Genomic DNA, 56,883 nt, shown 5'->3' on the forward strand with positions numbered 1-56,883 from the left:
GACTGGCCGAAATTGCTGCCGCTTTGTCCCGGATTCGTGCCGGACTGGCCAGGCGGGGCGCTGCCGCTGGCGGGATTGGAACCCGATTGGCCGGGCGTCGTCCCGTTCTGGCCGGGCGCGCTGCCTGAATTGCCGGGTGGAGTGGAGGAGGAGGAGCTTCCCGCGCCCGGCGTGGCGGAGGATGCGCCTGTCGAGGAAGAGCTTCCATCGGCGCCCGATGCTCCGGCATAGCGCGCGATAAGCGCCGCACTGTCATCCAGGGCGCCGGTGATCGATTGCCCCAGAGCCCAGGTCGCCATCGCCACCGAACCAGCCAGCAAGCCAAGCAGCAACGCATATTCCGCCGCAGACGCGCCGGAACGATCCGCCGCCATTCTTGCGATCAGCCCCTTGATCTGCGGCATTATTCCCCCCTGCCCCATTTCGGTTGCAGGATGCGCCGTTTTGCGAATAATGTAAAATCGATTAACCCTGATCACGCCATTCCGCCGCGGTGAGGGCGGATGCCATCAGGCCGGGCTAAGCCCCTTCACCACGAAGGGCAGGCATTCCCCATCCGGATCGGTCAGCGTCAGATAGGCGCCCGGCTGGATGGTGTGCGCGTCTAGCCGATAGATTTTCTCGTCATCCGCCTCCCCCGGCTCATAGGACAGCGCCCAGCCGTGCCGGGTGTGCAGCAATGTGCCGTGCCGGTCCGGCTCGTTGGGCCAGAAACGGCGCGCCGTCGCCAGTTCGGGATGGATGCGATATTCCTTTTCGTCGATCAGGCCGCCGCTGCCCAGCGGCAGGCGTAGCACATAGCTTCGCGCCGCCGATCCGTTGGGAAAGGCCGGCGTCCGGGCAAGTTCGAGGCGTATGGTCGTCCAGCTCATGACCATTGCAATCGGATTCCGCCGCGAAAAGAGATATAAGGATTATTCCTGATGGCGACCGCGCCGAGGCAGTCCTAGCCAGATGGGGAAGAGACGCTTGCCGGGAGACAGACAATGAAATCGGTCCTGCTGCACATTCATGAAGATCATGGCGCGGAAAGCCGCTTGCAGGCGGCCTGCGATCTGGCCCGTGCATCGGGCGCGCATATCCATTGCGTGCAGGTGACCGCCGTGCCCGATTTCGTCGCGGCTGACATGTATGGCGGCGCGTCCATGGCGCCGGCGATGATGGCCGAACTCTACGATATCGACGAAAAGGCCCGTACACGCATAGAGGACCGGCTGCGCCGGGAGGGTGTGAGTTGGGACTGGCGCCATGTGGAGGGCGATGTCGTCCATGGCCTGCTGTCCGCCGCGACGCTGACCGACGGCATGATCGTCACCCTGCCGGCCGGCCCGCGCAAGGAATTTGCCGATCCGCTGCATCTGGCCGCCGATCTGGCGCTGGCCGGGCGGGTTCCGGTGATCGCCGTGCCGCAGACGGCGAAGTCCTTTCCGGTCACGGGCCGCGCGGTCGTGGCGTGGGAGGGTTCGCAGGAAGCCTCCGCCGCGCTGCGCCTGTCCGTGCCGCTGCTGAAACTGGCGGAGGAAGTGCATGTCGTGACGGTCGAGGAAGCGGGCAAATATCCCTTCCCCGCCACCGATGCGCCGGAATATCTGGCCCGCCACGGCATCAAATGCCAGTTCCACACCTGGCCGCAGGACGGCCGCACCGTCGAAGCGGCGCTGAAGGCCGCCATCGGCGTGCTGAAGCCGGACTGGATGGTGATGGGCGCCTTTGGCCATAGCCGCCTGAGGGAAATGGTGTTCGGCGGCGTGACCCGCGCCCTGCTGCGCGAAGTGCATGTTCCGCTCTTGCTGGCGCACTGAAGCCACGGCATGGTAGGGGCATGGCGGTAGCGGACGACGAAACCGATGGATTGACGCAGCGCGAGCATAGTCTGGAACAGGCTCTGCTCGGCTCCATCCTGGCGACCGTGCCGGACGCGCTGATCGTCATCGACATGCGCGGGCAGATCGTGTCGTTCAGCGCGGCAGCGCAGCGCATGTTCCAATATGCCGAAAGCGACGTGCTGGGCGAGAATATCTCGATGCTGATGCCTTCCCCCGACCGGGAAAGGCATGACGGCTATATCCATCACTATCTGTCGACCGGGGAAAAGCGGATCATCGGCGTCGGCCGCCTGACCAGCGCGCGGCGGCGGGACGGGTCGACCTTTCCCATCGAACTGTCGGTGGGCGAGGTGCAGGATGAGGGGCGGCGGCTGTTCACCGGCTTCATCCGCGACCTCACCGAAAGCCAGCAGGCCGAGCGGCGGGTGGCCGATTTGCAGGCGGAGCTGGCCCATGTCGGCCGCGTGACGGCGATGGGAACGCTGGCCTCCGCGCTGGCGCATGAACTCAACCAGCCCCTGACGGCCATCGCCAATTATCTGGAGGCGGGGCGCGACATGCTCGACGCCGAAGGGCCGGTGGACCGGGAATTGCTGCGCGAGGCGATGGCGGAAAGCGCGAACCAGGCGCTGCGCGCGGGCGAGATCATCCGGTCCCTGCGCGAGTTCATCAAGCGCGGCGAAACCTTGCGCCAGCCCGAACCCCTGCGCGTGCTGCTGGCGGAAGGGGCGGCGCTGGCCTTCATCGGCGTCGACAGCCGGGGGCTGGACATGGACATCAGCGTCGATCCGCGTGTCGACAAGGTGCTGGTCAACCGGGTGCAGTTGCAGCAGGTCATCATCAACCTCACCAAGAACGCCGTGGAGGCAATGGCCGACAGCCCGGCGCGCATCCTGCGCCTGTCCGCCATCCCGGCCCCCTCCCCAACCGACGCCGGCCGGGTCGAGGTGATTGTCGCGGACAGCGGGCCGGGGTTGGCGCCGGAAATGTCGCGCACGCTCTTCACCCCCTTCACCACCACCAAGGCGTCCGGCATGGGCGTTGGCCTGTCGATCAGCCAGACCATCATCGAAGGGCATGGCGGGCGCATCTGGGCTGCGCCGTCGCAATGGGGCGGCACGGCCTTTCACTTCACCCTGGACGCAGTGGACGGCTCGCAAAATGCGGCCAGCAAGGAAGAATAGGGCATGAGCGAAGCATTCCCCATCTATGTCGTGGACGATGACGAGGCTATCCGGCGGTCGCTGTCCTTCATGCTGAAGACGAGCGGTTTCGCCGTGAAGCTGTTCGAGGGCGGCTTACCCTTTCTGAAGGAAGCCGCCGATCTGGAGCCGGGCTGCGTGCTGCTGGACGTGCGGATGCCCGACATCGACGGGCTGGCGGTGCAGCGCGAGCTGCGGGCGCGGGGCATCATGCTGCCGGTGGTGATCATGACCGGGCATGGCGATATCGACATGGCGGTGACGGCAATGAAGGCGGGGGCGAGCGACTTCATCGAAAAGCCGTTCGAAAAGGCGGCGCTGATGGGTTGCGTCGATGCGGCTCGACAGGTGGCCGTGGCGGATCGCGGGGCGGGCGCGCGGGCCGACGACGCCCGGGCGCGGCTCAACATCCTGACCGAGCGGGAACGGGAAGTGCTGGACGGGCTGGTGGAAGGACTGCCCAACAAGACCATCGCCTATGATCTGGGCATCAGCCCGCGCACCGTGGAAATCCACCGCGCCAACCTGATGCAGAAGCTGGAGGTGAAGAGTCTGGCCGAAGCGTTGAGGATCGCCTTCCACGCGGGGATGGAAAAGGGCGAGGCATAGACGGCTAGTTATGGCCAATTGCAGATATTACAGGTTGTCATTCCAGCGAAAGCTGGGATCTCGTGAGGCTAGGCCGCACCCTATCGCCTGAGATCCCAGCTTTCGCTGGGATGACGGAGATGATGTCCACCAACCACCCCTTCCCGCAAATAAGCCCTCACCCCACCAATATCACCCACCCCCAGAGGATGCAGCCAAGCCCGGCCGCCACAGAAACCGCGCGACCCCAGGGCAACAGCTTTTCCAGCGCGACGAGCAGCGTCAGCAGCGCGATCCAGGCGAGGTTCATGATCCCGCCCGCGAACAGCAGCGCCATGAGCATCCAGCAGCAACCCACGCACCAGGCGCCATGGAGCATCCCCATGCGCAGCGCGCCGCTCCATCCCGGCCGGAAATGGCGGCTGAGGAATTGCGCGGGGCTACGGCACTGGCGCAGGCAGGCGTCCTTCCACGGGCTGATCTGATAGACCCCCGCCGCGATCAGCAGCGCGGCGGCAAGCGGTCGGCTGGAGGTCGCCATCGCCATGGGGGAAAGCATCGCCGCTTTGGCCAGGCGCCATTGCGCCAGCGTGGCGATGAGGGAAAAGACGCCCCAGGCGAGGAGATAGCCCAAGGTGAAGCTCTCCGTCGCGGGGCGCGCGGTGGCATGCACGGCGCGGGCGTAAAGCAGGATCGTCGGCGCGGCGGAGGGGAGCATCATCGCGACCATCATCACCCACCACATGGCGAGCGTCACGACGAACTGCGCCGCCGTCCAGAGTCCATCGCCGGGCATCATCATCGCCAGCATAGGGTCTTCGGCAAGGCCCGAGGGCAGCAGCGAAACCGTCGGAGCCATGCCCATGCCCGCGCCGGAGAACAGCCAGCTCCAGGCCAGCGCGATCAGCACCGCCAACGCGACAAGGGAAATCAAGCGGTGCCGGGCGAGCACCGCGCTCCATAACGGCACCATCAGCCCCTGACGACGCCGTGGCTGTCGAGATGGAGATAGGCGAATTGGCCGTAGCTGGACGCATGGTCGAGCTGCATCGGCGCGATCGCGCGGCTAGCGCCGGAGCCGACCTCCGCCACCTCATATTCGAAGCCGTTGGGCAGGCGAATCTGGGCGCGGATTTCCGATCCGTCGACCGGGCTGCGGATCGGTTCGCCGTCCATTTCCAAATGGCCGGAAATGCGCAGGCGGCCCTTGCGCCCTTCCACGTCGACATCGAAGTCCACGGGGACGAAGCTTGGCTCGTGCATAGTCGTGATGGTGGAGGCGAAGACCGCGAAGACGGTCGCCATCGGCGCGGTGTCGCCGCCGGTCATGATCGTCAGCAGGGCGTTGCGCTGGGCTTCCGTCGCCCGTTCGTCGACGAAGGCGGCGCATTCGCCCTGCCCTTCATGAATGGGGCCGGGCCAGCGGAAGACGGCGGCGATGTTGAGGCCGGACAGGTCGGTATTGCCATGGCGGCCTTCATCGATGGCGAAACCGAAGGCGGCCTGGCAATGGCCCTTGTCGGGCAGGCCGCCGAACTGGCAGTTGCAGCCATATTCGCAGTTGCAATTGGCGAATTCCCGGCCCTTGAGCATCCAGTAGACCATGATGCGACTCCCCAGACAGCGGGGCGGACTATAGCAGATTCAGAAGGCTGCGTCGCGTTCCCCTATTGCCTCCATATGCTACAGATTTGCCCCGGCGGCCCTCAATGATTCCTTGACGCGGGCCGTCGCCATTTCGAGCGGGTCGGTCTCCCCCAAAAGGGCGAAGCTGCCGTTGAGCGCGAAGGTGCAGTGGCCGTGGACGGTCGCCACCAGCGAGCGGGCGAGGCGTGACGCGACGTCCCTTGTGTGCGGCGGCAGGACGGCGGCGACTTCGCGCACGACGACTTCGGTAAGGCCCGCGCGCTGGCGGGCATAATCCTCCGGCAGGGGGACGCCGGGCGGCAAGCGATGGTCGTAGATCGCCATCCAGATATTCATATTGTCCTGGGCAAAGCTGAAATAGCCCTCCACCAGCGCGGCGATGCGGTCCGCCGGGTCGCGGGCGAGGCGTCGCTCCAGAAAGGCGGCCCAGAGGTCGAAGGTGCGCGTGTTGATGGCGGCGATCAGCCGGTCGTAGCTGCCGAAAACATTGTAGAGCGTGCCGACCGAATAGCCGATGCGTTTGGCCACTTCGCGCGAGGAGAATTTGGCGAAGCCGGTTTCGGCCATGTGGCGGTGTCCTTCCGCAAGGATCAGCGCCTCCAGTTCTTCGCGGCTATGGTCGGACCGTCTTCCCATGCCAGAGCGATAGTGAAAGAATTGAACGCTGTCTAATTATTTTATTGAACAGTGTCTAATTTTACGCTAGTGCGATGATCGTTCCGCAGGGTTTCAGGGGTGCGACTCATGTTCATGGCGCTTGTTCTGCTGGTTTTCGGGGTGATCCTGTTCGACATGCGCGGGCGGCTGAAGGCCGCCGAGCGGCGGTTGGCGGCATTGGAGGGGACGAGCGTTGGCGTCGGCGTTTCCCTCGCCCTCGACCGTCACCCCCGCGAAGGCGGGGGTCCATCTCCTGAGCGTTCGCCTTGGGGTGAGATGCGGGAAATGGATTCCCGCCTTCGCGGGGATGACGAAAAGGGGGATGAGCGCGGGTTACGTCCCGCGGCGATTGTGGAACGGCGAGCGGACAGTGTGACAGCCCCTCCTCCGCCGCCGATCGAGGAGACCCCGGCCGAACCGGAGAAGCCCATCGCAGCCCCTGTCCGCCCCTCCTTCGGTTTCGAGGAACTCTTCGGCCGCCGCCTGCCGATCTGGGCGGGCGGGGTGACGCTGGCGGTCGCGGGGGTTTTGCTGGTCAAATATTCGATCGACGCGGGGCTGCTGTCGCCATTGGTGCGGATCGTGCTGGGGCTGTTGTTCGGCGGGGCGCTGATCGGGTGCGCCGAGGCTGCCTTGCGGCTGGAGGAGCGGGTGCGCGATGCGCGGGTGCGGCAGGCGCTTTCCGGGGCCGGTCTGGCGACGCTCTATGTCAGCATCCTGGCGGCACATACGCTGTATGGGCTGGTGGGACCGGGGGTCGCCTTTGCCGGGCTGGCGGGGGTGACCGGGCTGGCCATGGCGCTGTCGCTGCGTTTCGGAGCGCCAAGCGCGTTGCTGGGGCTGGTGGGCGGCCTGGCCGCGCCTGCGCTGGTCCAGGCGGGACAGCCCAATGTGCCGTTGCTGAGTTGCTATCTGGCCTTGGCGGTGGGCGGGCTCACCGTGCTGTCGCGGGCGCAGCGGTGGATGTGGCTGGGCGTCAGTGCGCTGATCGGCGGGGCGGCTTGGGGCGCGGTGATGCTGGCCGTGGGGGCGCTGGATTGGGCGTCTTCGCTTTCAGTCGGGTTGCTGGTGCTGATGCTGGGCGTGGTGCTACCGCTTTTCGCCTTTTCGGGCGCGCGGGCGGTGCTGTTGCGGGTCGGCGCAGCGGTCGTCGCGGCGGCGCAAATGGCCGCCTTGGTGGCGACCGGAGGGTTCGCGCTGTTGCATTGGGGGCTGTTCGGGCTGCTTTCGGTCGCGCTGCTGTGGCTGGGGCGGGATGCGGCGCTCCGGCCTTTGGCGGCGGTCGGGGCGGCTGTGGCTCTGCTGCTGGCGGCGGTCTGGCCCGATCCGGAGATGGGACGCTTCGCGCTCGTCATGCTGGGGATGGTGGCGATTTATGGTGGGGCGGCCCTGTGGCGGGTCTGGCGCGGGGGCACGCTGGTCGAGGCGGGGCAGATCGCCGGGCTGGCGCTGGGCGGGTTTTCCCTGGGGCTGGGGCATTTCTGGCGCGAGGGGCTGGATGGAGCATTTGCGCTGCTGGCGCTGGCGGCGGCAAGCTTGCCGGGTGTGGCGATGCTGACCGGCTGGAGTTGCGAGGGGCGGCGGGAGGATGCGCGCTTCGTGACGCTGGCGAGCGCGGCGGCGCTGCTGCTGGTCGTGGCCGGTGGGTTGGGGTTGGCGGCATGGATGCTGCCGGTGGTGATCGCGGCGGTGGCGGCGGGGCTGCTGATGCTGGCGGAGCGTGCCGGGGATCGGCGGGTCGAGTGGAGCGGCTGGGGCTTCGCCTTTGGCGCGGTCGTGGCTTTGGCTGGATCGGATGAGGTGGTCCGGCTTTGGGGCGGCGCGGCGACGGACGCTGCCTGGCAGGGGCTCATATGTTGGGCGGCGGGCGCGTCGATGGCGGCGCTGTTTGCCTGGCGGGCGCGGTTTATCGAGGGCCGGATGGTGGCGCAGGGCGCGGCCGTGCTGCTCGCTTATGGGGCGGTGGCGCAGGCGGTGCCTGCAATCTGGGTGCCGGTGGGAGCGGCTTTGGGCCTGGCCCTGTTGGCGGAAGGCGCGAGGAAACTGGCCGTGGGACGGATGGCGCCTGGGTTGGGCGTGGCTCTGACGGTGGTGGCGCTTTGGGCATGCTGGCCGGTGGGGCTTTGGTTGGGGCAGGCCTTGCTGTCGCTGGTGGGCGAACCGATGCTGGCGCGGGATTTGCCGGGGATCGGGGAAGCGGTGCGGCGTCTGGCGGTACCTGCGGTGGTATTGGGTTTTGCCTTGTGGCGGGCCGGTTCGGTCGTCGGTGTGATCGGGCGACGGGCCGGCTGGGTCGTGGCGGCGGTGCTGGGCGGGGTCGCTGTGCATGTCGGGTATAAGCAGGTCTTCGGGCTGGAGAGCTGGGACGATGTGACGCGCCTCGCCCTGGCGGAGCGGACGCTTTGGGAGGGGCTTTTGATTGGAGCCGGGTTCGTGGCTTGGCGGATGGAGCGACTGGCCCTCCCCCGACCTTTCCCGCCGCTATTGGGACGGGCGGTCGGAGGACTGCTCGCGGGTGCGGGGCTGGCGCATTTGCTGGTCTATACCGTTGTGCTGCATGATCCGCTGTGGTTTCCGCAGGAGGTGGGGAGCTGGCCGGTTTTCAATCTGCTATCGGTTGCTTTTGCACTCTCCTTCGCGGCGCTTTGGATCGCCGGGACTTGGGCGCCGCGCCTGGCGGACGGGTTGCGGATGGCGTTGATCGCGCTGTTCGGGATAGCCTTGCTGCGGCAACTTTTCGTCGGATCATTGCTGACCGTGCCGGGAGTGAGCCAGGCGGAGGACATATTGCGGTCCGTGCTGGCTTTGGGGCTGGCGATCGGCTTCCTGCTCTGGGGCATACACAGGAAAGCCGGGGATTGGCGGATCGCTTCGCTGCTGCTGATGTTGGCGGCGGTGGCCAAGGTGTTCCTGTTCGATGCCTCCGGCCTCACCGGCCTGTTGCGGATCGCATCCTTCCTGGCTTTGGGGTTCAGCCTGATCGGGATTGGATGGCTTTATAATCGCGTGTTGCGTGAGCCGCTTAACAACTCCGCGACAAATGCTGCATAATGCGTGAAGGACGGGGGTAAGAAAATGTCCGCACCTGATCTGTCTTTGCTGGGTAAACGCCGTTTCGCGCCCTTGTTCGTGGTGCAGTTCCTGGGCGCGTTCAACGACAATCTGTTGAAGTTCGCGCTGCTGTTCCTGGCCAATTTCGGCCTCTATCGCGCCGAGCCGGACAAGGCCGAGCTTCTGGCGACGATCGCCACGGGCCTGTTCATCCTGCCCTATTTCCTCTTTTCCGCGCTGGCGGGACAGTTGGCCGACGCCTGGGACAAGGCAAAGCTGGTGCGGGCGGTGAAGGCGGCGGAGGTCGTCATCATGGCGCTGGCCGTGACGGGATTCTGGCTGGAATCGGTGCCGGTGCTGCTGTCCTGCCTGTTCCTGATGGGGCTGCATTCGACGATCTTCGGGCCGGTCAAATTCTCGATCTTGCCGCAGCATTTGCGGCCTGAAGAGATTATGGGCGGGACCGGGCTGATCGAGGCGGGGACTTTCCTTGCGATCCTGAGCGGGCAGTTGCTGGCGGGCGTCATTCCGCCCTGGGAAGCCGGCATGGTCGCGGTCGGGCTGGCGACGCTGGGGTTTTTGGTCAGTCTGGCGGTGCCGTCGGCGCCGACGGTGGTGCCGGGGCTGCGGATCGAGCGGAATGTGTTCAGGAGCACATGGCATATATTGAGGGCCGCCCGGCATGGGCGGGGCGTGTGGCTGTCGATCCTGGGGATAAGCTGGTTCTTTGCGGTGGGCGCGGTGCTGCTGGCGGAATTCGCGCCTTTGGTGAGCGGGGTTCTGAAGGCGCGGCAGGAGGTCGCCACCTTCTTCCTGCTGATCTTCTCGATCAGCGTGGCGCTGGGGTCGATGCTGGTGAACCGGCTGCTCGGCGGGCATGTATCGGCGCGGTTCGTGCCGGTGTCCGCGCTGGCGCTGGCGGGGTTCATGATCGATTTGTGGCTGTCGACCAGCGCTTATGTCCCCGTGCATTCGGGTGCGGGCATTGCCGAATTCGTCGGGTCGCCGGGGAGCTGGCGAATCATGGTCGATCTGTTCGGCATCGCCTTTGCGGGCGGGATGTTCATCGTGCCGCTCTATGCCATTCTTCAGACGCACAGCCCGCGTGAGGAGCGGTCGCGGACCATCGCCGCGAACAATATCGTCAATGCGGCGACCACGGTGGCGGTCGTGTCGGCGGTGACGGCGATGCTGGCGCGAGGGGAGAGCGTGCCCGGCGTCATCGGGGTGATGGGCTTTGCGACTCTGGCCGTTGCGCTGATTAGCTGCTGGTTGCTGCCGGAGACGGTCATCAAGGCGATCGTGCGGGGGCTGCTGCGGCTTTGCTATCGGGTGGAGGTGCATGGGGCGGAGAATATGCCCGGCGTCGGGGAACCGGCGGTCGTGGTGGTGAACCATGTGTCGTTTCTCGACGGCTTGCTGCTGGCGGCTTTCCTGCCTGGCAAGCCGACTTTCGCGGTGCATACGCGGATCGCCAAGGCCTGGTGGGTGAAGCCTTTCCTGCCGCTGTTCGATGCCTTTCCGGTCGATCCGACCAATCCCCTGTCGGCCAAGGCGATGGTGAAGGCGGTGCGGGAGGGGCGCACTCTGGTGATTTTCCCCGAAGGGCGGATTACCGTGACCGGCGCGCTGATGAAGGTGTTCGACGGCCCCGGCATGGTCGCGGACAAGGCCGATGCGCCGATCATCCCGGTGCGGATCGACGGCGCGCAGTTTACGCCCTTCTCGCGGCTCAGAGGCAAGGTGCGGTTGCGGCGTTTCCCCAAGATCTCGCTGACCGTGCTGCCGCCACGCCGCTTCGCCATAGAGGGCGAGATGACGGCGCGGGCGCGGCGCGCGATTGCCGGGCGGCGGCTCTATGACGAGATGAGCCAGATGATGTTCGCGACATCGGACACGGACCGAACCTTGTTCGAGGCGCTACTGGAGGCGCGGCATGTCCATGGCGCGGGCGCGCTGGTGGTCGAGGATGTGAAGCGCGAGCCGCTGAGTTACGGGCGGCTGGTGACGGGCGCGCTGGTGCTGGGGCGGGCCTTGGGCCGTTCGACGCGGCAGGGGGAAGCGGTCGGCGTGCTGCTGCCCAATGTGGCGGGGGTGGCGGTGGTTTTCTTTGCCTTGCAGGCGGGCGGGCGCGTGCCGGCGATGTTGAATTTCACGGCGGGGCTGGCGAACCTGAAAGCGGCCTGCACTGCCGCGCAAATCAGAACGATCGTGACCGCCCGGGCCTTTGTCGAGCAGGGGAAGCTGGGCGACGTCGCTGCCGGGCTGGAGGCCGAGGGGATTGCTGTCCTCTGGCTGGAGGATGTGGCGGCGGGCATCGGGACCGGCGCAAAGCTACGGGGGTTGATCGCCAGCCGCTTTGCCGGGCGGGCGCATAAGCGGCTCGGGGTTACGCCGGACGATGCGGCGGTCATTCTCTTCACCAGCGGATCGGAAGGGCTGCCCAAAGGGGTGGTGCTGACCCATCGCAACCTGCTGGCCAATTGTCGGCAGTTGGCGGCTCGGATCGATTTCAATTCGGCCGATGTCGTGCTCAATGCCCTGCCGGTGTTCCATAGTTTCGGGCTGACGGGGGGCACGCTGCTGCCGATCTTCCATGGGGTGAAGACGCTGCTCTATCCCAGTCCGCTGCATTACCGGATCGTGCCCGCGCTCGCCTATGACGCCAATGCGACGATCCTGTTCGGGACGGACACCTTCCTGTCGGGCTATGCGCGGATGGCGCATGGTTATGACTTCTATTCGCTGCGCTACATCTTCGCGGGGGCCGAGCGGGTGCGGGAGGAGACGCGGAAAATCTATGCCGAGAAGTTCGGGCTGCGCATCCTGGAAGGCTATGGCGCGACCGAAGCAGGGCCGGTGATCGCGGTCAACACGCCGATGCATTTCCGCGCCGGATCGGTCGGGCGGCTGCTGCCGGGGATCGAGGCGCGGCTGGACGATGTGCCGGGGATCAGCGAGGGCGGGCGGCTTTCGATCCGGGGGCCGAATATCATGGCGGGCTATATGAAGGCCGATGCGCCGGGCGTGCTGCAACCGCCCGAGGGCGGGTGGCATGATACGGGCGACATCGTGACCATCGACGAGCAGGGTTTCGTGACCATAAGAGGGCGGGCGAAGCGCTTTGCCAAGATTGGCGGCGAGATGATTTCCCTGCCCGCCGTGGAAGGCTATGCTTCGGCGGTCTGGCCGGATGCGGAACATGCGGTGGTGACGCGCCCGGATGCGCGCAAGGGAGAGCAGTTGGTGCTGTTCACCACGGCGCGGGAGGCGAAGGCGGCGGCCTTGCAGGCTTGGGGCAAGGCGCATGGGGTGGCGGAACTGGCTCTGCCGCGGGAGATCAGGGTGCTGGACGCGCTGCCTTTATTGGGAACCGGGAAGACGGATTATGCGTCGATGACGCAGATGGCGGCCGGGTAGGAAAGCCGATCCTCCCCATGCCTTCATGAGGAGGATCAGGTGATCGAACGTCCCTCGCACATGCTGCGGCGCCTGCTGGTGGGGCAGGTGCGGGGTGTGTTCCATGACAGCGCAAAGGGAGAGAAGCCGGTCAAGGCTTCGGATCTGGCGCTATATCCGCCCGGCTCGGTGATCCGGCGGGTGCATGGCGATGTCACCAGCATGATGATCGGCGGGGTGAGCGCCTTGCTGATGCAGATGCTGCATCCCGCCGCGCTGGCGGGAATTTGGGATCATAGCAGTTTCCGCGACGATATGCTGGGGCGGCTGCAGCGGACGGCGCGGTTCATCGCGGTGACCACCTATGCCGAACGGGCGGAGGCGGAAGCGGCGATCGCGCGCGTGCGGCAGGTGCATGAGCATGTGCGGGGGACTTTGGACGGCGGCGCGGCTTATGCGGCGAATGATCCCTGGTTGCTCGCCTGGGTGCATATTTGCGAGGCGATGAGCTTTCTGGATGCGTGGATCGCTTATGGAGAGCCGTTCATGACGCTGGCCGAGCAGGACCGCTATTTTGCGGAGACCGCCCTGGTGGCGCGAGCCTTGGGGGCTGACCCGGTGCCGGAAAGCCGGGCGCAGGCGGTGGTGTTGATGGCGCGCTTTCGGGACGAGCTGGCGGTGACGGAGCGGACGCGGGAAGTGGCGCGGAGAGTGTTGCACCAGCCTGCGCCTTCGATCGCGTTGGCTCCGGCGCAGGCGATGATGATGCAGGCTTCCGTGGCCTTGCTGCCGGGATGGGCGCGGCGGATGCATGGGTTTTCGGTGCCGGTCATGGCATGGCCCTTGGTTCGGGTAGGGGCTTTTGCCTTGGCCGGGACGATGCGATGGGCTTTCCGGGGGAAGCGCTGATTGAGAGTCCGGCGTGGAAGTGGGCGGTCAGCGCGTAGCGATCGCCGGGGTAGAGCATGCGGGCGTAGGTGATGCGTTCCTCGGCACGCCATGTCCAGCGCTCCAGCGCCAGGCAGGCGGCGTTTTCCGGGGACTGGAGGCTTCCCGCCGTCGCTTTGTCGGCGGTGATGGCGGTGATGCGATGTTCGGCTTCGGTCCAGGGAACATGGGCGAGCAGCCAGGAGCCGGGAGGTTCGGTGGAGAAATCCACCTCCGCCGCTTCGGGGACGGCGGCAAGGTTGATCAGCCGCTGTTCGAGGGCATAGGGCAGGTCTTCTGCGAAATGGCGGCATTCGATCGCCAGCAATTCGCCGTCCGCGATGCGCAGCAGCGTCTTGTCGTCCGCAGTCGCCTTGCGCCGCTCGCAGCTCAGAAGGTCGAGGCGGTAGGCTAGGCCCTGCCCCTCGACTTCGGCGCGGATGTCCGGGATTTCGAGTGCGGCGCGGTGGAAGCGGGGGGCGGCGACGAAGGTGCCCGCGCGCTTGCGGCTTTCGAGCAGGCCCGATTGCACCAGTGAGCGCAGCGCCTTGTTCACCGTCATGCGGGAGCAGCCATAGGCATCCATCCACTCATGCTCATAGGGGATGCGGTGGCCGGGACGCCATTGCCCCGACATGATGCGGCCTTCTATGTCGCGGCGGATGCGGCTGTGGAGCGCGTCTGTCTGGGGACGGGTCAATCGAGCAAGGCCTTGAGCAATTGGGTGTAGCGCGCCTCTATGGCGGGGCGGGCGTGGTGGACGCCCGCGCTAACCCGCTTCTTGCCGGCGCACCAGACGCTATCGATGTCGGCGCGGGCGAAGATCCAGCTATCGAGCAGAGGATCGCCTGAACGAGCTGCGGTGGACGGGTGATCGCGGCGGAGGGTCACGATGTCGGCGCGGGCGCCGGGGGTGAGGGCTGTGGGGAGGTGGCCCAGCGCCTGAGCGCCATTTTGGGCATGATGGTAGAGACTGGCGCCGGTGGATCGGCCTGCCGCGGAGGCGAGCAGGTTACGGCCCTGATGGATCAGGCGCTGGCCATATTCCAGAAGGCGCAGTTCGGCGGCGGCATCGATTTCGACGTTGGAATCGGAGCCTATGCCGATCCGGCCGCCCTGGGCGAGGAAGGCTTGGGCAGGGAACAGGCCGTCGCCCAGATTGGCTTCGGTGATGGGGCATAGGCCGACGGTGGCGCCGTTTTTCGCGATGGCGCCAAGTTCGCTGTCGGTGATGTGGGTGGCATGGACGAGGCACCAGCGGCGGTCGACCTCTGCGTGGCTCATCAGCCATTCGACCGGGCGTTGGCCGCTCCAGGCGAGGCAGGCTTCGACCTCCCGCATCTGTTCAGCGATGTGGATGTGGATGGGACCTTCCGGCGCGAGGATTGTGACGTCGGCCAGTTCTTCGGGCGTGACGGCGCGGAGGCTGTGGGGCGCTACGCCCAATGTCGCGTCGAGGAGCTTGAGGGCTTCCATCAGGCGGGAAAAACTATCCCGGCTGTGGAGGAAGCGGCGTTGGCTTGTCGTCGGGGGCGCGCCGCCGAAATCGGAATGAGCGTAGAAGACCGGGAGCAGAGTCAGCGCCATGCCCGTCTCCTGGGCGGCTTCCGCAATTGCTTCGGCCATGGCGGCGGGGTTGGCATAAGGGACGCCGCTAGGGTCGTGGTGGAGATAGTGAAACTCCCCGACGCTGGTGAAGCCGCTTTCCAGCATTTCGGCATAGGCCAGCGCGGCGATGGCATGCAGACCCTCGGGATCGAGGCGGTCGACGAAGCGGTACATAGCCTCGCGCCAGGTCCAGAAGCTGTCTTTGCCCTCCCCCGCCCTTTCGGTGAGGCCCGCCATGGCGCGCTGAAAGGCGTGGCTGTGGACATTGGGCAGGCCTGCGAAGGCGGGGCCGTGGCGCTCATCTTCAGGTCCGGGGCTGGTGTCGGGGGTGATGGTCGCGATCTGGCCGCCGCTCAGGGTGATGCGGACGCCGCTGCGCCAGCCTTCGGGGAGCAAGGCCTGTTCAAACCAGAGCGCCATTCTCTTCCTTCTCTGGACAATGGTGATTGCCTGCATTTAAGTATATACATTATTGAGTCGATGCCAGTGGAAATGACGATGCCCCCTCCCTGCGATAGAGTCTGGACCCATGCGCGGATCGCGACCATGCGGGCTGGCGTGCCGGTGATCGAGGACGGCGCGGTGGGCGTGCGCGGGGGTCTGATCTGCTATGTCGGACCTGCCGGGGATGCGCCGGACGCGGTGGAAATCATCGACTGCGCCGGACGGTGGATCACGCCGGGGCTGATCGATTGCCACACCCATCTGGTGCATGGCGGCGACCGGGCGGCTGAGTTCGAGATGCGGCTCGCTGGAGCCAGCTATGAGGAGATTGCGCGGGCGGGGGGCGGGATTGTCTCCACCATGCAGGCCACGCGGGAAGCGAGCGAGGATGCGCTGGTGGCGAGCGCCCTGCCCCGGCTGGACGCGCTGATGGCCGAAGGCGTCACCACGGTCGAGGTGAAGTCGGGCTATGGGCTGGACCTTGAGAATGAAGCGAAGATGCTGCGAGCGGCGCGGAGGCTGGGGGAAGCACGGCCGGTGTCGGTCGCTACGACTTTTCTGGGCGCGCATGCGATTCCGCCGGAATTTGCCGGGAATGCGGAGGGCTATGTCGATCTGCTGATCGAGCGGGTCTTGCCGGCGGTGGCGCCGCTGGCCGATGCGGTGGATGGCTTTTGCGAGGGGATCGGCTTTTCGCCCGCGCAGATCGGGCGGTTGTTTGCGGCGGCGCGACAGCTTGGCTTGCCGGTGAAGTTGCATGCGGAGCAATTGTCCAACCTGCATGGCGCGGAACTGGCCGCCCGGCATGGCGCCTTGTCGGCGGATCATCTGGAACATCTGGACGAGGCGGGCGTGGCCGCCATGGCGCGGGCCGGAACGGTGGCGGTGCTGTTGCCGGGAGCCTTCTACTTCATGCGCGATAGCAAGGCGCCGCCGGTTGACGCGCTGCGGCGGGCGGGGGTGCATATGGCGCTGGCGACCGACTGCAATCCGGGGACTTCGCCGCTGACATCTTTGCTGCTGGCGATGAACATGGGGGCGACCCTGTTCCGGCTGACCGTCGGGGAATGTCTGGCCGGGGTGACGCGGGAGGCGGCGCGGGCCTTGGGGTTGCTCGATCGCGTCGGGACTGTGGAGGTCGGCAAGAGCTGCGATCTCGCGATCTGGGACATCGAGCGGCCTGCCGAGCTGGTGTATCGCATGGGGTATAATCCGCTCCATGCCCGTATCTGGAGAGGACGATGATGCTCATTCCGGGCGAGGTTTCGCTGGGGCAATGGCGGGCGATCCATGAGGGCGCGGCAGTCGGGCTGGACCCGGCATCCGCGCCCCGGATCGCGGCGGGGGCAGCGGCGGTCGAACGCATATTGGCGCGGCATGAGCCGGTCTACGGGATCAATACCGGCTTCGGGAAGCTGGCGAGCGTGAAGATCGGGGATGAGGATCTGGCAGCGCTTCAACGCAATATCGTGCTCAGTCATGCGGCCGGGACCGGCCTCCCCTCGCCTGTGCCGGTGGTGCGGCTGATGATGGCGTTGAAGCTGGCGAGCCTGGCGCAGGGGGCTTCCGGGATCAGGCCGCAGACCGTGGCCTTGCTGGAGACGATGCTGGCGCGGGGGCTGACGCCGGTTGTGCCGGCCCAGGGATCGGTGGGAGCGAGCGGCGATCTGGCCCCGCTGGCGCATATGACCGCCGCGATGATCGGGGTGGGGGAGATTTGGGTCGAGGGCAAGCGTTTGCCTGCTGCGGAGGCTTTGGCGCGGGCTGGACTGGCGCCGCTGGAGTTGGGACCGAAAGAGGGGTTGGCGCTGCTCAACGGGACGCAATTTTCTACCGCCAATGCCCTCGCCGGGCTATTCGGCGCGGATCGGTTGTTCCGGACCGCGCTTGTCACCGGGGCTTTGTCGACCGAGGCGGCCAAGGGAACCGATGCGCCGTTCGATCCGCGCATCCATCGGCTGCGGCGGCATGCGGGGCAGATCGCGGTAGGGGAAGCCCTGGCCGCGTTGATGGCGGGGTCGGCTATCCGGGCTTCGCATCGGGCGGACGATCCGCGGGTGCAGGACCCCTATTGCCTGCGCTGCCAGCCGCAAGTGATGGGCGCGGCGCTGGACGTGTTGCGGTCCGCCGCCGCGATGCTAGAGACGGAGGCCAATGGGGTATCCGACAATCCGCTGATCTTCGCGGAGACGGATGAGGCTTTGTCGGGCGGCAATTTCCATGCGGAGCCGGTGGCCTTTGCCGCCGACATGATCGCCATGGCGGTGTGCGAGATCGGGTCCATAGCCGAGCGGCGGATCGCGATGCTGGTCGATCCGGCCTTGTCGGGACTGCCCGCCTTTCTGACGCCCCGGCCGGGGCTGAACAGCGGCTTCATGATCCCGCAGGTGACGGCGGCGGCTCTGGTTTCCGAAAACAAGCAACGGGCCTTTCCGGCAAGCGTGGATTCCATCCCGACCTCCGCCAATCAGGAGGATCATGTGTCGATGGCGGCGCATGGGGCGCGGCGATTGGCGGAGATGGTGGAGAATGCCGAAGGCGTGATCGGCATCGAATATCTGGCGGCGGCGCAGGGTTGCGATTTCCATGCACCCTTGACCTCTTCCGACGCGTTGGAGGCTGTGCGGGCGCGGCTGCGCGCCGAGGTGCCGCATCTGGAGGAGGATCGGCATTTCCATCCGGATATGGAGATCGCCAATCATCTGGTGCGCTCCGGCGCGGTGATCGAGGCGGCAGGGCTGGCTCTGCCGGGCGTGGTGGGATGAGCTGGCTGGAAGTCACTCCTGGCGAGGCGCCCTTGATCGTCGCCCTGCCCCATAGCGGGACCGACCTGGCCGATGTGGAGGCGGATTTCCGTTCGCCCGAACTGGCGCTGTGGGATGCGGATTGGTGGGTGGATCGGCTTTACGCCTTTGCCCGCGATCTGGACGCGACGGTCGTGCGGACGGCGGTTTCGCGGAGCGTTGTCGATGTGAACCGTGACCCGTCCGGGGCTTCGCTCTATCCGGGGCAGGCTACGACGGAATTGTGCCCGACGACGACTTTCGATGGGGAGCCGCTTTATGCGGGGGCCGTGCCTGATGAGACGGAGGTCGCCCGGCGGACCCAAGGCTGGTTCGTGCCCTATCATACGGCGCTGGCCGGGGAGATTGCGCGCTTGAGGGTCCGGCATGAGCGGGTGGTGCTCTATGATGCGCATTCGATCCGAAGCCATGTGCCCCGGCTGTTCGAGGGCAAATTGCCGCTGTTCAATATCGGTACTTTTGGCGGGGTGAGTTGTTCGCCCGTTCTCTCAGCCGCCGTGCAGGAGATTTGCGCGGCGAACGGGCAGAGCCATGTGCTGAACGGGCGCTTCAAGGGTGGGTGGACGACGCGCAACTATGGCGAACCGGACAAGGGCGTGCATGCAATCCAGATGGAGCTGGCGATGCGGGGGTATCTGGATGAAGCGGGCGATTGGCCGCCGGTTTTCGACCCTGAGCGCGCCGCGCCGATGCGTGCCGTTCTGACCAAGATTTTGCGCCGCTGCATCCGTTTTGCGGAAGCTCACGGCTGAATGCCCAATAGCATATGAGGAAGCCTGATGACCCGTATCGATAACAGCCGCATCATCCGGCCTGCCACAGGCACGACGCTGAGCGCTAAAAGCTGGCTAACCGAGGCGCCGTTGCGGATGCTGATGAACAATCTCCACCCCGATGTGGCGGAGCGGCCCGAGGAGCTGGTCGTCTATGGCGGCATCGGGCGGGCGGCGCGCGACTGGGAGAGTTATGACCGGATCGTCGAGACGCTGAAGCGGCTGGACGACGATCAGACTTTATTGGTGCAGTCGGGGAAGCCTGTGGGGGTGTTTCGCACGCATGTGGATGCGCCTCGCGTGTTGATCGCGAACAGCAATCTGGTGCCGCATTGGGCGAATTGGGAGCATTTCAACGAGCTCGATAAGCGCGGCCTCGCCATGTACGGGCAGATGACGGCAGGGTCTTGGATTTATATCGGCACGCAGGGGATCGTGCAGGGAACATACGAAACCTTCGTCGAGATGGGGCGGCAGCATCATGGCGGCGACCTTTCGGGCAAGTGGCTGCTGACCGCCGGTCTGGGAGGCATGGGCGGCGCGCAGCCTCTCGCGGCGGTGATGGCGGGGGCTTCCTGTCTGGCCGTGGAATGCCAGCCGAGCCGGATCGAGATGCGGTTGCGGACGGGCTATCTCGACGCGGCGGCTTCTTCGATCGAGGAAGCCTTGGAGATCATTAAGAAGAGTTGCGCGGAACGGAAGCCGGTATCGGTGGGGCTGTTGGGCAATGCAGCGGAGGTTCTGCCGGAACTCTATCGGCGCGGAGTGCGGCCTGATCTTTTGACCGACCAGACCAGCGCGCATGATCCGGTGAATGGCTATCTGCCGATCGGGTGGACCGTCGCGGAGTGGATCGAGCGGCGGGAGCGGGAGCCGGAAGCAGTGGCAAAGGCCGCGAAGGCGAGCATGGCGGCGCATGTGCGCTCGATGCTGGATTTTCAGGCGGCGGGCGTGCCGACCACCGATTATGGCAATAATATCCGCCAGATGGCGAAGGATGAGGGGGTCGAGAACGCCTTTGATTTTCCGGGGTTCGTGCCGGCCTATATCCGGCCGCTGTTCTGTCGGGGGATCGGGCCGTTTCGCTGGGTGGCGCTGTCGGGCGATCCGGAGGATATTTATCGCACCGATGCCAAGGTGAAGTTATTGCTGCCCGAGGACGCACCTCTCCATCATTGGCTGGATATGGCGCGGGAGCGGATTCACTTTCAGGGGCTGCCGGCGCGGATTTGCTGGGTGGGATTGGGGGACCGGCATCGGCTGGGGCTGGCCTTCAACGAGATGGTGGCGAAGGGCGAGTTGAAGGCGCCGGTGGTGATCGGGCGCGATCATCTGGACTCCGGCTCGGTCGCTTCGCCCAATCGGGAGACGGAGGCGATGAAGGACGGCAGCGATGCCGTTTCCGACTGGCCGCTACTCAATGCGTTGCTGAACACCGCTTCGGGCGCGACCTGGGTGTCGCTGCATCATGGCGGGGGGGTCGGCATGGGCTATTCGCAGCATGCGGGGATGGTGATCGTCGCGGATGGAACAGAGGCGGCGGCCAGGCGCTTGGCACGGGTATTGTGGAACGATCCGGCGACCGGGGTGATGCGGCATGCGGATGCGGGTTATGAAATTGCGCGGGATTGCGCTCGGGAGAAGGAGTTGGACTTGCCGGGTATTTTAGGATGAGATTGTTTCATATTATCAGCTAAAGTGACGATCCTGTTTCATTGGACTGCGTGATTTGCGCGAAAATGAAACCCATTTTCCCCTGGGGCGTGCGATAAGGCTTCCCATGGCACAGGCTGAACTGGCATTTCCTGACGGCGCGGCTGCGGACTGGACGGTTCCGCAGGACTGGGCTGCCTATACGCCTGACGAGCATGCGATGTGGGACCGGCTGTTCGAGCGCCAAGCGGCGATGCTGCCAGGGCGGGTCGTGCCGGAATTCCTCGAAGGGCTGGACATTCTGCGGATGACGCGGCCCGGCATTCCCGACTTTGCCGAACTGTCGGAGCGGCTGATGCGGCGCACCGGATGGCAGGTGGTGGCGGTGCCGGGGCTGGTGCCGGATCGGGTGTTTTTCGAACATTTGGCCAATCGGCGTTTCGTCGCCGGGCGCTTTATCCGCAAGCCGGCGCAGATCGATTATTTGCAGGAGCCGGATGTCTTTCACGATGTCTTCGGCCATGTGCCTTTGCTGACCAACCCGGCCTTTGCGGACTATATGCAGGCCTATGGCGAAGGCGGTTTGCGCGCCGACCATATGGGGGCGATCGATCATCTGGCGCGGCTTTACTGGTATACGGTGGAGTTCGGGCTGATGCGGCGCGAAGGCCGGATGCAGCTTTATGGTGCAGGCATCGTCTCCTCCTATGGAGAGTCCGTCTTCGCGCTGGACGACGCCTCGCCCAATCGGATCGGCTTTGATCTCAAGCGGCTGATGCGGACGGAATATCGCATCGACGACTATCAGCAGAGCTATTTCGTCATCGACAGTTTCGAGGATTTGCTGACGAAAACATCGGATGTGGACTTCGGTCCCATTTATCGCGAGCTGGAGGGCGAGAACGACCTGGCGCCCGATGCGGTGTTGCCCGAAGATCGCGTCTACCATCGCGGCACGCAGGACTATGCGCGAGCGAAGATGACATGCTGACGCGGGAACTGGTGGAAGAACGCTCCTTTTTCGACGGGCTGGCGGTGCAACCCGCCGATGGGCTGCTGGGGCTGATCGGGATGTACCGGGCGGATCCGCAGCCTGGGAAGATAGACCTGGGCGTGGGCATGTTCCGCGACGATCTGGGACGGACGCCGGTGATGCGCGCCGTCAAGGCGGCTGAGGCGATGCTGCTGCGCGATCAGGAGACGAAATCCTATCTGGGTGCGGAGGGCGACCTGCGCTTTGTGGAGTTGCTGGCAGGGGTCGCTTTCGGGACAGGGGCGGATCGGCTGGTCGGGGTGCAGACGCCTGGCGGAACCGGCGCGCTGCGGCTGGGCGCTGAGCTGATTGCGCGCAGCCGTCCAGGGGCGGCGGTGTGGATCGGGACGCCGACCTGGCCCAATCATGCGCCGATCTTCCGGGATTCAGGGCTGGCTATCCAGACGCATCGCTTCTTTGACGTGGCAAGCGCCGAGATCGATTTCGAGGCGATGATCGAGGATTTGGCGCAGGCGCGAGCGGGCGACGTGCTGTTGCTGCATGGCTGCTGCCATAATCCGACAGGCGCGGATTTTACTGCGGAGCAGTGGCAGGAGATCGGGCGGCTGTGCGAGAGTCGGGGCTTGTTGCCTTTCATCGACCTTGCCTATCAGGGGCTGGGCGATGGGCTGGCGGCGGATGCGGCGGCGATGCGCGGACTGCTCGGCGCGCTGCCCGAGGCCGTGATCGCCTATAGCTGCGACAAGAATTTCGGGCTGTATCGGGAACGTGTGGGCGCGCTGTGGGTGCAATCGGATGCGAGCGATCTGGTGCGCGGCAATGTGCTGGCGTTGGCGCGGTCGATCTGGTCGATGCCGCCCGATCATGGCGCGGCGGTGGTGCGGCTGGTGTTGGAGAATGCGGCCTTGCGGGCCGATTGGGCGGCGGAGCTGGACGCGATGCGGGCGCGGATCAATGGACTGCGCATGGCATTGGCGGCGAGTCACGAGCGGCTGGCGGCGATCGGGAACCAGCGGGGCATGTTCGCGCTGTTGCCGCTGGGGCCGGATGCGGTGGAGGCGCTCCGCCGGGAGCGTGGCATCTATATGGCGGGCAATGGCCGCATCAATATTGCGGGGCTGACGCTGGACAATATTCCTGCCTTTGTCGCGGGCCTCGCACCCTATCTATCATAATCGAGAGGATCGCCTTCATGGCTGACAACATCAATCCGCTGGGCCTTAACGGTTTCGAGTTCGTCGAATTCACCTCACCCGATCCCGAAGCCATGGGGCGGCAGTTCGAACAATTGGGCTTCGTGGCCAGCCATCGGCATCCGACCAAGAATATCACGCGTTACAAGCAGGGTCGTATCAACATGATGCTGAACCGCGACGATGCCGGGCGGGTGGCGGCTTTCCGGGGCGAGCATGGGCCGTCCGCGAGCGCCATGGCCTTTCGCGTCGCCGATCCCGAAGCGGCGATGGCCTGGGCGCTGGAGCATGGCGCGAAACCGACGGATGAGGATGATACCGTCATCCAGGGCATTGGCGGTTCCTATCTTTATTTCATCAGGGATGGGGAAGATCTGTACGCCGACTGGGCGGAGTTTCCCGGCTGGCGCGAGGCAGAGGCGAAGAATAATGTCGGCTTGGATATGCTCGACCATTTGACCCACAATGTCCGGCGCGGGCAGATGCGGGTGTGGAGCCAGTTCTACCGGACGCTCTTCGGTTTCGAGGAACAGAAATATTTCGATATCAAGGGGCAGGCGACCGGTCTGTTCAGTCAGGCGATGATCGCGCCGGACCGGGCCATTCGCATTCCGCTGAACGAAAGCCAGGACGACAAGAGCCAGATCGAGGAATTCATCCGCCAATATCATGGCGAGGGGATTCAGCATCTCGCGCTCACCACCGACAATATCTACGAGACGGTGGAAAAGTTGCGGGCGCGTGGCGTGCGGCTTCAGGATACGATCGAGACTTATTATGAACTGGTCGACAAGCGGGTGCCGGGGCATGGCGAGGACTTGGAACGGCTGAAAAAGAACCGGATATTGATCGACGGTTCGGTGGAAAATGGCGAGGGGATTTTGCTGCAAATCTTCACCGAGAATATGTTCGGGCCGATTTTCTTCGAGATCATCCAGCGCAAGGGGAATGAGGGCTTCGGCAACGGCAATTTCCAGGCCTTGTTCGAAAGTATCGAGCTGGATCAGATAAGGCGCGGAGTGATTTCGGTGGATGCTTGAGGATCCCCTGTATTAGCTTACAACGCAGAGGCTTGGTCCTTCATCCTGAAAGCAATCGGAACCGTTTCGGATCAATTGCGCTCGCTCTGAATGGATTTTGCGTGGGTTGGGATGAGCGAAACGCCCGTCGCCTCTCTATAAAGCTGCCATTCCCGCGATTCAGGACTTTGCGCCGTTCCGGTTGCTTCTTTCATGCCGTGACAATCGCCCAAAGGCTATGAATTCCCCCGGCTGAAGCGTTTTGCGTTCACGCAATACGCTCATGGGGGAAAGCAATGCGTTTGGGTTTGAAGGCCAAGCTGACGATCGCCGTCGGGCTGACCGCCACTTCGGCTTTTCTGGCGTTGGGCGTCCGGGAATTGCGCAAGGCCTCCGCCGCGACGGTGCAGGGCAGCGCCGCGCCAGCGAAGATCGCCGTGCCTGCCGTCGTGCTGGTGCAGGCGGCGCGGGCGATCCGGACCGGCGAGACGATCACGGCCACGATGATCCGCAATGCGGCGGGTGATCCTGCGCGCTTTCCTTATGCGGCGACCTCCGCCGAAGTGGTGGGCAAGGTTGCGACGCGGGACATTCCCATGCGGGCGCTCGTCGCCCGCGACGCGGTGGGGATGGAGAGCAAGCTCGCCATTCGCGTGCCCATGGGGATGCGCGCCGTCAGCATCGACACGACGGCGGAGATCGCCGTGGCCGGGCTGGTCCGGCCAGGCGATCGGGTGGACGTGCAGGTGGTCTATCCCGGCGCCGACGCGATCAGCGGGGCGCGGGGTTCCGGGCGCAGCCGGGCACAGGCTTTGCTCCAGATGGTGCAGGTGCTGGCGGTGGGCGAGGTCGTCGTCGGCACGCAGCAGCCTTCGGGAGTGGATGGGGCGCTGTCCTCCCCTCCCCCGCCTGCGCGGACAGTGACGTTGGCGCTGACGCCGGAGCAGGTGTCAACCCTTTCCCTTGCGAAAAGCACCGGCGCCTTGACGCTGTCGCTGCGCAATCCGGCCGATAGCGCGCAGGTCGCCGTGGCGGTGGCCGCCTCTGCCGGGCCTGAGCCGGGTGTGGCACCCGCCGCTCCGCGCATCATGACAGCGCCTGCACCTCACGCGGCGCCCCGTTCCATGCCGCATGCCATCGAGCTTGTCGTGGGCGACCGCCGCGAAACCATCTATTCCGGGAGTGCCGGCCGTTGAGGAAGACAGGGATTTCCGCGCTGACAGCCAGCCTGATCGCGCTGGGCTGGCCGATAGGCGCAGCCGCGCAAACGACGCTGCATGTGAAGGAGCAGCGTACCCTTTCCTACCCCCGCGCCATCGGACGGATCGAAGTAGATCGGGAGGGCGTGCTGTCCATCGCCGCGCCTTCGGCCCGGTCGCTGCGGCTGACGGCGATTGGCGAGGGCGATGCGACCGTCAGCGTCTATGGCGGTGACGGCGGGCTGATTGCGCGGGAGCCGGTTCAGGTGGCGGCAAACGCAGCAGCCAGTGCGCCTGTCGTCCGAGCAGGCGAGCAGGTCGTGGCGGTCGATGTCCAATTCGCGGCAGTCTCCGCGACGACGCTCAAGGCGCTAGGGTTCAACTTTTCCAAATTGAGTGGCGATATTCAGGGGGCGATCGTTTCGCCCAGCAGTCTGGCGAGCGCCTCGTTCAATCCCGATGGCCTTTCACTGGAAGCCAGCGCGCCGATCCAGAACGCCTTCAACCTGTTCCTCTCCGCGCCCAATCGCGGCATCGGCGCGGTGTTGAGCGCGCTCTCCTCCAACGGCCTGTCGCAATTGCTGGCGCAGCCGACCCTGCTGGTGCGATCCGGCGAGCAGGCGAGTTTCCTCGCAGGCGGCGAATTTCCCGTGCCGGTGCCGCAGGTTTCCGGATCGGGGAACACGCTTTCCATCCAATATAAGGAGTTCGGCGTGCGGTTGTCCGTCACGCCCTTCGTGCTGTCGAAGGACCATATCGTCCTGAAGATCGCTCCGGAAGTCAGCGAACTCGACTATAATAATGGCGTACAGTTGCAGGGCTATGTCGTGCCGGGACTGCGGCGGCGGTCGGCGGAAACGACGGTGGAGCTGGGCAGCGGGCAGAGCTTCGTGATCGCGGGGCTGAGCTATTCCAGCCAGACGGTGACGAAGGAGCGCACCCCTTTTCTGGGCGATATTCCGGTGCTCGGCGCTTTCTTCAAGCGGCAGCAGAACCAGAAGGAAAAACAGGAGCTGGTCATCGTCGCGACGCCCAGGCTGGTGGGGCCGGTGAAGGCGGACGAGATGCCGCCTCTGCCCGGCGCGGGGACGGCTGGGATCGATCCCGGCATAGGCGACATGATCCTGGGCACGGACGGGCTGGACCAGTCAAACGCGCCCTTTGGCGTGGTGAGGCGGTAAGCCATGGCGACGATATTCCTGCTTTCCGTAGACCGGATGCTGGCGCAACGGATCGACGAGGCGATGGGCGGGCGGGTTTCCGTCGAGCTGGTGCAGTCGATCGAGCGCGAAGCATTGGCGGGGCCGTGCCTCATCGTGATCGACCGGGCGGCGATTCCGCCGGAACGGGCCTTGTCCGCTGCGATAGGAACCGTGGTGGAGAGCGCGGGCGGGCGGCCGGTCGTGCTCGCAACGCAGGAGATGGAGGCGGAGCCGTTGCTGCGCGCTATTCGGGCGGGGGTGGATGATGTCATCCCGCGCGACGGCGAGGGGGCGGAGATTGCCGCCGTCCTGGCGCGGTTGCTGAACGATGCGGCGGCGGATCGGGGGAACCGGGGGCGGTTGACGCTGGTCCTGGGCGCGGATCGGGATGCCTGCGCGATGGTGGCGACCGACATGGCGATTGCGGCGAGCCAAGGTTCAGGCCAGGGCTCGACCTTGCTGATCGACTGCACTTTGCCGACCAGCGCGGCGGCGACTTATCTCGACCTCAGCATCGATTATGGGCTGGCTTCGGCCATAAGCGACATGGAACGGCTGGACGCCAGCCTGCTCGCCAGCACGGTGGCGCGGCATGGACCGAGCGGGCTCATGCTGCTGACCTTCGACGGCGGGACCGGGGCGGAGCCGGCGGGGCTGACGCCGGGCGATCTGGCTGGGCTGATCCGGCTGCTGCGGGGCTGTTGCAGCGATGTGGTGTTGAATGCGGGGAGCCTGCGCCATGGCGGGCTGCTGCGCGAGGTGGTGGCGGAGGCTACCCAAGTGGAGCTGCTCTGCGGCCAATCGATCCGGGAGATCGAGGCGTGCCGCCGCCTGCTCGACCGGATCGGGGCGGAGCGCGAGCGGGTCGAGGCGATGCGGTTGCTGCTGTGGGATCATCTGCCGGGCGTGCTGCTGGATGGGCGGCGGATGGCGGATGCGCTGGGGGTCGGATCGGTGCTGGCCCTGCCGACGGACCGGGCGCGGATGCGCAATGCGTTGAACGCCGGGCGGCCGCTGGCGATGGAGGCGGATGGCGGGACCTATATGGCGGCGATCCGGCGGGCTTGTGGGGTGGCGTCCAAGGCTGGCGGGATCGATCGGTTGCGACGGGCGATGCTCAAAGTCGTGAGCGATTTCGAGCCAGATGCGGGCATCTGGCGGCTTGGAGCCGCAAGGCCAGCGAAGCTAAATCGCGGCAAACAAACAAACGAGCGTGCGTCGTGAGTTTGCTGACCGGGGAAAGGGGCTTCTTGCCTGCGCGGGAGGTGCGGATCGCACCCGTCGCCCAACCCGCCGCCCAGCGGATGAGCGACAATTATCAGCTCGCCAAGGCGCAGACCTGCACCCAACTGATCGAGCAACTGGAGGCGCGTGCCGAGACGGCGGAGACTTTGGGGTCGCGGGCGCTGCGCGAGGAGATCGAGCAGGTCATCGCCAGCCGCAGCCGGCGCGGGCAACTGGCGCTCAACAGCGCGGAACGGTTGCTGCTGATCGAGGATGTCGAGGATGAGGTGGCGGGCATGGGGCCGCTCGCGCCGCTGCTGCGCGATGCATCGGTGGACGACATCATCGTCAATGGGCCGGGGCATATCTATGCCGAGCGCGGCGGATTGCTGGAAAAGGTCGAGACGCGCTTTCGCGACGATGCGCACCTTATGAACATCATCCAGCGGATCGTCGGGCCGATCGGGCGGCGGGTGGATGAGTCCAGTCCCTATGTCGACGCCCGCCTGTCCGATGGGTCGCGGGTGAATATCGTGATCCCGCCGGTGGCGCTGGACGGGCCGACGCTCTCGATCCGCAAGTTCCGGTTGCAGAGCATGACGATCGAGGATTGCGTCTCGAATCAGGTGATGAGCGCGGACATGGCCGCTTATCTGAGCGCGGCGGTGCGATCGCGGCTCAATATCCTGATCTGCGGCGGGACCGGGGCGGGCAAGACGACTTTGCTCAACATGCTGTCGACCTTCATCGGGGATCGGGAGCGGCTGATCACCATCGAGGATGCGGCTGAACTCCAGTTGCGGCAGAGCCATGTGGTGCGGCTGGAGACGCGGCCGCCGACCGTCGACGGCAGCCGGGAGGTGAGCAGCCGCGAACTGGTACGCAATGCGCTGCGGATGCGGCCGGACCGGATCATTTTGGGCGAAGTGCGCGGGGTCGAGGCGGTCGAGATGTTGCAGGCCATGTCGACCGGGCATGACGGGTCGATGGCGACCCTGCACGGCAATAGTCCAAGGGACGCCTTTGCCCGGCTGGAGATGCTGCTGGGCTTTGCCGGGGTACAGAGCGACATTCGCGCGATCCGGCGCTTCATCGCCAACAGCGTGCATGTGGTGGTGCAGTTGCAGCGGCTTTCCAATGGCAGTCGGCGGGTGATGTCGGTCAGCGAAGTCACTGGCCTGGAGGGCGATGCCTATTCGCTGAACGAGCTGTTCGTCTTTCAGGAACAGCCTGCTTTGTCGGGGTTGGGGGAGTTTCGCACCCTGTCGCTGCGGCCCTATTTTACGGAGCGGCTGCGGGATTATCGGAGCGGGCGGTCGTGCTGAGCGGGGCGGCTTTCCTTATCCTCTCGCTGCTGATCGTCGCGGGGATCGGCTGGCAATTGCTGGCGGAACAGGCGCGGCAGCGGGCGGTGATCGACCGGCGGTTGGGCCTGGCTTCGGCGGCGGTGGCGCAGCGGCGGGTGGTGCTGGCGGCGCCGGATGTCGTCGCGCCCTTGCTGGCGCAGGCGCAGATCGACGTCACGACGCAGGCCTTGGGGATTTTCGGCGGCGTGCTGGTGCTGGCGGCGTTGGTTGCCTTGCTGGCGGCGGGGCCGGTGGCGGCTTTGGCGGTGATCGCCGGGGTGCCGCTGGGGCTGCTGGCCTGGGTGCGACGGCGGGCGCAGCGGCGGGTCGAGGCGCTGATCGAGGCGCTGCCTTATTATATCGACGCCGTGCGGCAGATGCAGGCGGTCGGCAATTCGCTGGCGCAGGCGCTGGAGCGGGCGCTGGCCGATGCGCCCGCCATCGTGCAGGCCTATATCGCCCCGGTTGCGCGGCGGCTGGAACTGGGCGCGCCGGTGGCCGACGCGATGCAGATGCTGGCGGAGCGGCTGCGCGTTCCTGAAATATCGATGCTCGCCGCCGCGATCCGCACCAATATGCGCTATGGCGGGTCGATTTCGGCGGTGCTGCTGAACCTGGCCAACATCCTGCGCGAGCGCATCCGGATCAAGCGCGAGCTGAAGGCCGCCATTTCCGAAGCGAAGATCAGCGGACGGGTGTTGATCGTCATGCCGCTGGTGGCGATGGCGCTGCTGGTGGCCATGAACCCCAGCTATATCGATTTTTTCGTCAATGATCCGCGGGGCCACAGGCTCGCGGTCGTGGCAGTGGTGCTGCAAGGAATGGGGATGCTGGTCATGCGGCGGGTGATGAGGCTCGCCTTCTGATGGGGGCGCTGTTTCTTTTCTGTGCGGCCCTGGGGGCGGCCTGCGCTTTTGCCGGGATGCGGATGCTGCTGGCCGACCAGCGGCTGGAGGCGCGGCTGGGGATGGCCGGGGAGCGGACCGCCTTTCGGCTGCCTGGTGCCTTTGCGGCTCGCGGGCGGGACAAGTCGGAAATCGCGGCCAAGCTGATGCTGGCGGGCTTCCAGCATGCGCGGGCGGCCGACTGGTTCGTGTGGACCCGCATGGCGGCGACCGGCGGCGCGGCGGCGGCGGTGATGGTCGTTTCCAGGATGATGTGGGGCGGTTTCTTCGCGCAGCCGCTGTTGATCGTGATCGCCGCCGGCCTGACCTATATCGGGGCCAAGCAGGCGATCCATCTGCTCGCGGCGCGGCGGGCGCAGGCGATCATGGCGGAATTTCCCTTCCTGCTCGACCTGATGCTGATGATGCTGGAGAGCGGGATTTCGCTCGACCAATGCTTCCGTTCCATTGCGCGGGATGAAAGCATCGCCGTGCCGCATCATGCGCGGCTGATCGCGATGCTGGTGGCCGATCTCGACCGGGGGATGCGCTATGAACTGGCGCTGGACCGCTGGGCGGCGCGGGTGGCGGTGAACGGGGCGAAGGAGCTGGCGGCGCTGTTCCGGCAGGCGCTGTTCCAGGGGATCGAGCTGGCCCCTGCCCTGCGCGAATTCGTGCGCGAGTTCACCCAGCGCCGCGTCATGCGGGCGCGCGAGGCGATGGGCGGCATTACCGTGCGGATGGTGGTGCTGATGATCCTCTTCTTCATGCCCGCTCTGTTCGTGGTGCTGGGCGGGCCGCCGGTGGTGGCGATCTTCGATACCTTGCGGGGGATTTCGCAATGAGGCGGTTCATGCTGGCGGCGTTGCTGATGACGGCTGCGCCTGTGCAAGCGAAGGAGGCGCCGGATATACGCGGCCTTTATCTGCAACTCATCCATCAGGCGCGCGGCGACGGGCGGCCCCGGGCGGCGCTGGCCTATCTCGACGATTTCGAGCGGCGCTATCCGGGCGATGCCGAAGCGCGGCTGCTGCGGGTCAACAGCCTGATCGATCTGGGTCAGATCGATGCGGCGGAGGCGGTGCCCTTGCCGGTCGAGACGGCGGACGGCGGGGTCAGCGCGGTACGCGGGCATTTGCTGGCGGCGCGTGGGCGCTGGGCGGAGGCTGCGGCTTTTTACGAGCAGGCGGGCCGCGCCAGCCCAGCCGATCCGTTGCTGCGCAATGCGCTGGGCTATGCGCTGCTGCGCGCCGGACGGGCTGGGGCAGCGATAGAGGCGTTGCGCGGCGCGAGCGACCTGGCGCCGCAAATGGCGGTCATTCGCAACAATCTACTGCTGGCGCTGATCGTCGGTGGGCGGGACGCGGAGGCCGAGGCGGGGCTGCGGCGGATCGGGGATGGCGGGCTGCGGCGGAAACTGGCGGCAGAGGCCGTTCGGATCGGGAAGGGAGGCTGATCGATGATGGTGCTGTGGATGATGCTGGCTTCCCCTTCCCCGCCCCCGCCGCTGCCGGTGGAGAGCGCGGCGCGACAAGTAATTGAAGCGCAGTTGAAGGCGCCCGTCCGCGAGGAGGCGGAGCTTTCGGCGGAAGAGGCTGCGCGGATACGGCAGCTTTATCTGGAGTCCATCGGGCGGCGGGTCGAGCGGGCGCCGGACGAGCGACATGATTGAGTGGAAGCGCCGCGTCTTCCTGCGAAGGCAGGAACCCAGATCGGGCGGCGGGACTGGGTTCCTGCCTTCGCAGGAACACGGTTCGCATGGGGCAAGGGTCAGCTCCCTCAGGCGCGACCAGTCGGCCGCCGTGGCGCCGATGATCGCGGCTTTGGGCGCGGTGCTGATAGGCGCGGCGGGCTTCGCGCTGGATGCCGGGCTTTATTATGTGAGCGAGCGCAATCTGCGCGCCGCGACCGATGCGGCCGCGCTGGCCGCCGCGATGAACCCCGCGCAGGCGACGGCGCGGGCACGGGACAGCCTGACCCGCAACGGCTATGATCCGGCCATTCTCCGCTCGGTGGAGACAGGCCGCTATTGCGCCGATGCGGGACTCGGCGCTGCGCAGCGTTTCGATGCCAGCATGGCGCTGTGTCCGGGCAACGGACGGGTGAATGCTGTGCGCATCCGGACTGGAAAGCCTGCACGGCAGTTCCTGATGCATGTGCTGGGACCGGCCAATCCGCTGCCCGAACTCGCCGCCAGCGCCACCGCCGCGCGCATCGATGAGGCAGGGGTCGGCATCACCTCCGGCATCCTGACCGTCACCAATGCGCTGGTGAACAGCGTCAATGATCTGCTGGGCGCGCTGCTGGGCATCAAGCTGCACCTCTCCACCGCCGATGTCGAGGCGTTGATGGCCAGCAGTGTCGATGCGGGCCTGTTCTTCGATGCGCTGGCGCAGCGGGTGGGGGAAAGCGGAACCTATGCCGCGCTCACCGCCCGGACGGTGGGGTTGCAGGATCTGCTCCATGCCGCCGCCAGCGCCGCCGACAACGCCGCGACCGCCGCCACGCTGACCCTGCTCGCGGGGCAGGTCGGCAACGGCTATACCGTGCCGCTAAAAGGGCTGTTCGGCCTTGGCGTGTGGAAGAACATGCCGGTGGGCGGCGCGAATGAGAAACCCGCCTTGCGCGCCGGGATCAACGCCTATCAGCTCTTTTCCTTCGCGGTGCAGGCGGGAAGCGGCACGGTCGACCTGTCCGATGCGGTCGGCACGATCGCGCCGGGCAGCAGCGTCCTGCTGGCCGGCATGGCGAGCGGACCGATGGACCGGCCGCGCTTTTCCTTCGGCCCGGCGGGGGAAACCAGCGCCGCGACATCCGCATTGCGGCTGCAACTGGATGTCGGCATCAAGAATGTCACCTTGCTGGGCGTCCCGCTGGTGTCGGTCAATCTGCCGGTGACGATCGACATTGCGGCGGCGCAGGGGCAGGTGAGCGCCATCGACTGCCCCGACACGGCCGAACAGGCGCGGGATATGCGCGTCACGGTCCAGGCCAGCACCGGCCTCGTCAACGCCTATATCGGCACCCTGCCCGCCGGCGCGATGACGCGCCCCATGCCCGCCCTGTCCGCCGCCGACGTGCAGCCGGCCCGGATCGTCAACGCGCTGGGCGTCGTCGCCGTGGAAGGCCGCGCCGTGGCGCAGCCGGTCATGGGCAATAGCGGCGCGCTGGTCTTCGGCCCCGGCGGGCAGGGCACGATCGGCCGTCCGGGATCGCCGGGCACGTCCGCCAGCATCGGCAATGGATCGCAGGTCGGGCCGCTACTGACATCGCTGGCCAGCAGCCTTGGCGCGCCGGACGGATTGCAGGTGCAGTTGCTGGGCGCCTGCCTTCCGATCGTCTGCGATGCGACCAAGGCGCTCGCCCGGTCGCAGCTATTGAGCGGCGTCGTCAATCCGCTGGCGGCGCTGGTCGGCACCACCATCGATCCGCTGGTCACCAATCTGCTCGGTGCGCTGGGCATACAGCTTGGCCATGCGACGCTCTGGGCGACCGGGGCGCGCTGCGGGGTGCCGGTGCTGGTGTGAGATCTGGCGGCGGGCGGGCCCCTCCCCCGCTCGCCGCCGGTCATCATGGAGGGAATAAGGAGATATGGGATGAACAAGTTTCTGGGATCGCTGATCGCGAAATTGGCGCGGGATGAAAAAGGGCTGACCGCCGTGGAATATGCCGTGCTGGGCGCGGTGGTGGTGGCGGCGATCGTCGCGGTGGGCACCAATTTCAGGACGCAACTCGGCGCCGCCTTCACCACGATGTTCAACAGCATCCCATCGAGCTGATGCGGAGCCGGGTGCGCCGCCTGCTCGCATGCGAGCGGGGGCTGGCGGCGCTGGAATTCGCGCTGCTGGCGCCCGCGCTGTTGATGCTGGTCTTCGCGATCATACTCTATTCCTTTTACTTCGCGGCATTGATGGGCGTGCGCCATGCCGCCGTCGAGGGCGCCCGCGCCGCCGTGGCGGGCCTCTCCACCACTGAGCGCACGTCGCTGGCGCAGAGCCGGGCGCAGGCGGTGATCAACGGCTATGGCACGCTGCTGGCGGCGGGCGGCGGGCCGGTCGTCACGGCCGGACCTGACGCGACCGGCACCTTCCGGGTACGGGTGAGCTATAATATGAGCGGCAGCCCGATGATGCGCTATGCAGCCCTGGTGCCCATGCCGTCCGCGACGATCAGCGCCAGCGTCATTGTCACCAATGGGAGCTATTGAACATGCTTTATCCCAGCCGCTTCGCATCGGTGACAAGCCCGGTTTGAGTGATATAGGCCGTAACCAGTCCGGCAGGCGTAATATCGAAAGCCGGATTCACGGCGGGCGAAGCGGTGACGCCGATTCGCACCGCGACGCCATGATCGTCGGGACCCGTCATGAACCGTATTTCATCGGCGGCGCGCTCCTCGATCGGCACGCTTGCCCCGTCCGGGGTTGCCGGATCATAGGTGCTGGACGGCAGCGCGACATAGAAAGGCACGCCATGCGCCTGCGCCGCCAGCGCCTTCAAATAGGTGCCGATCTTGTTGCAGACATCGCCATTCACCGTCACCCGGTCGGTGCCGACGATGACCATGTCCACCCTGCCCTGCTGCATCAGCAGGCCGCCCGCATTGTCGACGATCAGGCTATGCGGGACGCCATGGCCCGCCAGTTCGAAGGCGGTCAACGCCCCCTGGTTGCGCGGCCGCGTCTCGTCGACCCAGATATGGACGGCGATGCCCTCGTCATGGGCAAGATAGATGGGCGCGGTCGCCGTGCCCCAGTCGACCGTCGCCAGCCATCCGGCATTACAGTGGGTCAGGATGTTGACCGGCTCTCCACCCTTGCGCGCCGAGATCTCCCGGATGAGGGGCAATCCGGCTTCCCCGATCGCCCGGTTGGCGGCGACATCCTCTTCACACAGGCGAGCGGCTTCGGCATAGGCAAGCGCGGCCCGTTCCCCGGTCGGCTGCTTCACGACGGCGGCGCGCACTCTTTCCAGCGCCCAGCGCAGATTGACCGCCGTTGGACGGGCTGAGGCGAGATGCGCGAAAGCGCGTTCGAGCGACGCGACACCGGGATCCTCCCGCAGCGCCAGCGCCAACCCATAGGCCGCGACGGCGCCGATCAGCGGCGCTCCACGGGTGGCCATATCCGCGATGGCGTCATAGGCATCGCCGGGCGTTCGCAGCACCAGCCGCTCCAGCGCCCAGGGCAGGCGCCGCTGATCGAAAATGCCGACGCTCCACCCATCCGGCTCCAGCCAGATGGAACGCGTGGTCTGACCATCCAGCTTCATGCCAGCGCCAGCTCCTGACCGATCGCCTGCGACACGGCGGCAATGCCGGGAAAGGATGGGCGATCCACCAGCAGCGAGCGCGCAATGCGCAGCGCCCGGCGTTCGCAACCGGCGCGCAAGCCTTCATCCGCGATGCTCTCGAAATCGGCCACATGGGCGAGGCCCAGAATCCGGCGGATCATCTCGCAACCGGCAAAACCCAGAGCATCGGTCCAGATGCTGTCAAGCCGATCCCTGATCGCCGCCTCTCGCAAATCGGCATCGGCCTTGGCCAGAGCGTGGAGCGCGCCATGCTCCGCCTGCGGGTCGAGGGCGCGCCAATGCCCGGCGAAGCGCGAGGCGAATCCCGCCCACAATGCCTCCGCCTGATCCAGCAGCCACGGGTCCGGGCGCTCCGCGGGACGCTGGCCGGACTGCGACAGATAGGCCATCCAGAGGTTGGCGAGGATCATGCCCACGTCGAAGCCGATGGGGCCATAAAAGGCGAATTCGGGGTCGATCACCTGCGTATCGCTGGCCGTCACCATCACCGATCCGGTGTGGAGATCGCCATGCAGCAGCGCCTCCGGGGCGGCGAGGAAGCGGGCCTTCATACGCTGCGCGGCGAGGCGAAGCGGCACATCCGCCCGGAAGGCGTCGACCACATCCTCCAGGCCCGGCGTATGACGGTTCATCGGCGCGTCATAATAAGGCTCGTCGAAGATCAGATCCTCGGTGATCCGGCACATGGCGGTGTTGCCCAGATAGGCGGCGATGCGCGCCTTCTTGTCCGCCACCGGCACCGCAAGGTCGGAGGTGAAGAACAGCGTATCGGCCAGAAATTCCGCCAGATGGCCCGCGAGCAACGGATAGCGTTCCCCTTCGATGAGCGCGCCGCGCAGGGTGCGATGCGGGCTGAGCAAGGCCATCACCGTCAGGGCCATGCCATCGTCATGATGGATCAAAGCGGGCACGCGGTCGGGCGCATGGGCGGCCTGATCGGCCAGAGCGAGCCGCTCATAATAGGCTCGCGACAGGGGTAGCGGCCAGCTTTCACCGACCATGCGGACATAGGGCAGCGCCTGCTTGGCGGCGACGCCGCCTTCCGGCCCTGTGACCAGAAAGACGAGATTGAGGTTGCCGTCCCCGACCTCCCGCACCGTCCAGCCGTCCGGCGTTCCGCCAAGGCGCGCGGCGACGGCGGGAATCGTGGCAAGGAACGGACCGACGCTGCGTTCGTCCAAAGCGGCATAGCTCATCAGCGATCCTCCCCCCAATTTATGACGTCGAAGCTGGAAACGGCGGGAAAGGCGTCGTCCGGCGGCGCCCCATCTCGCACCAACAGGGTCACGGCCAGCCCGGCTTCCTGCGCTGCGGCCAGTTCCTCCGGCGTGTCGGAGAGGAACAATATTTCGGCTGGCGGCCAGTCCAGCGCAGCGGCGATGGCGCGATAGGATTGCGTTTCCCGCTTGCCGCCGATCGCAGTGTCGAAATAGCCCGCGAACAGGGGGGTGAGATCGCCATGATCGCTATGCCCGAACAGCAGCTTTTGCGCCGCCACGGAACCGGAAGAATAGACGTAGAGCGGGATGCCCGCATCGTGCCAGCGGCGCAGCGCTTCTGCCGCGTCAGCATGGACATGCCCGGTGAAATGCCCCTGCGCATAGCCGTCCGCCCAGATCAGACCCTGCAATTGCTTGAGCGGACCGATCTTGCGGTCGGCATCATGCCATTGCAGCAGAAGATCGACGCAGGCCTGCGGGTCCAGTCCCGCCCCGGCTTCAGCCCGCACCGCGTCGAGGATCGGCGCGACCTCCTCCGGATGGTCCGCGACGAAGGCCGCCAACCGGGCGCGGGAATAAGGGAAGAGCACATCATGGACGAAGGCGATGCTGGATGTCGTGCCCTCTATGTCCGTGACGATCGCGCCAGGGCGGCTCCCAAGCCTCATGCCGCCCCCTGATAGAGCGGAATGGCGCGCGCGATCTCGTCGCCGGTGAAGCGGGCGACCCAGCCGTCGGGCGTCGTGAACAGGCGGATGGCGGTGAAATGCGGCCGCTCACCCATGTCGAACCAATGCGGCGTGCCCGCGGGCAGGACGATCAGGTCGCCGGCCGTGCAGAGCAGCGCATGAACCACGCCGCCCGAGCGGATGTAGAACAGGCCCGCGCCTTCGACGAAGAAGCGGACCTCATCATCGTCATGAACATGTTCGGCCAGGAATTTGGCGCGCATGGCCTCTCGTTCCGGGTGATCGGGGGTCAGCCTGGCAATGTCGCATGACCGATAGCCGCCCCGTGCCTTCAGCCGCTCGATGTCCCCGGCATAGGCCTGCATGATGTCGTCGTCCGTGGCGTCGGGCGCCAGCGCCACGTTCGCTTCCCAGCGCTCCAACCCTATGCCCGCGGGCTCCAGCAGAGCGGCGATCGCCGCATGATCATCCCATGAACCTCGCGCTTCATGAGGCGGCTTGTCGTCATATTGGGTCAGCGCGGTCATCGGGCCACTCCATTCAGCTTCAGTTCTTCCCAGGCGCAGGCGAGCAGAAATTCGCACCCCTCGACCATCGCCTCCGCCGCCTCCAGCGTCGGACCCCAGGCATAAAGACCATGGCCGCGAATATAGAAAGCAGGGATCGGCGGTTCCTGCCTCTCCAATATCGGCCGGAGCTGGGCAGCCAGTGCCGGCATGTCCTGACTATTGTCCACCAGCGGAAGGGTCACGCTGGTCCGGTGGGTCGTGACGCCCGGAAAAATCTTGAGCAGTTCATAATCGGCCAGCTCTATGCCGTCCCGGCCTTCCAACGCGCGGCTGAGAACCGTCCCGGCGACGGAATGGGTGTGGAGCACCGCCCCCGCGCCCGGATCGACCGCATAGACGAGGCAGTGCAGCAAGGTTTCGGCGGAGGATTTGCCCGGATCGATCGCCGCGCCGTCCGGCGCGACCCGCATGAACTGCGCTTGCGTCAGGCGTCCCTTATGCGCGCCCGACCGGGTGATGAGGATGGCTCCGTCCGCAAGCCGGGCGGAATAATTGCCCGCCGTCGCCGGCGCGAGACCCCGCGCATCCAGCCGGCGGCCGGCTTCCGCGAGCGCTTGCGCTAAAGAAGGCAAATCAGACATGGCGGGGACATATCCAACAATGGAGAAAAGCGCGAGCCATCGCGCCACCAGTCATCCTTGTCGGACGTCCCGGCTGGATAAAGGCGTTCGATGATCCTTTGATGACAAAGGATCGTTGCAATCCTTAGCGGCTGGAATCAAGGGCAGCAATCAGTGTTGCGACATATCGTTCCGCCGGTTGCCATAGAGATTTATCCAAATCGCTCGCCGCCTCCGAATGATCATGGCCACCCCTCCATGCAATCGGCGAACGGCGGCATGTCGGATGGCAGAATATCAAACTCACGATCCACATCCCAAAAAGCGGATATAAGGAGTAATTTGTTGCGGATGAGCAACATAAGGGAAAAAAAGGGTCTGAATTTATACATTATAAGCCAAGGACGATTGCCACGGTGATGTAGACGGACAACACTCCACCGGGTCTGTTTTGTGGGGTGTTATTATGCGCAACAAGAATAGTCTTAAATACGGCGTAGTCATGTCGGTCCTGATCTGGACGACACCAGTTCTGGCCCAGGCCGCTCCCCAGGGGGATGAGGGCGTTTCCATCATCGTTACCGGTTCCCGCATCCGCCAGAATCCGTTGAATCAGGACAAGCCGGTCGTGACCGTCGATCAGGAAGCGATCGGGCGGACGGGGCTGTCCTCGATCGCCGATGTTCTTCAGCGTATTCCCAGCGCGGCCGGCGGTTTGAATACCAAGGTCAACAATGCCGGCAATATCGGCGGCCCGCCCGACGGCACCGGCGTCAGTTCCGGTTCGGCGGAAGTCGATCTGCGCTATCTGGGCGCCAAGCGGACGCTGATCCTGGTCGACGGCATGCGTTATGTGAATGGTTCCGCGGCAGGCGGCATTCCCGCTTCGGTAGACCTCAACACCATTCCGGCCAACATGATCGAACGGGTGGAAGTGCTTCAGTCCGGCGCATCGCCGCTTTATGGTACTGATGCCATTGCCGGGGTCGTCAACATCATCACCAAACAGTCCCAGAAGGGGCTGGATTTCTCGGCACAATTCGGCACCTTTCGTCAGGGTGATGGCCACACCTGGGATATCAACGCCAGCTACGGCATCCAGACCGATCGCACCTCGCTGGTTTTCGGCGCCAATTATGTGAAGCAGGACGGGGTCCGAACCGCCGACCGCTCCATCTCGCAATGGCCGACGCCGGGCGCCACGAGCTGCGCGGCCGGCGGCTGTTCCAGCGCCACGCCCAATGGCCGTTACGATGTTTTGGGGCAAAGCCTGACGCTGAATGCACCAGTGATCGGCCGCAATCCGACACTGGCGGATTATCGCAACTACAGTTCCAGCACGGACTCCTTCAATTTCGCGCCCTATAATTACCTTCTGACTCCCTCCGAACGCTATGGCGCCTTCGTGAACTTCAAGGGAGAACTGAACGACAGCGTCAACCTGCGCACGCGGTTCGTCTATCAACATCGCGGTTCCACGACCCAGGCCGCGTTCCTGCCGCTGTTCATCGGGCCGGATGCGGGTAACGGCAATCTGCTCGACACCATTTCGGTCGATGTCACCAACCCCTACAACCCCTTCGGCGTCACGCTGTCGTCGGGCGCCGACGGGTCTCAGCCCAATTATTCCACCATCCGGCGGCGGTTCGTGGAAGGCGGGCAGCGCACCTTCACACAGGATGTCGATACGCTGACCATGGCCGCGACGCTGGATGGTTCCTTCGATGTCGGCGAACATAAATGGTATTGGGACGTCAACGGCGTCTACGGCATCAACGACGCGCATCAGGTCTTTACCGGCAATCTCAACGCCGCCAGGCTGCGGCAAGCACTCGGCCCCGTATCGGCCTGCACCGCACCCTGCGTGCCCTTCAACATATTCGGCGGCGCCGGGTCGATCACCCAGGCCATGTTGGATTATGTGACCTTCGACGAGCGGGACAAGAGCGACCAGCGGCTGTGGGACTTCACGGCGAACCTGTCGGGTGAATTGTTCGACCTGCCGGCGGGCGCGGTCGGTTTCGCCATCGGTTATGAACATCGGGACCAGAAGGCATCCTATAGTCCCGATCCGATCATCGTCACGGGACTGGGCGCGGACGTACCAACCAGCCCGGCGCGGGGTGGTTTCAACGTTGACGAAGTCTATGGCGAGATACGGATACCGATATTGGCGGATACGCCCTTCTTCCAGAAACTGGACCTGAACGGCGCGGTGCGCCATTCCAACTATTCCAGCTTCGGCGGCAACACGACGATGACTGTATCGGGCCTGTGGAAACCCACACGTGACCTGCTGCTGCGCGGTGGCTATGCGGAGAGCTTGCGCGCGCCGAGCATCGGTGAGCTTTATGCGGGCCTGTCGCGGACCGACGCCACGATCGACGATCCGTGCACCAGCGCGCCGGGTGGCTCCTTCCAGACCAACGCGACCGTCCGCGCCAACTGCATCGCCAATGGCGTGCCGGCAAGCGGCAGCTATGCCGAACCGAATGGCGGACAGTTGGGTGTCTTCTCGCAAGGGTCGACCGCCCTGAAGCCGGAAACGGCCAAGACCTGGACGGCGGGCGGCGTTTACAGCCCGGCCTGGGCACGGAACAGCGGCTTTGCCAGCACGCTTAGCCTGGAAGTCAACTATTACAAGATCCGGCTGAAGAATGCGATCGACTCGGTTCCCGCCTCGCTGACGCTGCACCGCTGCGCCTTCGACGCCGATCCGGTGAGCTGCGCCGCGATCACCCGCACCGCCAACGGCAATGTCGCCGGGATCAGCGGGCGGTTGCTCAACCTGAACGCGATCCGGACGGACGGGCTGGACGCGTCGCTCATCTATCGCTCGCCGGCCATTTCCGACGGCACGATCGGGCTCACCGTCAATGCCGCCTATCTGATAAAATATGATGTTCTGCCGCCGTCGGACCTCAACGCCCCGGTGCAGAAATTCGCCGGCACGGAACGCGGCAGCACGGATCAGGCCTATCCCCGTTTCAAACTGAATGCGACGCTCGACTGGTCGACGGACGGCTATGGCGCCTCCTTCACCGGACGCTATATCAGCAAGGTGGATGAGCGGGACGGTGTGCACAGCATGGGCAGCACCTTCTATAGCGACATCCAACTCTATTTCTCGCCAGGCTGGATGGACCATCGCGCGCGGCTGACGCTTGGCGTCAACAACGTCTTCGACAAGGATCCGCCTGCCTGCTTCACTTGCGACAGTGCCAATTTCGATCCGACCACCTATGATGTGCCGGGGCAGTTCGGCTATCTGCGCCTATCCTACAAGATGTAAGATATGGTCGGAGGGCGCGACAACAGCGCGCCCTCCGACGATTATTTGTGCTAAGAGCGCTTCCGTAAGAACGCCTGGCTAGACTGGCTCCCAACATCCCGTATTCACCGGCGCGGCCGAAACGAGGGCGGCGGTCAACGCGTACGCCATGACGTCAAACACGGAAACTCTTCCAAAATATCGTTTCTCGGATGGACGTCAGACCGCCACCATTCGCGCCGATTTGGTGGCTAGCGCCCGGAGTAGGGGACGCTCAGCGCCGCCGCCGCATCAATCGATCGGACGTGCCGCACAGACCCAACAGCAACGGTGCGAGATTGGCGATAATCATGCCGCGAAAGCGCGGCTTTCCCCTGCGCGCCGCCGACGGTGAATCACCATGAAACTGCGGTGACGAGCACTGATACAAATCCCGGTATTTCGTAAGTTACCATTGTTCAGTGAGCTGAGGCAAACCGGAATCTTCAATGAAAACGTCGTATCTATCGACGATAACAAGAATTACCCATTTTATTATGACATTGATAGGTAGGCTTTCGAGCCAAATTTATTCATATAAGGACTTATATCAATATTATCCATATCGATTCCTCTCCCGATTTATCTCTGTGATTTATCGGAAAATCCGATGAGGCGTAGCCGCCTGCCGAATACCAATTGAGTCCCGCTGGGATAGGTGGAAGGCATGAAGAGCGCATTGGAGGCGGATTTTCACAGTTCTTCGCAGAGCGCGGCAGGCACCTCATATCCCCATTCGGCATATTTACGGGCGATGACCGCAGCCATGAGCGCGAGTTCGGGCGAGCGATCGCCTGGTCGATGGCTCATGATGATAGGCGAGGTGGCAGGTTCCACCAGATCGCGGAAGGCGACATCGTGGCTGCGCGCCCGATGGACCGATTCCGGCACGATCGCCATGCCTTCTTCCGCGGCGACCAGGCCGATGGCGATTTGCAGCTCTCGGGCCTCATGGACGATGCGCGGTTCGATGGCATGGTCGCGGAACAGGGAAATGACCTGATCCGCATAGCTGGGGCGGGGTGCGCGTGGATAAATGATCTGCGGTTCGTCCGCGAGGTTGCGCAGCGAGATCGGGCCATCGCCATGGGCAAGCGGATGGCCCACGGGGAAGGCAGCGACCAGCTTCTCGTTGCGCAGGATGATGCGGCGCACTGCGGGATCCTCGAAGCGGATACGGCCGAAGCCGACATCGATGCGTCCATCCTTCAACGCGGCGATCTGCTCCAATGTGGTGCTTTCGAGCATGACCAGCTCCACATTCTCTGCGGCCTTGCGGAACTCGCGGATCAGTTCGGGCAGGCGCGCATAGATGGTCGAGGCGACGAAGCCGATCACCAGCCGCCGCCGTCGGCTGGTCGCCGCCGACTTCACCATGGTCTCGACATCCTCCATCCGGGCCAGCAACTGCAAGGCCTGCGCATGCAGCAACCGGCCTACATCGGTGAGCCGTAGCGGCCGGCTCGCCCTGTCGAGCAGCGGCGCGCCGACATGCGCTTCCAACTGCTGGATCGCGCGCGACAGCGGCGGCTGGGCGATATGCAGCCGCTCCGCGGCGCGGTTGAAATTCCCTTCGTCGGCCACGGCCACGAAATAGCGCAGAAGGCGCAGATCCATCATGAACTATACCTCCAAAGTATGGTTCCTTGACCGCATTGATCTTTGAACGATCCTTTGTCGAGGAATATCTATCCCATGAAACCTACGCATTTGGGAGAGTCGCCGCAATGGCTGCATTGAGCCAAGCTGATACCTTCATCGTCGATGTGCCGACGATCAGGCCGCATGTGCTGGCGATGGCCACCATGCACGCCCAGTCGATGGTGATCGTCCGCCTGACGGACGCGGACGGAGTGGAAGGCCTGGGCGAAGGAACGACGATCGGCGGCCTCAGCTATGGCGAGGAAAGCCCCGAAAGCATCAGGTCTGCGATCGACACCTATATCATCCCCGTGCTGAAGACGTGCGATCTTGCGCAAATCGGCGCGACCATGGCGAAGGTGGCCAGGTGCGTGCGCGGCAATCATTTTGCCAAATGCGCCATTGAGACCGCGTTGCTCGACATGGCGGGCAAGCGCCTGGGCATCGCGGTTTCCGAACTGATCGGCGGCGGCCGCGTTCGCGACAGCCTGCCCGTGGCCTGGACGCTGGCGAGCGGCGATACCGCCCGCGACATCGCGGAGGGCGAGGAGATGCTCGATCGCCGCCGTCACCGGATCTTCAAGCTGAAGATCGGCAAACATGAGGTCCGCGACGACGTCGCCCATGTGGGCGCCATCTGCAAGGCGCTGGGCGGCCGCGCCAGCGTGCGCGTCGACGTCAATCAGAACTGGTCGGAGGATCAGGCCAAGATCGGCATGGCGATGCTCCATGATGTCGGCTGCGACTTGGTCGAGCAGCCGGTTGCGGGCGATGCGGTGGGCGCCATGGCGCGCTTGTCCAAGGCCCAGGCCGTGCCGCTGATGGCCGATGAGGCGCTGCATGGCCCGCGCAGCGCGCTGCGCCTTGCCTCGGCCCATGCGGCGAGCGTCTTTGCGCTGAAGATTGCGCAGTCCGGCGGTCTCTTCGCAGCCGCGCAGGTTGCCGCCATCGGTGCGGCGGCAGGCATCGGTCTCTATGGCGGCACGATGCTGGAGGGCGGGGTCGGCACGATCGCATCGGCGCATGTCTTCGCGACCCTGCCGGATCTCGCCTGGGGCACGGAACTGTTCGGCCCGCTGCTCCAGACCGAGAACATAATGAGCGAGCCGCTTGGCTATGGCGACTTCTCGCTCGCGGTGCCGGCCGGGCCGGGCCTTGGCATCGCCTTTGACGAGGACAAGCTCGCCTTCTTCCGGCGTGACCGTGAAGCGGCGCGTCTCCACCCCGTCAGTGCAGGAGCCTGAGACCCATGCTGTTCATGGTCGAAATGGACGTCAACATCCCGCGGGACTTCGACCCGCAGGAAGCCGCACGGATCAAAGCCGAGGAAAAGGCCTGTTTCCAGAAACTCCAGGCCGCCGGCACCTGGCGCCATATCTGGCGCAAGGTCGGCCTTTATTCGAACGTCTCGATCTTTGACGTCGAAAGCAACGCCGCCCTGCACGACACGCTCATGGCTCTGCCGCTCTACCCCTTCATGACCATGAAGGTGACGCCGCTGTGCCGCCACCCCTCATCGATCCATGACGACGATCGCTGATCGTCGAACCACGAATAGGAGAGCATGAAATGGACATCAGCTTCGTACATACCCCGGAAATCCAGCAGTTGCTCGACCGCGCCGCCGGCATGGGGGAAAGCGGCGGCAACCCCCGCCTCAAGGCGATCGTGCGCGACCTCACGCAAAGCGTGATGGAACTGATCGTCGAGCATGATATTTCCGAAAGCGAATTCTGGCTGGCGATGAAATATCTGGCGGACAGTTCGGCGGAGATCGGCCTGATCGTGCCGGGAACGGGCATCGAACATTTCCTGGACCTTTATATGGACGCCAAGGACGCCGACGCTGGCCTTGGCGGCGGAACGCCCCGCACCATCGAGGGACCGCTCTATGTCGCCGGCGCGCCGCTGGTGGAGGGCAACGTCAATCTGAGCGTCGACGCTGACGAGGGCACCCAGACGCTCTCTATGAGCGGCGCCGTCAGCGGCCCCGACGGCGAGCCGGTCCAGGATGCAATCGTTCATGTCTGGCATGCCAATTCGAAGGGCTGGTATTCGCATTTCGACCCGACCGGCGAGCAGACCCCGTTCAACAACCGCCGCCGCATCAAGCTGGGCAAGGACGGCCGCTACGCCTTCCATTCGAAGCAGCCGAGCGGCTATTCGGTGCCGTCGGGCGGCGCGACCGACCAGTTGATGCAGGCGCTTGGCCGCCATGGCAACCGCCCGGCGCATGTCCATTTCTTCATCGAGGCGCCCGGCTATCGCACGCTGACGACGCAGATCAATTTTGGTGATGATCCCTTCGCTGCTGACGATTTCGCTTTCGGCACCCGCGAGGGTCTGCTTCCGGTGCCCAGCCGTCAGGGCGATACGGCCACTATCGCCTTCGACTTCCAGCTTCAGCGCGCCGTCAGCGAAGGTGACGAGGGCTTTTCCTCCCGCACCCGCGCCGAGGCGCTGGCCGAACCGGCAGTCGAGGTCGCCTGACCTTTGAGGAACACGAGAGACAGGATCATGCATGAACATCTGATGCAGCGTGTCGCGACCGCCGTGGTCGACGACCCCGAAACCGGGCTGTTCCGCTGCCGCCGGGATGTCTTCACCGACCCCGAACTGTTCGATCTGGAGATGAAATATATCTTCGAGAGCAACTGGGTCTATCTCGCTCATGAAAGCCAGGTCTCCAGCAAGAACGACTATTTGACGACCTGGATCGGGCATACTCCGGTGATCCTGAACCGCGCCAAGGACGGCGGCCTCAATTGCGTGGTCAATGCCTGCGCCCATCGCGGCGCCAAGCTCTGCCGCCGCAAGCGAGGCAATCAGCCGCTGTTCGTCTGCCCCTTCCACGGCTGGAGTTTCAAGACCGACGGCAAGCTGCTGCGCGCCAAGGACGCCAGCAGCGGCGCCTATCCCGACAGCTTCGATCATGACGGGTCGCACGACCTGACCCGCGTGCGCGTGGAAAGCTATCGCGGCTTCATCTTCGGTTCGCTGAGCCATGATGTCCTGCCGCTGGAGGAACATCTGGGCGAGGCGAAGATCATCATCGACCAGATGGTGGACCAGGCACCCGAAGGGCTGGAGGTGCTGACCGGCAATTCCACCTACACCTTCCACGGCAATTGGAAGATGCAGATGGAGAATGGCTGCGACGGCTATCATGTCAGTTCCGTCCACGAAAATTACCAGTCGACCATGGGACGCCGCGCTGAGGGCGGGACGAAGGCGGTCGACGCCAATGGCTGGTCGAAGGCGCCCTCGAGCGGCGTCTATGGCTTCGAACATGGCCATATCCTGCTCTGGACGCAGGTGCTGAACCCAGAAGTCCGTCCGGTCTGGAGCCGCAAGGACCAGCTTGTAGATCGGCTGGGCGAGGACAAGGCGCGGTTCATCCTCGAACAGACCCGCAATCTGGCGCTCTATCCGAATATGTTCCTGATGGACCAGTTCTCGACCCAGATCCGCGTGGTGCGGCCAATCGACGTCCACACCACCGAAGTGACCATCTACTGCTACGCGCCCATGGGTGAGAGCGCCGAAGATCGCGCCCATCGCATCCGCCAATATGAAGATTTCTTCAACGTCACCGGCATGGGCACGCCCGATGATCTGGAGGAATTCAGCAGTTGCCAGTCGGCCTATGAGGGCGCAGGCGCGCTCTGGAACGACCTCAGCCGTGGCGCGACCCGCTGGATCGCTGGGCCGGACGCCAATGCGAAGGCGATGGGCATGAACCCGCTGCTGTCGAGCGAGCGTAGCGAGGATGAAGGCCTGTTCGTGCGCCAGCATGAATATTGGGCCAGGATCATGCTCGACGGCATGGCCAGGGATGCCGGTGCCGCACCCATGATGGAGGCAGCGGAATGACCCTCATTCTCGACAAGGAGCGCGTGGCGCTTTCCTATCATAACATTTGTGCCTTTCTCTATCGCGAGGCGCGGCTGCTCGACGACCGCTTATGGGACGAATGGCTGCAATGCTATTGCGAAAAGGTCGAATATTGGATGCCGGCCTGGACGGACGACGATGCGCTGACCACCGATCCGCATAACGAGATATCGCTGATCTATTATGCGAACCGTAAGGGGCTGGAAGACCGCGTCTATCGCCTGAAGACCGAACGGTCATCGGCCAGCACGCCGGAGGCGCGCACGTCCCACTTCATCGCCAATGTCGAAGTGATCGAGACACGCGCCGATGCGATCGACCTGCGCTACAACTGGCACACGATGAGCCACCGCTACCAGCAAACGGCGCAGTTCTTCGGCACCGCGTTCGTGACGCTCGACACAACCGGCGAGACGCCGAAGATCCTGAAGAAGACAATCATCCTCAAGGACGATTATATTCATCAGGTCATCGACATCTACCATCTCTGAGGCGCGGGCGATGATCTTCCAGGGACGTTTCGCAGACAAAGTCATGGTCGTGACCGGCGCGGCGCAGGGCATTGGCGCCGGGGTCGCCACCCGCGCGGCGGCCGAAGGCGCCAGCCTTGTCCTCGTCGACCGGGCGGACTTAGTGACAGAAGTCCAGCAGGCGATCATGGCAACGGGCGGCAAGGCCGTGTCCGTGCAATGCGACCTTGAAACCTATGAGGGCGCGGCGCAGGCCGTGGCGGCGGCGATAGAGTCGTTCGGGCGCATCGACATCCTGATCAACAATGTCGGCGGCGCGATCCGCATGCGGCCCTATGCCGCGTTCGAGCCAGCGCAGATCGACGCGGAAATCCGCCGGTCGCTGATGCCGACGCTTTACTGCTGCCATGCCGTGCTGCCGATAATGCAGGATCAGGGCGCGGGTACGATCGTCAATGTCTCGTCCAACGCCACGCGCGGCATAAGACGCGTGCCCTATTCGGCGGCGAAAGGCGGGATCAATGGCCTGACACAAGCGCTGGCGATGGAATATGCGGAAAGCGGCATCCGCGTCGTCGCCACGGCGCCCGGCGGAACCCAGGCTCCGGCCCGCCGCGTGCCGCGCAATGCGGAAGGCGACAATGAACAGGAACGGGCGTGGATGGCGGAGGCGGTCGAGCAGGTCACATCCTGTGCCTTCATGAAGCGCTACGGCACGCTGGAAGAGCAGATCGCGCCGATCCTCTTCCTTGCTTCGGACGAGGCCAGTTATGTGACTGGATCGATCCTGCCCGTCGCCGGAGGCGACATAGGTTAAAGAGTCGCCGAAGGCGATATCGGCTGAAGGAGCCAGGAAATGCGCAAGATATACGACAGCCCTCGGGTCGCACTGGAAGGCCTGTTGTTCGACGGCATGACGATCATGTCGGGCGGGTTCGGGCTCTCGGGCAATCCCGAGAGCCTGATCCCCGAAATCCGGGCCTCGGGCGTGAAGAACCTGACCGTCATCTCCAACAATGCGGGGGCGGACGGCTTTGGCCTGTGGATGCTGCTGGAAAGCCGTCAGGTGCGCAAGATGATCTGAGACGGGAATATAGTGAGACGGGAATATAGGAAGTGCCAAAACTGATCGTCATCAACCGCTCGGGCGACGAAACGAGCATCGATGCCCGCGAGGGCGTGTCCGTGATGGAAGCCATTCGCGACAATGGCTTCGATGAACTGCTGGCTCTATGCGGCGGCTGCTGTTCCTGCGCCACCTGCCATATATTCGTGGATGAGGTCTGGAGCGGCGCGGTCGGCGCGGCCAGCGGCGACGAGGACGATCTGCTCGACTCCTCCGATCACCGCATGGCGCGATCACGCCTGTCATGCCAGATCATGATGACCGCCGCGCTGGATGGCCTGCGCGTCGCTATCGCGCCGGAGGACTGAGCATGGCCTTCACCCAGCGCCCCGGCGCCCGCCTCTACTGGAAAGTCGACGGACGCGACGATGCTCCTGCGCTCATCCTGCTCAATTCGATCGGGACCGACATGGACCTCTGGGACGCGCTGCTGCCCCATCTGCGGAGCCGCTTCGCCTTGTTGCGGATCGACATGCGTGGCCATGGCGCATCCACCGCCGATCCGGGCGATTATTCGCTGGCGATGCTGGCAAACGATGTGCTGGCGGTTGCCGATGCCGCCGGCCTTGATCGTTTCTCGCTTGCGGGCGTGTCTCTGGGCGGCATGGTCGGGATGGAACTCGCCCTGGGGGCGCCCGGCCGGATCGAGAAGCTGCTGCCCATCTGCACCTCGGCGACGATGGACGGCGCATCCTGGAACGACCGCATCGCCAAGGTGAGGGGCGAGGGCATGGCCGCCATCGCCGACCTTGCCATGGGGCGTTTCCTGTCCGATGCCGCCGAACCAGCCGTTTTCGAGGCCGTGCGCCGCCAACTCATCGCCATGGACCCGCAAGGCTATGCCGGATGCGGCGCGGCGATCCGCGACATGGATTTGGCCGATCGGATCGCGGGAATTGCCTGCCCCACGCGCGTCGTCACCGGCGCCCGCGATACATCGACGCCGTTCGCTGGCCATGGCGAACATCTGGTCGCACGCATCCCCGGCGCGACACATATATTGCTGGAGGCCGCGCACCTCGCGCCGCTGGAAGCGCCTGAGGCGCTGGCGGGGGTGATTCTCTCTTTCCTGGAAAGCTGACACATCGGCATGTCCGGCGAGGAGCGGGCGCCCCGCTTCCAGAACATTCTGCTACCGCTGGACGATGCCTTGGGCGGAAAATTGCCGTCGCCTGCCTCGACCGGCTCCGGGAAATGGCGGCTGAAACCAGAGCTTCACCCGACAATGGATAAACCCTCTCCTTTTTACTATCTTAATGGTAGATATAGGCGGCCTTGGGTTTTCATCCGGAAGCAAAATGAACATTACATTCGAACATGCACCGTCCGACAAAGGCATCGAATTCCCCCGGCAGATCGACCTCGTCGTCGAGGGGCTGCTCCAGGCGCGGCTGGACTGGCGCGCCGGGCATGCGCGCCACGCCGAACAGGGCGTCTATTTTCCTTCACGCCAGGCGCTTCAACGCATCTCCCGCGAGTTGGCGATCGCCCTTTTCCCGCTGCGTTTCGGCCCGCCGGAACTGACCGCCCAGAATGAGAATAATTATGTGGCGGCCGCTCTGGAATCCACGCTGTCGCAGCTCGCCGCGCAGATCAGGCTGGAACGCGGCTATCACGAACCCGACAGCGATCAGCAGGCCATTGCGATCGATGTCGATCGGACGATCGGCATATTCGCCGCCTGGCTGCCGACCATCCGCCGCCTGCTCGATACCGATGTGGAGGCGGGCTACGCCGCCGATCCCGCTGCGCGCAGCGTGGATGAAGTGCTGCTCGCCTATCCGTCGCTGACCGCCGTGATCCATCATCGCATCGCCCATCTTCTCTACACATTGGGCGCGCCGCTTGTGGCCCGGGTCATCGCGGAGATTGCGCATGAACGCACGGGGATCGACATCCATCCCGGCGCGACCATTGGCCGCAGCTTCTTCATCGATCATGGAACGGGCGTCGTGATCGGGGAAACGACGATCATCGGGGACCGGGTGCGGCTCTATCAGGGCGTCACGCTTGGCGGCGATCCGGATGTCGAGGGCCGTCACGATATTTTGCGGCATCCCATCATCGAAGACGATGTCGTCATCCATGCCAATACCAGCGTCATCGGGCGGGTGAAGATCGGCGCGGGCTCCCGCATCGGCGGCAATCTCTGGCTCCGGCAGGATGTCCCACCAGGAAGCATCGTCGAAGCGCCCGCCCCGACGATCCGTCAAATTCGATAGGCGCAAAAAAGAGACGAGGCCAGCCTGCGCACCATATCGCCGGCTTTCGATCGTCAGCAGGAAAGTTGGTCCACGACCGGACAGCCATAATGGGAGGACGAAGCATGGAAAGCATTAACCGGCGCGGACTCATCACGGCCATGGCGGGCGCGTTATGGCCGACATCCCTTTGGGCCCGGGCGGACGAAGGGCACATCACCCTGCCCTTCGCCAATGGCGAGCGTCTCCTTGTCCGCTATCCGCAAAAGCGTCCGCTCATCCGTCTCACCACCCGGCCACCACAGCTCGAGACGCCTTTGGCGCTGTTCAACGAAGGGCCGATCACGCCCAATGACGCCTTTTTCGTGCGCTATCATCTTTCGGACCTGCCGCTCGCCATCGATGCGCGGCAGTTCCGGCTTGCGATCGGGGGGCATGTCGACAGGCCGCTCTCCCTCTCGCTCACGGAATTGAAGCGCGACTTCCCGGTCCAGGAAATCGTCGCGGTCAACCAATGTTCCGGCAATGGGCGCGGCTTTTTCGAACCGCGGGTCGGCGGTGGCCAGCTTGGCAATGGCGCAATGGGCAATGCCCGCTGGCGCGGCGTTCCGCTGCGCGCTCTGCTCGATCGAGCAGGCGTTCGGGCGGGCGCCCGGCAAGTGACCTTCAACGGCCTCGACAATCCCCAAGCTGAGGGCGTTCCCGATTTCATCAAGGCGCTGGATATCGACCATGCCCGCGACGGCGAGGTGATGGTCGCCTGGGCGATGAACGGTGCCGACCTGCCCTTTCTCAACGGCTATCCGCTGCGATTGGTCGTGCCGGGGCATTACGGCACCTATTGGGTCAAGCATCTGAATGAGATCAACGTCGTCGATGCGGCTTATGACGGCTATTGGATGAAGACGGCCTATCGTATTCCCGACAATGACTGTGCTTGCGTGACGCCCGGCGGCAAGCCCGACAAGACCCGTCCGATCGGCCGCCTCAACATCCGCTCCTTTCTCACCAGCCATGCGCCCAACGCGCAGATCGCCGCGGGAAGACCGATGTTGCTGTCGGGCATCGCCTTCGACGGCGGGACAGGGATTGCACGCGTCGACATATCGTCCGATGGCGGCCAAAGCTGGCAGCAGGCGGCACTGGGCGAGGATCTGGGCCGTTACAGCTTCCGCCCCTGGCAATTGTCGCAAAGCCTGCCACCCGGCCGCCACCGCATTCTGGTCCGCGCCACCAGCCGGTCGGGAGAGGTCCAGCCGTTGGAGCCCCGCTGGCAACCCGCCGGCTATATGCGCAACGTCGTCGAAGCCGTGGAGATCGTCGCCCTATGAAAGCGCTGCTCCCCATCGCCCTGCTCTTTGCCACCGGCGCAGCCGCAGCGGGCTATCGACTGCCTGACGAGCGGCCGATCGCCCTGCTGCCCGGTCCCGATGTGGAATTGGCGGCAACGACTTGCTCCGCCTGTCACTCGCTGGACTATGTAACCAGCCAGCCTCGCGGCAAGGGCGCGCAGTTCTGGAACGACAGCGTAACCAAGATGGTCAAGGTCTATGGCGCGCCGATCGAACCCGCTGATGCGGCACGCATCGCCGCCTATCTTGCTGCCACCTATGGTCAGAAGGACACCGCCGCCCCGTCCCGTTCCAATCCTTGAGGATGAAGCCTCATCGGTTTTGCGTGTACGCAAAGTCTGCCCACCTCGCTCGGTATAACGGCGGTCGGCACCTTAGCCCTGCTATCGGCGCAGCCTAGGCCACCATCGGAGCAGCGCGTACCGCGACGATGGTTTCACGCAGCCGGGCCAGCAACTCGTCCAGATCGGCATCCTCCGATATGCTGAGGTCGATCGTCAGGGCGCCGCTGCGGCCGGGCTTGGCGCGACCGATGCGCGCGCCGCCCGCGATGATCGCAATGTCGCGGGTTTCCTCCGGCGCTTGGGGCATGGCGGCTTCGCGCAGCCGCGCCAGCACCGTGGCAGGCGGGATCATGCGATCGCCTTCGCGGGCGAGCGCCTGCTGTTGCTCCCCGATCAGTTGCGCTTCGGCAATCATCCGCCCGCGCTGGTCGTGGCGGCGCAACAGCGGGGTCAGCAGTTCCGAATAGCGCACCCGCAATTCGTCCTTGGTGGCGAAGGCATTGACCACCTCCTCGGGCAATTGCGCCAAAGCGAGCAAGCGGCTCAACTGGCTGTTCGACAGATTCAGCGCCTCGGCCATGCGCGATTGCACCCCGCCATAGAAGCGGTCGACCGCATGCTGATAACTGCGCGCCCGGTCCAGTTCGCTGATGTCCGCCCGCTCGCGATTTTCGATATCGGCCAGGCGGAAGGCTTCCTCGTCGGACAGGTCGACGACCAAAGCCGCCAGTCGCAATTCCGGCCGCCCATTATGGTTGAGCCAGTCCACCGCGAAACGGCGGCGGCTGCCGACCAGAAGCTGATAGGGCCGGTCCGAACCCGGCGGATTGAGGCGCACCAGAACGGGAATGCGGTTCCCGCCCTCGCTGGCGATGGAATCGATCAGCGAGCGACAACTATCGGCGGTCAGGCCCGGCTGGTCACGCGGATTGCCGTCCCAGACCGAACATTCGTCCGGCTGGACCGAAATCGCCCCCCGCGATCCCGCGCCCTTGTCCGCAAAATGCGCCAGTCGTTCGTCGAGACGGCTCAGTTGCTCCTCATCGGCGGGGGCTTTGGCGGCGGGCTCATGGGCGAGGGTCGCCAATATGTCGCGGATAAAGCGGGCCATGGATCACTCCCTTTTTTGCGTAGCATGGGTGCGCAATAGCCGGATAAGCGCGGTTGTGACGGAAAACCCGGTTCGTTTTGGAGCAATCCGTTGCCCTCCCTAGAAGCGGCGGCCCACTGTCAGCGTCGCGGCATGGACGTGGCGGTCGGAGCTGAACTCGCCCGCATAACCCAGCCGGACGGACGTGCGGCTGTTCCAGGTTGCGCTGATCCCGGCATTGACCAGGCCCGCATCGCGCGCCAGCCGCGTGGGGCGTAGCGTGAAGATCGGCAAGTCACGAGTGGCGAAGCGGGCCTCGATCCGACTGTCGGGCCGGCTGCGCAATTCGCGCTGCCATTGCGCCTCAACCGAGGGGCGCAGCGTCCAGCCGCCCTTCGCCACATTGACGGAAGCGCGCGCGCCTAACGCGCCGCGCAGCGATTTGGTGCGGAACGCGGCCACCTCAAGCGCGGCGCCGGCGCCATTTTCCTTAAAGCCGCTCACATCGGCATAGCGGTAATGCAGACCGGCAAAGGGCTGTATCCGGACCGCCCCTGCGCGAACCATGGCGCCCGCTTCGCCCGAAGCAGCCCAGCCGTCGCCATCGACCGGCGCCACCATCCGGCCGGTAAAGCCCGGCCAGCCGATCTGGCGCCGCAACTTATATTCGGACAGCGTATAGGATGCCGTCGCATCGGCGTAGAAACGGCCGTTGCTATAGCTGACATAGGGACCGATCATGCTGTTGAACTGGCTGATGCGCGGGCGCTGCGCCGGATCGAGTTGGGCATCGATGCCGTCAATGCCCAGCGACGCGCCGATGATCAGGCCGCGCACCGGCTTCACGTCGATGGCGAAGCGCAGCGACCGGCTGTCGGACTCCACCTCCGGCCGGTCGATGCGGCCTTTATATGTCGCCTGCTTGACGCCGCCGGTCAGCATCATGGTGATGGTGCGATCGCCGCTCACCGGAACGCTGGCGGGCGCGTCGATGGCGATGCTGCGTCGCTCGGCAAGCCAGGAGCGGATCTCGCGGTCGGCGGCGTCCATCGACTGGATCGACAGGCGGGGCAGCAGGGAATAGCTGCGCGGCGAAAGCTGACCCAGCGCATCGGCCCGCGCCGTCGCCGTCGGCAGGGCATCGATCGACGCCAGCATGGCAGCACGGTCGCTGGTGGCCGCGCCAGGCATCGCATCCAGCATCGCGCCGACCGCTGCCTCACCGGGCGTTGCGGCATAGGGCGCATAGGGACCGGCAATGGCGGGCTGAGTAGCGAGCAACAGCAGTGCGACAACGCTCTGGATCAAACGACGGATCGGAAAAAGACGGTTCGACAAGATGGAATTCCCCTTTGGCGAAAATTTTTGCGTGTGCGCAAAAGCCTCCCGGCCTGGCGCTTGAGGGTTTGAGGAGGCAGTGCGCCCACTGCCTCCTCGCCCCCGCCCTTCCCCCGGGGGCTAATGGGGGAGAGCATCGTCGGCGCGCAGTCCGCCATGCATGAGGACCATGCCGGACCGCGCACCAGCGTCAGTTGCCTCCAAGCAGTCCGCCGAGCAGGCCGGTCACAGGAGCGGTCGTCTGGCCCGATCCGGTCGCCGGGGTGAGAGCGTCGTTCAACAGGCCCGTGACGGGGGCAAGGGCATCGCCGGTCCCCTGTCCCGCGCCCAGCAGGCCGTCAACCACGCCCGTTACCGGCGCGAGCGGCCCCCCGCTCTCTCCTCCGGGCAGCGTTGGGGCCAGGCTGTTGACGGTGTCGAGCAGCGGCGCGGCGACGCTGTCGACCGTGCTGGTGACGGTCGCGACCACGGGAGCTACTGCGCCAGTAACCTGGTTGACGGTCGTTCCAGCTTGCGGTCCCAAAATGCCGCCTGCGAGATTGCCGACCGGCTGCAATCCAGCCTCGACCCCGGCAGCCGTCGTCGGCACGGCCACATCGACCAGATTGCCCTGCGACAGGATACCGACCGTTGCCAATTGTCCGGCCACCGCCCCGCCTTCGGATGGCAGCAGATTGACCCCGACCAGCGTATCGGCAGTGGGGGCGCCGGTCAGCGCATTGCCGCCGACATTCGCGCCGACGAGCGGCCCGCCCGGCGCGGCGGAGGGATCCCCGCCGACGCCGCCCAGCACGCCCGTCAGGCCGCCGACCGCATTTTCGACCAACCCTGTCACAGGGGCGAGAACGCCATTGTCACCAACCAGCGGATCAGTGGCGGGCGACAGCGCCCCGTTGACTGTCCCAAGCAGCGGCGTGGCGAGCTGGCCAACGGCGGAGGTGACAGCCGCCACCGTCGGTGAAAGACCGTCGGTGAGTTGCGTCACAGCCCCTCCGGCCGCGGCGCCGAGCAGGGTTCCGGCAAGAGTGCCTACGGGCGCCAAACCCTGCTGCACGCTTTGGGGGGTGGTCGGCAGAGCGACCTGCGCAACCGTGCCATCCCCCGTCAGCAGATCGACCATCGCCACGCTGCCCGTCGCGGGCGTTTCACCCGGCAGCACATTGACGCCGATCAGCGAGCCAGTGCCGGTGGGACCAACGACAGGCAGATTGCCTACGGACGCTCCAATGATCGATCCGCTGGCCGTGGGGCCGACCGGGCTGGTCGGACCAGTGGGACCGGCAGGGCCCGTCGGGCTGGAGGGACCAGTCGGACCGCCGGGACCAGAAGGACCGGCAGGCCCGGTTGGACCGCTGGGGCCAGTGGGGCCACTCGGGCCGGAGGGGTTGGTCGGGCCGGTGGGTCCGCTGGGGCCGGACGGGGACTGGCCCCCACCCCCCGCTCCTATGTCAAACCCCACTCCATCGGCACAGGCACTGAGCAAAAGAAGAGGTATCGCCGTGGCGCACAACAAATAGTGCCTTCCCGATCGGACCGATCCATAACGTGGCATTGCAAGACTCCCTGTTTTTCTGCGAGCAGATCGCAACAGGGGCAAGTTAAGCCGGACAGTCCTTATCGCCTCGTCAAGAAGAAACCGGTCTGGTTGGAATATATTCCGGGTTCCAAATCCGTTCCATCAGAGCGCGCAACAAGACATCACCATATGCGCAAAGCCGGTTACAGCATAAGGAACTTCACGACGACATCTCATTTTTGGCCTTCGCAAAGGCTCCACATTCGCAAAATGAGCCGTTGGACAAGCAAGTCGACCCTCATCTATTTTCTTCCGGAACGGTTCATTCTCATTCGATTTCGTCGAGGTGGATGTAATCGCTATTGTGGAAGCACCTATCGCCAGTCTTGGACCCGCCGCGGGCATAGACGTCGCGCTGCGACTATGCCGCAATCGAACATCGGCCGGTCTCTCAATAGAGCGCCGCTTAGCCGGATATGCTCAAGAAGACCGCATAGGCGCATCGGGCCGTGCGCGAGCATTCCGGTCGCCGCATTCAGCCGGCAACCGGGTTGGTCTATCGAAATGACAGGGGAGAGAGTGATCAGGCCGTCAGCGGCAGCTCATCGCCATCTTGGCCCTTCGACCCAGCTCACCAGGCTGCGCCGCACGCCTTTGGTCACGGGCAGGAC

At 65.0% G+C, this 56,883-nt stretch carries 53 protein-coding genes and 1 pseudogene (2 of these 54 cut by a window edge); 37 read left to right on the plus strand and 17 right to left on the minus strand.

Going from position 1 to position 56,883, the window contains the following annotated elements; translation table 11 throughout:
- Both VVT58_RS18130 and VVT58_RS18135 read right to left on the minus strand, forming a co-directional pair.
- Positions 1-404 carry the 5' portion of a hypothetical protein gene (locus tag VVT58_RS18130; RefSeq protein ID WP_327752335.1) on the minus strand. 16 nt of this gene lie to the left of the window's left edge, so only the first 404 of its 420 coding nucleotides appear in the window; it begins with the start codon at positions 402-404; the stop codon falls past the left edge of the window.
- 105 nt (positions 405-509) lie between these two features.
- Positions 510-872 carry a hypothetical protein gene (locus tag VVT58_RS18135; RefSeq protein ID WP_087574464.1) on the minus strand — a complete coding sequence of 121 codons (363 nt, stop codon included), beginning with the start codon at positions 870-872 and terminating at the stop codon, positions 510-512.
- Positions 873-986: 114 nt separating this feature from the next.
- Here VVT58_RS18135 and VVT58_RS18140 point away from each other — a divergent pair, with 114 nt between their 5' ends.
- From VVT58_RS18140 to fixJ, 3 genes are read left to right on the plus strand one after another with little or no spacing between them, the layout of a single operon-like run.
- Positions 987-1,802: a universal stress protein gene (locus VVT58_RS18140; RefSeq protein WP_327752336.1), complete on the plus strand. Its 816-nt coding sequence runs from the start codon at positions 987-989 to the stop codon at positions 1,800-1,802.
- Between the two features lie 20 nt (positions 1,803-1,822).
- Positions 1,823-3,010 carry a PAS domain S-box protein gene (locus VVT58_RS18145; RefSeq protein ID WP_327752337.1) on the plus strand — a complete coding sequence of 396 codons (1,188 nt, stop codon included), beginning with the start codon at positions 1,823-1,825 and terminating at the stop codon, positions 3,008-3,010.
- Between the two features lie 3 nt (positions 3,011-3,013).
- Complete coding sequence (fixJ, locus tag VVT58_RS18150; protein WP_087574462.1) at positions 3,014-3,637, plus strand: response regulator FixJ; 624 nt, start codon at positions 3,014-3,016, stop codon at positions 3,635-3,637.
- Between the two features lie 157 nt (positions 3,638-3,794).
- On the opposite strand, the gene VVT58_RS18155 is transcribed toward fixJ, so the two are convergent.
- The 3 genes from VVT58_RS18155 to VVT58_RS18165 form a co-directional block, all read right to left on the minus strand.
- Positions 3,795-4,586 (minus strand): DUF2182 domain-containing protein, encoded by a 792-nt coding sequence (locus VVT58_RS18155; protein ID WP_352000142.1) that lies wholly within the window; start codon positions 4,584-4,586, stop codon positions 3,795-3,797.
- Between the two features lie 2 nt (positions 4,587-4,588).
- On the minus strand, positions 4,589-5,221 hold the full coding sequence (locus VVT58_RS18160; RefSeq protein ID WP_327752339.1) for a DUF1326 domain-containing protein: 633 nt from the start codon (positions 5,219-5,221) through the stop codon (positions 4,589-4,591).
- Between the two features lie 78 nt (positions 5,222-5,299).
- Positions 5,300-5,899: a TetR/AcrR family transcriptional regulator gene (locus VVT58_RS18165; RefSeq protein WP_327752341.1), complete on the minus strand. Its 600-nt coding sequence runs from the start codon at positions 5,897-5,899 to the stop codon at positions 5,300-5,302.
- Between the two features lie 108 nt (positions 5,900-6,007).
- Here VVT58_RS18165 and VVT58_RS18170 point away from each other — a divergent pair, with 108 nt between their 5' ends.
- The 3 genes from VVT58_RS18170 to VVT58_RS18180 are packed head-to-tail and all read left to right on the plus strand — an operon-like array spanning position 6,008 to position 13,279.
- On the plus strand, positions 6,008-8,971 hold the full coding sequence (locus VVT58_RS18170; protein WP_327752342.1) for a DUF2339 domain-containing protein: 2,964 nt from the start codon (positions 6,008-6,010) through the stop codon (positions 8,969-8,971).
- Between the two features lie 24 nt (positions 8,972-8,995).
- Positions 8,996-12,391 carry an acyl-[ACP]--phospholipid O-acyltransferase gene (locus tag VVT58_RS18175; protein ID WP_327752343.1) on the plus strand — a complete coding sequence of 1,132 codons (3,396 nt, stop codon included), beginning with the start codon at positions 8,996-8,998 and terminating at the stop codon, positions 12,389-12,391.
- A 42-nt stretch (positions 12,392-12,433) separates the two neighbouring features.
- Positions 12,434-13,279, plus strand: a complete 846-nt coding sequence (locus VVT58_RS18180; protein ID WP_327752411.1) for an oxygenase MpaB family protein — start codon at positions 12,434-12,436, stop codon at positions 13,277-13,279.
- Here the strand turns inward: VVT58_RS18180 and hutC are convergent.
- Together hutC and VVT58_RS18190 are read right to left on the minus strand one after the other, a co-directional pair.
- Complete coding sequence (gene hutC / locus VVT58_RS18185) at positions 13,200-13,997, minus strand: histidine utilization repressor (protein WP_327752344.1); 798 nt, start codon at positions 13,995-13,997, stop codon at positions 13,200-13,202. The genes VVT58_RS18180 and hutC overlap by 80 nt on opposite strands.
- Positions 13,994-15,325: a formimidoylglutamate deiminase gene (locus tag VVT58_RS18190; RefSeq protein WP_327752345.1), complete on the minus strand. Its 1,332-nt coding sequence runs from the start codon at positions 15,323-15,325 to the stop codon at positions 13,994-13,996. Before VVT58_RS18190 ends, hutC begins: the two co-directional genes overlap by 4 nt.
- Positions 15,326-15,403: 78 nt before the next feature.
- Here VVT58_RS18190 and hutI point away from each other — a divergent pair, with 78 nt between their 5' ends.
- The 18 genes from hutI to VVT58_RS18280 all read left to right on the plus strand — a co-directional run bounded on the left by hutI (position 15,404) and on the right by VVT58_RS18280 (position 33,847).
- Entirely contained in the window at positions 15,404-16,594 is a 1,191-nt protein-coding gene (gene hutI, locus VVT58_RS18195; protein WP_405053754.1) for an imidazolonepropionase, read from the plus strand.
- On the plus strand, positions 16,591-18,114 hold the full coding sequence (gene hutH / locus VVT58_RS18200; protein ID WP_327752348.1) for a histidine ammonia-lyase: 1,524 nt from the start codon (positions 16,591-16,593) through the stop codon (positions 18,112-18,114). The genes hutI and hutH overlap by 4 nt, the downstream gene beginning before the upstream one ends.
- Positions 18,111-18,905 carry an N-formylglutamate deformylase gene (hutG, locus tag VVT58_RS18205; RefSeq protein ID WP_327752349.1) on the plus strand — a complete coding sequence of 265 codons (795 nt, stop codon included), beginning with the start codon at positions 18,111-18,113 and terminating at the stop codon, positions 18,903-18,905. The genes hutH and hutG overlap by 4 nt, the downstream gene beginning before the upstream one ends.
- Before the next feature lie 27 nt (positions 18,906-18,932).
- Positions 18,933-20,600, plus strand: coding sequence for a urocanate hydratase (gene hutU / locus VVT58_RS18210; RefSeq protein WP_327752350.1), 1,668 nt, complete (start codon positions 18,933-18,935; stop codon positions 20,598-20,600).
- A 106-nt stretch (positions 20,601-20,706) separates the two neighbouring features.
- Positions 20,707-21,570 carry a phenylalanine 4-monooxygenase gene (phhA, locus tag VVT58_RS18215; protein ID WP_327752351.1) on the plus strand — a complete coding sequence of 288 codons (864 nt, stop codon included), beginning with the start codon at positions 20,707-20,709 and terminating at the stop codon, positions 21,568-21,570.
- Positions 21,564-22,748 carry an aromatic amino acid transaminase gene (locus tag VVT58_RS18220; RefSeq protein ID WP_327752352.1) on the plus strand — a complete coding sequence of 395 codons (1,185 nt, stop codon included), beginning with the start codon at positions 21,564-21,566 and terminating at the stop codon, positions 22,746-22,748. Before phhA ends, VVT58_RS18220 begins: the two co-directional genes overlap by 7 nt.
- Positions 22,749-22,765: 17 nt before the next feature.
- Positions 22,766-23,806: a 4-hydroxyphenylpyruvate dioxygenase gene (gene hppD, locus VVT58_RS18225; protein ID WP_066562171.1), complete on the plus strand. Its 1,041-nt coding sequence runs from the start codon at positions 22,766-22,768 to the stop codon at positions 23,804-23,806.
- A gap of 275 nt (positions 23,807-24,081) precedes the next feature.
- On the plus strand, positions 24,082-24,981 hold the full coding sequence (gene cpaB, locus VVT58_RS18230; RefSeq protein ID WP_327752354.1) for a Flp pilus assembly protein CpaB: 900 nt from the start codon (positions 24,082-24,084) through the stop codon (positions 24,979-24,981).
- Complete coding sequence (locus VVT58_RS18235; protein WP_327752355.1) at positions 24,978-26,165, plus strand: pilus assembly protein N-terminal domain-containing protein; 1,188 nt, start codon at positions 24,978-24,980, stop codon at positions 26,163-26,165. The genes cpaB and VVT58_RS18235 overlap by 4 nt, the downstream gene beginning before the upstream one ends.
- Before the next feature lie 3 nt (positions 26,166-26,168).
- A complete protein-coding gene (locus VVT58_RS18240) occupies positions 26,169-27,410 on the plus strand; it encodes a histidine kinase (RefSeq protein ID WP_327752357.1) in 1,242 nt (413 codons plus the stop codon).
- Positions 27,407-28,735, plus strand: coding sequence for a CpaF family protein (locus VVT58_RS18245; RefSeq protein ID WP_327752358.1), 1,329 nt, complete (start codon positions 27,407-27,409; stop codon positions 28,733-28,735). Before VVT58_RS18240 ends, VVT58_RS18245 begins: the two co-directional genes overlap by 4 nt.
- On the plus strand, positions 28,729-29,622 hold the full coding sequence (locus VVT58_RS18250; protein WP_066562166.1) for a type II secretion system F family protein: 894 nt from the start codon (positions 28,729-28,731) through the stop codon (positions 29,620-29,622). Before VVT58_RS18245 ends, VVT58_RS18250 begins: the two co-directional genes overlap by 7 nt.
- The gene (locus VVT58_RS18255) at positions 29,622-30,485 is read left to right on the plus strand and encodes a type II secretion system F family protein (protein WP_327752359.1); all 864 of its coding nucleotides are present in this window, start codon (positions 29,622-29,624) and stop codon (positions 30,483-30,485) included. Before VVT58_RS18250 ends, VVT58_RS18255 begins: the two co-directional genes overlap by 1 nt.
- A complete protein-coding gene (locus tag VVT58_RS18260; RefSeq protein ID WP_405053745.1) occupies positions 30,482-31,096 on the plus strand; it encodes a tetratricopeptide repeat protein in 615 nt (204 codons plus the stop codon). The genes VVT58_RS18255 and VVT58_RS18260 overlap by 4 nt, the downstream gene beginning before the upstream one ends.
- Before the next feature lie 3 nt (positions 31,097-31,099).
- Positions 31,100-31,312, plus strand: coding sequence for a hypothetical protein (locus tag VVT58_RS18265; RefSeq protein ID WP_327752360.1), 213 nt, complete (start codon positions 31,100-31,102; stop codon positions 31,310-31,312).
- Positions 31,305-33,167: a pilus assembly protein TadG-related protein gene (locus VVT58_RS18270; protein ID WP_327752361.1), complete on the plus strand. Its 1,863-nt coding sequence runs from the start codon at positions 31,305-31,307 to the stop codon at positions 33,165-33,167. Before VVT58_RS18265 ends, VVT58_RS18270 begins: the two co-directional genes overlap by 8 nt.
- 69 nt (positions 33,168-33,236) lie before the next feature.
- Positions 33,237-33,419 (plus strand): Flp family type IVb pilin, encoded by a 183-nt coding sequence (locus VVT58_RS18275; protein ID WP_066562160.1) that lies wholly within the window; start codon positions 33,237-33,239, stop codon positions 33,417-33,419.
- Positions 33,419-33,847, plus strand: a complete 429-nt coding sequence (locus tag VVT58_RS18280) for a TadE/TadG family type IV pilus assembly protein (RefSeq protein WP_327752362.1) — start codon at positions 33,419-33,421, stop codon at positions 33,845-33,847. Before VVT58_RS18275 ends, VVT58_RS18280 begins: the two co-directional genes overlap by 1 nt.
- A 7-nt stretch (positions 33,848-33,854) precedes the next feature.
- On the opposite strand, the gene mtnA is transcribed toward VVT58_RS18280, so the two are convergent.
- Genes mtnA through VVT58_RS18305 form a run of 5 tightly spaced genes read right to left on the minus strand, consistent with a single transcriptional unit; the run spans position 33,855 to position 38,011 of the window.
- Complete coding sequence (gene mtnA / locus VVT58_RS18285; RefSeq protein ID WP_327752363.1) at positions 33,855-34,910, minus strand: S-methyl-5-thioribose-1-phosphate isomerase; 1,056 nt, start codon at positions 34,908-34,910, stop codon at positions 33,855-33,857.
- On the minus strand, positions 34,907-36,148 hold the full coding sequence (mtnK, locus tag VVT58_RS18290) for an S-methyl-5-thioribose kinase (RefSeq protein WP_327752364.1): 1,242 nt from the start codon (positions 36,146-36,148) through the stop codon (positions 34,907-34,909). Before mtnK ends, mtnA begins: the two co-directional genes overlap by 4 nt.
- Complete coding sequence (mtnC, locus tag VVT58_RS18295) at positions 36,148-36,840, minus strand: acireductone synthase (protein WP_327752365.1); 693 nt, start codon at positions 36,838-36,840, stop codon at positions 36,148-36,150. The genes mtnK and mtnC overlap by 1 nt, the downstream gene beginning before the upstream one ends.
- Positions 36,837-37,388: a cupin gene (locus VVT58_RS18300; RefSeq protein WP_327752366.1), complete on the minus strand. Its 552-nt coding sequence runs from the start codon at positions 37,386-37,388 to the stop codon at positions 36,837-36,839. The genes mtnC and VVT58_RS18300 overlap by 4 nt, the downstream gene beginning before the upstream one ends.
- Entirely contained in the window at positions 37,385-38,011 is a 627-nt protein-coding gene (locus VVT58_RS18305) for a methylthioribulose 1-phosphate dehydratase (protein ID WP_327752367.1), read from the minus strand. The genes VVT58_RS18300 and VVT58_RS18305 overlap by 4 nt, the downstream gene beginning before the upstream one ends.
- A gap of 445 nt (positions 38,012-38,456) precedes the next feature.
- Here VVT58_RS18305 and VVT58_RS18310 point away from each other — a divergent pair, with 445 nt between their 5' ends.
- The gene (locus VVT58_RS18310; protein WP_327752368.1) at positions 38,457-41,282 is read left to right on the plus strand and encodes a TonB-dependent receptor domain-containing protein; all 2,826 of its coding nucleotides are present in this window, start codon (positions 38,457-38,459) and stop codon (positions 41,280-41,282) included.
- A 711-nt stretch (positions 41,283-41,993) separates the two neighbouring features.
- On the opposite strand, the gene VVT58_RS18315 is transcribed toward VVT58_RS18310, so the two are convergent.
- A complete protein-coding gene (locus tag VVT58_RS18315; protein ID WP_327752413.1) occupies positions 41,994-42,917 on the minus strand; it encodes a LysR family transcriptional regulator in 924 nt (307 codons plus the stop codon).
- A gap of 110 nt (positions 42,918-43,027) precedes the next feature.
- On the opposite strand from VVT58_RS18315, the gene VVT58_RS18320 reads away from it, so the two are divergent.
- From VVT58_RS18320 to VVT58_RS18375, 12 genes and pseudogenes are all read left to right on the plus strand, one after another.
- Positions 43,028-44,185: a muconate/chloromuconate family cycloisomerase gene (locus VVT58_RS18320; RefSeq protein WP_327752369.1), complete on the plus strand. Its 1,158-nt coding sequence runs from the start codon at positions 43,028-43,030 to the stop codon at positions 44,183-44,185.
- A gap of 5 nt (positions 44,186-44,190) precedes the next feature.
- Entirely contained in the window at positions 44,191-44,481 is a 291-nt protein-coding gene (gene catC / locus VVT58_RS18325) for a muconolactone Delta-isomerase (RefSeq protein WP_327752370.1), read from the plus strand.
- 29 nt (positions 44,482-44,510) lie between these two features.
- Positions 44,511-45,431: a dioxygenase gene (locus VVT58_RS18330; protein ID WP_327752371.1), complete on the plus strand. Its 921-nt coding sequence runs from the start codon at positions 44,511-44,513 to the stop codon at positions 45,429-45,431.
- Between the two features lie 27 nt (positions 45,432-45,458).
- Positions 45,459-46,814 (plus strand): Rieske 2Fe-2S domain-containing protein, encoded by a 1,356-nt coding sequence (locus VVT58_RS18335; RefSeq protein ID WP_327752373.1) that lies wholly within the window; start codon positions 45,459-45,461, stop codon positions 46,812-46,814.
- On the plus strand, positions 46,811-47,326 hold the full coding sequence (benB, locus tag VVT58_RS18340) for a benzoate 1,2-dioxygenase small subunit (protein ID WP_327752374.1): 516 nt from the start codon (positions 46,811-46,813) through the stop codon (positions 47,324-47,326). Before VVT58_RS18335 ends, benB begins: the two co-directional genes overlap by 4 nt.
- Before the next feature lie 10 nt (positions 47,327-47,336).
- Positions 47,337-48,122 carry a benzoate diol dehydrogenase BenD gene (benD, locus tag VVT58_RS18345; RefSeq protein ID WP_327752375.1) on the plus strand — a complete coding sequence of 262 codons (786 nt, stop codon included), beginning with the start codon at positions 47,337-47,339 and terminating at the stop codon, positions 48,120-48,122.
- 39 nt (positions 48,123-48,161) lie between these two features.
- Positions 48,162-48,386 (plus strand): annotated as a pseudogene (locus VVT58_RS18350) (CoA-transferase); the annotation flags it as partial.
- A 35-nt stretch (positions 48,387-48,421) separates the two neighbouring features.
- Positions 48,422-48,739 (plus strand): 2Fe-2S iron-sulfur cluster-binding protein, encoded by a 318-nt coding sequence (locus tag VVT58_RS18355; protein ID WP_066562138.1) that lies wholly within the window; start codon positions 48,422-48,424, stop codon positions 48,737-48,739.
- A gap of 2 nt (positions 48,740-48,741) precedes the next feature.
- Positions 48,742-49,512, plus strand: coding sequence for a 3-oxoadipate enol-lactonase (gene pcaD / locus VVT58_RS18360; protein WP_066562136.1), 771 nt, complete (start codon positions 48,742-48,744; stop codon positions 49,510-49,512).
- A gap of 217 nt (positions 49,513-49,729) precedes the next feature.
- Entirely contained in the window at positions 49,730-50,653 is a 924-nt protein-coding gene (gene epsC / locus VVT58_RS18365) for a serine O-acetyltransferase EpsC (protein WP_327752376.1), read from the plus strand.
- A 104-nt stretch (positions 50,654-50,757) separates the two neighbouring features.
- A complete protein-coding gene (locus VVT58_RS18370) occupies positions 50,758-51,963 on the plus strand; it encodes a molybdopterin-dependent oxidoreductase (RefSeq protein WP_350339857.1) in 1,206 nt (401 codons plus the stop codon).
- On the plus strand, positions 51,960-52,286 hold the full coding sequence (locus tag VVT58_RS18375; RefSeq protein WP_066562126.1) for a cytochrome C: 327 nt from the start codon (positions 51,960-51,962) through the stop codon (positions 52,284-52,286). Before VVT58_RS18370 ends, VVT58_RS18375 begins: the two co-directional genes overlap by 4 nt.
- 94 nt (positions 52,287-52,380) lie before the next feature.
- Here VVT58_RS18375 and VVT58_RS18380 read toward each other — a convergent pair whose 3' ends face one another.
- The 4 genes from VVT58_RS18380 to VVT58_RS18395 form a co-directional block, all read right to left on the minus strand.
- Positions 52,381-53,379 carry a ParB/RepB/Spo0J family partition protein gene (locus VVT58_RS18380; protein ID WP_066562124.1) on the minus strand — a complete coding sequence of 333 codons (999 nt, stop codon included), beginning with the start codon at positions 53,377-53,379 and terminating at the stop codon, positions 52,381-52,383.
- A gap of 99 nt (positions 53,380-53,478) precedes the next feature.
- Positions 53,479-54,696 carry an autotransporter outer membrane beta-barrel domain-containing protein gene (locus VVT58_RS18385; RefSeq protein ID WP_327752377.1) on the minus strand — a complete coding sequence of 406 codons (1,218 nt, stop codon included), beginning with the start codon at positions 54,694-54,696 and terminating at the stop codon, positions 53,479-53,481.
- A gap of 190 nt (positions 54,697-54,886) precedes the next feature.
- Complete coding sequence (locus VVT58_RS18390; protein ID WP_327752378.1) at positions 54,887-56,155, minus strand: hypothetical protein; 1,269 nt, start codon at positions 56,153-56,155, stop codon at positions 54,887-54,889.
- 659 nt (positions 56,156-56,814) lie between these two features.
- Positions 56,815-56,883, minus strand: partial view of a 2OG-Fe(II) oxygenase gene (locus VVT58_RS18395; protein WP_327752379.1) — the final stretch only. 492 nt of this gene lie beyond the right edge of the window; the window shows 69 of its 561 coding nt (coding positions 493-561); its start codon lies off the right edge, out of view — the gene reads right to left on this strand; the stop codon is at positions 56,815-56,817.

This window comes from Sphingobium sp. SJ10-10 (assembly GCF_036038995.2).
GTDB lineage: Bacteria > Pseudomonadota > Alphaproteobacteria > Sphingomonadales > Sphingomonadaceae > Sphingobium.

What these genes read in the sequence shown, in the direction of transcription:
- VVT58_RS18275 (WP_066562160.1), top strand. Translation starts at nt 33,237, where the DNA reads ATGAACAAGTTTCTGGGATCGCTGATCGCGAAATTGGCGCGGGATGAA.
- fixJ (WP_087574462.1), top strand. Translation starts at nt 3,014, where the DNA reads ATGAGCGAAGCATTCCCCATCTATGTCGTGGACGATGACGAGGCTATC.
- VVT58_RS18170 (WP_327752342.1), top strand. Translation starts at nt 6,008, where the DNA reads ATGTTCATGGCGCTTGTTCTGCTGGTTTTCGGGGTGATCCTGTTCGAC.
- VVT58_RS18305 (WP_327752367.1), bottom strand. Translation starts at nt 38,011, where the DNA reads ATGTCTGATTTGCCTTCTTTAGCGCAAGCGCTCGCGGAAGCCGGCCGC.
- VVT58_RS18310 (WP_327752368.1), top strand. Translation starts at nt 38,457, where the DNA reads ATGCGCAACAAGAATAGTCTTAAATACGGCGTAGTCATGTCGGTCCTG.
- VVT58_RS18280 (WP_327752362.1), top strand. Translation starts at nt 33,419, where the DNA reads ATGCGGAGCCGGGTGCGCCGCCTGCTCGCATGCGAGCGGGGGCTGGCG.
- VVT58_RS18375 (WP_066562126.1), top strand. Translation starts at nt 51,960, where the DNA reads ATGAAAGCGCTGCTCCCCATCGCCCTGCTCTTTGCCACCGGCGCAGCC.
- catC (WP_327752370.1), top strand. Translation starts at nt 44,191, where the DNA reads ATGCTGTTCATGGTCGAAATGGACGTCAACATCCCGCGGGACTTCGAC.
- epsC (WP_327752376.1), top strand. Translation starts at nt 49,730, where the DNA reads ATGAACATTACATTCGAACATGCACCGTCCGACAAAGGCATCGAATTC.
- hutH (WP_327752348.1), top strand. Translation starts at nt 16,591, where the DNA reads ATGATGCTCATTCCGGGCGAGGTTTCGCTGGGGCAATGGCGGGCGATC.
- VVT58_RS18370 (WP_350339857.1), top strand. Translation starts at nt 50,758, where the DNA reads ATGGAAAGCATTAACCGGCGCGGACTCATCACGGCCATGGCGGGCGCG.
- VVT58_RS18335 (WP_327752373.1), top strand. Translation starts at nt 45,459, where the DNA reads ATGCATGAACATCTGATGCAGCGTGTCGCGACCGCCGTGGTCGACGAC.
- VVT58_RS18300 (WP_327752366.1), bottom strand. Translation starts at nt 37,388, where the DNA reads ATGACCGCGCTGACCCAATATGACGACAAGCCGCCTCATGAAGCGCGA.
- VVT58_RS18190 (WP_327752345.1), bottom strand. Translation starts at nt 15,325, where the DNA reads ATGGCGCTCTGGTTTGAACAGGCCTTGCTCCCCGAAGGCTGGCGCAGC.
- mtnC (WP_327752365.1), bottom strand. Translation starts at nt 36,840, where the DNA reads ATGAGGCTTGGGAGCCGCCCTGGCGCGATCGTCACGGACATAGAGGGC.
- VVT58_RS18240 (WP_327752357.1), top strand. Translation starts at nt 26,169, where the DNA reads ATGGCGACGATATTCCTGCTTTCCGTAGACCGGATGCTGGCGCAACGG.
- VVT58_RS18160 (WP_327752339.1), bottom strand. Translation starts at nt 5,221, where the DNA reads ATGGTCTACTGGATGCTCAAGGGCCGGGAATTCGCCAATTGCAACTGC.
- VVT58_RS18270 (WP_327752361.1), top strand. Translation starts at nt 31,305, where the DNA reads ATGATTGAGTGGAAGCGCCGCGTCTTCCTGCGAAGGCAGGAACCCAGA.
- VVT58_RS18145 (WP_327752337.1), top strand. Translation starts at nt 1,823, where the DNA reads ATGGCGGTAGCGGACGACGAAACCGATGGATTGACGCAGCGCGAGCAT.
- benD (WP_327752375.1), top strand. Translation starts at nt 47,337, where the DNA reads ATGATCTTCCAGGGACGTTTCGCAGACAAAGTCATGGTCGTGACCGGC.
- VVT58_RS18220 (WP_327752352.1), top strand. Translation starts at nt 21,564, where the DNA reads ATGCTGACGCGGGAACTGGTGGAAGAACGCTCCTTTTTCGACGGGCTG.
- mtnK (WP_327752364.1), bottom strand. Translation starts at nt 36,148, where the DNA reads ATGAGCTATGCCGCTTTGGACGAACGCAGCGTCGGTCCGTTCCTTGCC.
- VVT58_RS18315 (WP_327752413.1), bottom strand. Translation starts at nt 42,917, where the DNA reads ATGGATCTGCGCCTTCTGCGCTATTTCGTGGCCGTGGCCGACGAAGGG.
- VVT58_RS18380 (WP_066562124.1), bottom strand. Translation starts at nt 53,379, where the DNA reads ATGGCCCGCTTTATCCGCGACATATTGGCGACCCTCGCCCATGAGCCC.
- phhA (WP_327752351.1), top strand. Translation starts at nt 20,707, where the DNA reads ATGGCACAGGCTGAACTGGCATTTCCTGACGGCGCGGCTGCGGACTGG.
- VVT58_RS18175 (WP_327752343.1), top strand. Translation starts at nt 8,996, where the DNA reads ATGTCCGCACCTGATCTGTCTTTGCTGGGTAAACGCCGTTTCGCGCCC.
- cpaB (WP_327752354.1), top strand. Translation starts at nt 24,082, where the DNA reads ATGCGTTTGGGTTTGAAGGCCAAGCTGACGATCGCCGTCGGGCTGACC.
- VVT58_RS18165 (WP_327752341.1), bottom strand. Translation starts at nt 5,899, where the DNA reads ATGGGAAGACGGTCCGACCATAGCCGCGAAGAACTGGAGGCGCTGATC.
- VVT58_RS18255 (WP_327752359.1), top strand. Translation starts at nt 29,622, where the DNA reads ATGGGGGCGCTGTTTCTTTTCTGTGCGGCCCTGGGGGCGGCCTGCGCT.
- VVT58_RS18140 (WP_327752336.1), top strand. Translation starts at nt 987, where the DNA reads ATGAAATCGGTCCTGCTGCACATTCATGAAGATCATGGCGCGGAAAGC.
- pcaD (WP_066562136.1), top strand. Translation starts at nt 48,742, where the DNA reads ATGGCCTTCACCCAGCGCCCCGGCGCCCGCCTCTACTGGAAAGTCGAC.
- hutI (WP_405053754.1), top strand. Translation starts at nt 15,404, where the DNA reads ATGCCCCCTCCCTGCGATAGAGTCTGGACCCATGCGCGGATCGCGACC.
- VVT58_RS18265 (WP_327752360.1), top strand. Translation starts at nt 31,100, where the DNA reads ATGATGGTGCTGTGGATGATGCTGGCTTCCCCTTCCCCGCCCCCGCCG.
- hutU (WP_327752350.1), top strand. Translation starts at nt 18,933, where the DNA reads ATGACCCGTATCGATAACAGCCGCATCATCCGGCCTGCCACAGGCACG.
- benB (WP_327752374.1), top strand. Translation starts at nt 46,811, where the DNA reads ATGACCCTCATTCTCGACAAGGAGCGCGTGGCGCTTTCCTATCATAAC.
- VVT58_RS18320 (WP_327752369.1), top strand. Translation starts at nt 43,028, where the DNA reads ATGGCTGCATTGAGCCAAGCTGATACCTTCATCGTCGATGTGCCGACG.
- hutG (WP_327752349.1), top strand. Translation starts at nt 18,111, where the DNA reads ATGAGCTGGCTGGAAGTCACTCCTGGCGAGGCGCCCTTGATCGTCGCC.
- VVT58_RS18260 (WP_405053745.1), top strand. Translation starts at nt 30,482, where the DNA reads ATGAGGCGGTTCATGCTGGCGGCGTTGCTGATGACGGCTGCGCCTGTG.
- mtnA (WP_327752363.1), bottom strand. Translation starts at nt 34,910, where the DNA reads ATGAAGCTGGATGGTCAGACCACGCGTTCCATCTGGCTGGAGCCGGAT.
- VVT58_RS18330 (WP_327752371.1), top strand. Translation starts at nt 44,511, where the DNA reads ATGGACATCAGCTTCGTACATACCCCGGAAATCCAGCAGTTGCTCGAC.
- VVT58_RS18135 (WP_087574464.1), bottom strand. Translation starts at nt 872, where the DNA reads ATGAGCTGGACGACCATACGCCTCGAACTTGCCCGGACGCCGGCCTTT.
- hppD (WP_066562171.1), top strand. Translation starts at nt 22,766, where the DNA reads ATGGCTGACAACATCAATCCGCTGGGCCTTAACGGTTTCGAGTTCGTC.